Here is a 57,671-nt window from a genome sequence, read left to right on the forward strand (position 1 = left end):
CGTACTCTTTCATTAATCATTCTTCCATTTGTATTTGCTCCGTCTCCATGAATTGGATTATCATATTTATCTCTTTCCATGTTTATATACTCCGGTGCAAAATTTATCACATATCTTAAATTATTAATAATCTTGTATTCACCTTGTATATTAGCAAAAACTCTGGCTGTTTTAGTGGTTATGTAGTTATTTTCCAATAAATACGCGGCATTAAACATACCGTTAAACATTCTTCCACCTTCTCCTAAATTATAACTTCCATCCGGATTTTTAGCAGGGTCAGTTGGCAGCATAAAGTATTTAGTTAATAATGGATTTGAAAAATATCCTCCATTTAAAACACTATTTTGTTTGGTATAAGCCGCATTGATATCTGTACGGATGGTTAATTGATCTGTAGCTTTATAATCAGTAGCTAATCTTCCACTTACCCTATCAAAGTCTGTACTTCTTACAGTACCTTCTTGTGAGAAATAATTAAGAGAGGAAGCATATTTTAATTTATCTGAACCTCCGGTTACTCCAATATTTAGACTGTTTTGAGAGGTATAATCTCTTTCCACAAGTTTAGTCCAATCAGGAACCTCAGTTTTACCATCCCATAACGGCAAGGTGGTTTCTTTTGGAGCCAATTCATTGTTTATATAATCGATGGCTTCTTGTTCTGTTAAATTTCTTTTATTTTTAACCGCTTCTGTTAAAACTCTGTTCCATGTTCCCGGAGTGATTGATTTTGGGCCTTTTACCGCTTTTTTTCCAAAACCTCTTTCCAAGTCAACTGAAAATTTAGCTTTCCCGTTTTTTCCTTTTTTGGTAGTTATCACAATAACCCCCGCTCCTGCATCAGCACCATACAGAGAGGTAGCTGCTGCATCTTTTAAGACCGTATAGGATTCTATATCATTGGGATTTATGGTTGCTAAAACATTCGTTGAAGGGTCTGTTTCGGATTTGTTACGATTATTGGTTAAATTACCTGAAGAAATTCTTACCCCGTCAATAATGTAAATCGGATTGTTATTTCCGTTTACAGAAGTAACTCCTCTCAATCTTATTTGTGCAAGTCCTCCCGGCTGACCTGTAGAGGAGTTTACTGATAAACCTGAAACTCTCCCGGCTAAGGCTTTATCAAATGATGCAATCGGGGCATTTGATATATCTGATCCTTTTACCACAGATGCTGTTCCTACCACATCTTTAGCATCTCTTATTCTACCGAATCCTAAAACAACTACTTCTTCAATTTCCTTTTCGTCTTTTTTCTCGATTTTTTTAGAAAATTTAAATGCTAAATCATCTTTTGCTATTACTTCTTCAGATTCTTCTTCTAAATTCGTAATTACTAAAACATCCCCAACTTTTCCTGCTGATAATTCAAAATTACCGTCATCATCGGTTCTTGTAAAAGTATTCGTTCCCTTAATTTCGACCTTTGCTCCTATGGCAGGTTCACCATCAGCCTCTTGTACATTTCCTTTAATTTGCCCAAAAGCAAATTGACCGGATAAGCACAATCCTAGCACACTTAAAATTTTAAGTTCTTTCCTCATACAATAATATATACTTAGTTAAACAACAAAATTCTAACATTTTTTTAATATATCCAAAAATAATATTAAATTATCTTAAAATAATAGCTTTTTGTTATAAATATAGTTAAATTATTATGTAAATATTAAATAATAAAAAAATTAGACGTAATTCATTGAAAGAACACTATAATATAAGATGGTTGGAAATAAAAAAAGCTGTATGAAATTTCATACAGCTTTTATATTAGTTATGTATAATTTTAAAATTTAAATCTTCAATTTTTTCTTAACTTCTACTTCTTCGTATACTTCCAATAAATCTCCTATCTGAATATCATTATAATTCTTAATATTCAATCCACATTCGTATCCTTTGCTTACTTCTTTTACATCGTCTTTGAATCTCTTTAAGCTTTCAAGCTCACCGGTATATACTACTATGCCTTCTCTAATGATACGTATTTTAGAATTTCTGTTAATAGTTCCATCTAAAACCATACATCCGGCAATAGTACCCACTTTTGAAATTTTAAAGGTTTCTCTGATTTCAACATTTCCAATAATTTGTTCTCTGATTTCAGGAGAAAGCATACCTTCCATAGCTTCTTTAACATCGTTAATTACGTCATAGATAATGGAATAGGTTCTAATTTCGATTTCTTCTCTTTCTGCTAATTCTCTGGCACTTTGGTTTGGACGAATGTTAAATCCAATCAATATGGCATCTGAAGCTGCCGCTAATAAGATATCAGACTCTGTAATCTGTCCAACTCCTTTATGGATGATATTGATTTGTATCTGATCATTAGATAATTTTTGTAAAGAATCTGTTAATGCTTCTACTGAACCATCTACATCTCCTTTTAGGATAATATTTAATTCTTTAAAATCACCTAACGCAATTCTTCTTCCAATTTCATCTAAGGTGATATGTTTTTGAGTTCTTATGGATTGTTCTCTGATTAATTGCTCTCGTTTATTAGCAATTTGTTTGGCTTCTTTCTCATCCTCAAATACCCTAAATTTATCCCCAGCAGTTGGTGCTCCATCTAAACCTAAAACCGTAACGGGAACTGATGGACCGGCTTCTTTCATCGGTTTTCCTCTTTCATCCATCATGGCTCTAACTTTACCGTGATTTTTTCCCGCCAAAATGTAGTCTCCAACTCGTAAAGTCCCATTTTGTACTAATATGGTTGATACATAACCTCTTCCTTTATCTAAGGCTGCTTCAATAACCACTCCATTAGATAAACGGTTAGGATTGGCTTTTAAATCCAATATTTCAGCTTCTAATAATACTTTTTCAAGAAGAATATCAACATTGGTTCCAAACTTAGCGGAAATTTCTTGGGATTGAATATTACCTCCCCAATCTTCTACTAATAAGTTCATTTGCGATAATTCTTCCTTGATTTTATCAGGGTTGGAATTAGGCTTATCAATTTTATTAATTGCAAATATCATAGGAACTCCCGCTGCTTGAGCGTGACTGATCGCTTCTTTGGTTTGAGGCATCACATTATCATCTGCTGCAACTACGATAATTGCTAAATCGGTTACTTGAGCACCCCTTGCACGCATGGCGGTAAAGGCTTCGTGTCCGGGTGTATCTAAAAATGTGATTTTTTGCCCATTGGAAAGCTTAACATTATAAGCCCCTATATGTTGTGTAATCCCTCCGGATTCACCGGCAATTACATTGGTATTTCTTATATAATCCAGCAAAGAAGTTTTTCCGTGGTCCACATGTCCCATCACTGTAACGATTGGAGCTCTGGTAACTAAATCTTCTTCTTTATCTTGTTCTTCTTCAATGGCAGAATCATCCACTTCAGAATCGGTAAATTCAATTTTATAACCAAACTCATCGGCTACTAATACCATGGTATCAGCATCTAACCGTTGATTCATGGTTACCATAACACCTAAAGAAAAACATGCAGAAATAATTTCAGTTGCAGCAACATTCATTAAACTCGCCAATTCGTTAACTGTGATAAACTCAGTTACTTTTAGGGTGTTATCTTTTCTTTCTTGTTCGTGTAATTCAGCTTCTTGCTCTCTTCTTTGAATTCTTTTGTCTCTTCTGAATTTTGAGCTCTTAGATTTTCCTCCTTTGGATGTTAATTTTTCTAAGGTTTCTTTTATTTGATTTTTTACTTGTTCATCCGTTAATTCTGCAGGACGAACATTTCTGTTTCCTCCGCCTGAATTTGGACGTCTGTTTCCTCCGCCTTTTTTAAAGTTTTTATTTTGTCCTTGACCTGATCCGCCTTTTTTATCTCCGTTGTTGTTTATTGATTTAGCAACCGCATTTACATCAACTTTAGAGTCTTTAACAATTCTTTTTCTTTTCTTTTTCTCAGAATTTGAATTTTCTTTATTGACTTTTTTAGGTTTTTGAAATTGTGTTAAATCAATCTTTTGACCTGTAATTTTAGGTCCATCCAACTTTTGGTATTGGGTTTCTAACTTTTCAGGTTCGTCGTCTTGTGATTTTTTTTCATTCTCCTCAACTACCGGTGAAGAAGAAACGACCTGTGGTTTTTCTGATTTTTTTTCTTCTTTGATTTCCTGTTTCGGCTGCTCTTCTGCATTTTTCTCTTTCTGTTTTTTAACCGGATGTGTAGGTTCCTTAGCTCTTTGTAGGTCTTCAGGAGATATTTTTCCAACTATTTTAATACCCGATTTTTTTTCTTCTACAGGTTTAGTTTCTTTTTGCTCAACATTTTGAGAGGAAGTTACTTTTTCTTCTTCTTTTTCTTTCTCTTTTCTAAAATCTTTTTTAGTCTTTCTATGAGCATCTAGGTCTATTTTACCTATTGTTTTAGGTGCAGCTATTTCATCGGCTTTAACCTTAAATATTTCCGGTTGCTCCACCTTCTCTTCCTTTCTTCTTTCCGGAATTTTGTTTATGACCACATCTAAAGACGCATCTTTTTTCATTTTATCTTCTGAAAATTCAGTAACTAAGAGCTGATACGCTTTTTGATCTAACTTTACGTTAGGGTTTTTCTCAATCCCGACATTTTGAGAATGTAAATATTCTACTGCTCTGTCAAGAGAGATATTAAGGTCTTTTAATACTTTACTTAATCGAATACCCGACATATTATACTTTGTTGTTATTCTATTTTTTTTACAAATATGATAATTTATTGAAAGAAATTTACATTATTCTTCAAATTCTTCTTTTAAAATACGGATCACATCTATAATGGTTTCTTCTTCTAAATCCGTAAGTTCTAATAAATCATTTACATCTTTTTCTAATACAGATCGTGCTGTATCTAATCCTACTTTTTTCAATTCTTCAATAACCCAGCTTTCTATTTCATCGGAAAATTCTGTCAATTCAATATCTTCTTCTTCCGGCTCATCTCTTCGTACATCAATCTCATATCCTGTTAACCAACTAGCCAATTTAATATTTTGTCCTCCTTTACCTATCGCTTTGGATACTTCTTCCGGTCTTAAGAAAACTACTGCATGTTTGTTTTCTTCATCCAATTCCATGGAAGATACTTTTGCGGGACTTAAAGCTCTTTGGATAAATAATTGCTGATTGTTGGTATAACTGATTACATCTATATTTTCATTTCTCAATTCTCTTACAATTGAATGGATTCTAGATCCTTTCATACCGACACATGCTCCTACCGGATCTATTCTGTCATCATAGGATTCTACTGCTACTTTGGCTTTTTCTCCCGGTATACGAACTGTTTTCTTAATGGTAATTAATCCATCATATATTTCAGGAATCTCAAATTCAAACAGTTTTTCCAAAAATTTAGGTGAAGTTCTTGAAAGGATAATTAATGGTTTTCCTCCCTTAAAGCCCACTTCTTCTACCACGGCTTTTACGGTTTCTCCTTTTCTGAAGAAATCGGATGGTATTTGATTTTCTTTTGGAAGTATCATGTCATTTTGATCTTCATCCATTAAAATAACCTGCTTATGACGAATATAATGGACTTCACCGCTTACAATTTCTCCTTCTATTGATTTGAATTTTTCATATAAATTAGAGTTATCGTATTCGGCTATTTTTGTGTTCAATACTTGTTTGAATGCAAGAATATTTCTTCTTCCTAATTCGTTTAATTCAATCTTTTGGGTATATTCTTCTCCAACTTCAAAACTTGGATCAATTTTTCTAACTTCGCTAATTTCTATTTCTAACAAATCATCTTCAGACATTTCATCTTCAACGATTTTTCTATTTAAATATATTTCCAAGTCCCCTTTATCCGGGTTAACAATAACATCAAAATGATCATCTGAACCATATCTCTTTCTTAAAACGGTTTTCATTGATTCTTCAACGATCGCCATTAAAGTAATTCTATCTATATTTTTCTCGTCTTTAAAATCTGCAAATGATTCTATTAACTCTATACTATCCATCGGTCCGTTCTAATTTAAATTAAAATTTTATATTAATTGTTGCTCTTTTTATATTGCTGTAAAATATTTCTTCTTTGACTTCTATAGTTACTTTTCCTTTTCCTACTTCTTTAGCCCTTCTTTCCTTCCATGTAAGAACTACTTTTTCTTCGTCTGCATCAACTATAGTCCCATTTAACTCTATATTTTCTATAGTAATAATCTGTAGATCCCTTCCCTTATTTTTCACATACTGTCTTGGATATAATAAAGGATTGGTTATACCGTAAGAATAGACTGACAATTCAAAATCTTCTTCTTCTCTGTCTAAGTTATTTTCAATTGCTCTGCTGCAATCTAAACAATCTTGCACAGAAACTCCTTCGTCTCCGTCTATGGTAACTTCTATTTTATTAGTTTGAGAAACTTTACAAGATATTAAAAACAAATCTGCTCTAGTTTGAAGAAATTCTTCTAATAATACATTTACTTTCTCTTCCAATGCCATAATAACATCCTCTAATAAACAACTAAATCTTAACAATAATTTACTATACTATTTTTTCTAAGAATAAAGTACAAAAAAAAGCCCTTGTAGATAGGCTTTTAATAATCTTTTAAATCCCAAAAACTTTACAAATGTAATACTTATTTTCTAAATAATAAAATTATACTCTCTATGTATAAGATAATTACAGTTTTATATTTTATAAAATTATTTTATAAACTCTGCCATATCGATTTTAACTGAAAATATATTAGAATATAATGCAACTGAAGAATTTCCGATATTAGTAAGTGCATAATCTACCGTTACTCCTTTATAACGAAACCCTATACCTGCATTGGGCTGAATTGTTAATTTTCTTGAATCGTCAAAACGGGTTTCATATTGCATATTATTTAAACCTGCTCGTAAAAAAACCACATGATCATAATCTAATTCTATCCCTAAAGATGGGGACATACTCAGCGCTTCTGATGAAAGCCAATCATTGTTTTTATCAAATTCAAAATTTAAATCTAACTCAGCTAACAGCCCGAATTTATCATTTAAATCGAATTTTTTGGCTGCGCCTAATTTTAATTTAGGCATGGTTAACTCTATTTTATCTTTAGGCGCTTCATTAAGTGTTTCTCCGTCTAATTCTAATTTATTTAATTTTTTTTCATTTACGGACCATGCATTAAAAGTGGTTGTTATATCTCTAGCCATGATCCCAAAATAAAATTGATCTTGGGTTCGATATTGCAATCCCGCGTCTATTCCAAAACCGAATGCATTGGCAAATTTACCGATATGCCTATATACTATTTTTGCATTAGCTCCTATTGAAAGATTCGGATCATTGAATAAATTACCGGCATAGGAGGCCATAAAAGCATAATCTGCCGTTGAAAATCGACTTATTTTGTTGTAATCTATATTCCCTTGATTATCGATCAATTGAGTAGTATTCATAATATCATCTACCGCAAATCGGTAGAGTGAAAAACCAATCGTTCCTTCCGTTCCACTATTTAAGGGAATTGCTGCAGCTGCATATTCATATTTGGCTATGGATTGAAAATATTCTGCATGCATCAAAGCTCCTTGCCAAGCATCTCTAACTTCCGTCAATCCTGCCGGATTCCAATATCCTGCATTTACATCCGATACATTAGCTACTACTGAATTACCCATCCCAAATGCACGAGCATCTGCTCCTATATTTAGAAATTCATTTGAATACTTTCTAAATGCTTGCGCATGAAGATTCATATTAAAATGAACAGCCCAAATGAGGATGCTTAAAGTAATTTTTTTTTGAATTTTCCCTTTCAATAAATAGTATTTTTATGTATAAACAAACTATCGTATAAACGTTGAAAACCGTTTTTTATTATTTGGGCTACCCCGGATTTTTAAAAATAATTATTACTTTTATAACTTAATTTGCTTTGTATTTAACAATACATTATTTATAAATACCTGAAAAAATGAAATATCTTCCTAATACACTAACTCTTGCTAATTTACTTTGTGGTAGCATTGCGTGTATTTTAACTATAATAAAAGCTCCCATTGAATATATTTTAATCCTGCTTTTATGTTCTTTGATTTTTGATTTTTTCGATGGTTTTGCCGCCCGTCTTGCAAAGGTTTCCGGACCTTTTGGAAAGGAACTTGATAGTTTGGCAGATATTGTTACGTTTGGCGTTTTGCCCGGCTTATTTATGTTTACCATGTTGGGAGGAGATGATTTTTATTCTCGTATAAGTACGTTTTCAAACGGATTTATACATAATAAATACATTGTTTTGTTTCCATTTTTCGGACTGTTGATTACTTTGTTTTCTGCTCTGCGTCTTGCTAAATTTAATTTAGATGAGGAACAAAGTTATTATTTTAAAGGGTTGCCTACTCCTGCAAATACTATTTTGATATTTTCATTATACTATTTACATCAAAATCATACGTATTTATTATTAGATAATTCTTGGTTTTTGTTATTCATTACTGTCTTATCAAGCTATTTACTGGTTGCCAATATTCCCTTACTGGCTTTTAAATTTAAAAACTTAACCTGGAAAGATAATTCTCTTGTATACTCTTTCCTTATAATTTGCATAGTTTTATTAATTTTCCTTAAAATATCAGCTATACCAATACTTATATTAATTTACTTAATTTTATCAATTATATTTCGAAAAAAAATTATTTCAAATGGAACTAAAACTACATAAATCAATCTGCTTTTTCGATCTTGAAACTACCGGAATAAATATCAGCAAAGACCGGATAGTTGAAATTAGTATATTTAAAGTAAACCCTGACCAATCAAAAGAGAGTAAAACTTGGAGAGTTAATCCTGAAATTCCAATTCCAAAGGAATCGTCTTTAATTCATGGAATTTATGATAAAGATGTTGTCGATGCTCCTACTTTTAAAGAAATTGCTCCTCAGGTTCTCGAAATGATTAAAGATTCTGATCTTTCAGGATATAATTCCAACCGATTCGATATTCCATTACTTGCGGAAGAACTTTTGCGAAACGGGTTTGAATTTGACATAAAAAAACATCGCCCGATTGATGTTCAAGTAATCTTTCATAAAATGGAACCCAGGAATCTTTCCGCAGCTTATAAATTTTATTGCGATAAGAATTTAGAAAATGCTCATTCTGCTTCTGCAGATACTTATGCTACGTATGAAATATTAAAGGCTCAACTTGAAAAATATGAGGATATTCAAAACGATGTGAAATTCCTTCATGAGTTTACCATGCAAAATAAAAATGCTGATTTGGCAGGATTTGTTGGAATAGATAAAGATGAAGACGAGGTTTTCAATTTTGGAAAATACAAAGGTAAAAAATTGAAAAATGTGTTTTTAAGTGATTTAGGATATTATTCTTGGTTAATGAATGCTGATTTTCCTTTATATTCGAAAAAAATTTTTACAAGAGCAAAATTAAAAAGTGTTTTATGAAATTTATCTGTGTAGGAAGAAATTATAGCAATCACGCGAAAGAATTAAACAATGAGATACCTAAAGATCCGGTTTTATTTATTAAACCGGATACCGCTTTAGCCAGACCCGGTGATGATTGGTATATTCCAGAATTCACTGAAAACCTTCAGCATGAAGTAGAGGTTCTTATAAAAATTTCTAAAGTTGGAAAATATATTCAACCGGAATTTGCCGGAAATTATTACTCTGAAATTGGACTTGGCATTGATTTTACTGCTAGAGATTTACAAGATCGGTTAAAAGAAAAAGGGCTTCCCTGGGAAAAATCCAAGGCTTTCGATCGATCTGCTTTAATTGGAAATTTTGTAAGTAAAGAGAAATTTAATTTAGATAGTTTGAATTTTTCTTTAGTTAAAAACGGCAATATTCAGCAAAAAGGAAATACTTCAGAAATGATTTTTACATTTGATTACCTCATCTCATATATTTCTCAATATTTCACTTTAAAAATGGGCGATATTATTTTTACCGGAACGCCATCGGGAGTTTCTAAGCTTAGTGAAAATGATTTTCTGGAAGGTTTTATTGAAAATGAGAAGTTTTTTGAGGTTAAAATCAGGTAATAGTTTTAATCATTAACCTTTAATTTATAATCCTGACTTTTAGGTACAATAAAAAATTTATTCGGAGACCACTGTGCAAGGAAAATTTTGGATACATCATCATATCCTTGTTTTCTTAATTCATTTTTTAGCCAATCTTCTGTTTTATCAATTCCCTCTAAATAGACATGATTAATTTTTCCATCAATAACCAATAAAACTGCGTATTTATCATAATCATCCGTAAATGCTGTAATGGAACCGTCTTGTTCCATTTGAGCAAAATATACTTTAGATATATCATATATACCATTATTTTTTAGTACACTGGCATAAGTCATTATATCAATCTTTGCTTTTTTAAATCCTTCTATATTAAATTTTCCTTTTAACACTAAAGGTATAATAGGGCCTTCTACTAATCCTCTTAAACGACTATATTTTTTTGTGAGAAATGCTATTAAATACACAATGAATGTCCAAATAAACAATACTAAGGCAAATTCCATAATAGAGATATTCGGATTATATATAATTCCACCTACCAAGCCCCCTAAGACTATATTCTGAATTAAATCAATTCCGGAAACTTGGTTTAAAATGGTTCTTCCTACTAATTTAATGTAAATTAAAACGGCGATGAATGCCACTACTAATTTTATCGATATAAATATGTTATCATATATATTGAAGCTTCCGAAAACTGCATTTTTTAAATCCATGATATTCTATATTTGTAATTTAGTGTTATATACAAAAATATAAATTAATTTAATATATTAATGTATAATTATTTAAATGTTTCTTATTTTATTTTAAAGAAATATATACATATAAAATTATAATAAAATGAAAATAAGCTGAAAACATAATGCTTTCAGCTTATTTGTAACACATAAAATGTATAATCAACTATTGTTTCTTATCCTATTTTAGCTATTTAAAATTAAAATTCTACTAAGACAATTATGATTTTCTTTTAATAAATCAATTTTAAGTTTTAATTTGTCGAACTCTAGTATCTATTAAATTTTCAAAACATTCTAACCTTTTGTTTAAAAAACTTTTAAGAAGTTACGATCATATATAAACATTTATACCTATTATACCGACCGATACTAAAAGGATCGTCTAGTATTGTTCTCGCATTTCTGTTGCTGCTCCTACCATTTCAATTAATGCTTTTTCTGTTTCTTCCCATCCTCTTGTCTTAAGTCCGCAATCCGGGTTAATCCACAGTTGCTCTACCGGTATGCTTTTTATTGCTTTTTTCAATAAGGAAACCATTTCATTTTTGGACGGTATTCTCGGAGAGTGTATATCATAAACACCCGGACCAATATCGTTAGGGTATTTAAATTCTGAAAAAATGTTTAACAACTTCATATCTGACTTAGAGCATTCTATGGTAATTACATCCGCATCCATATCTGCTATGTTTTGTATGATATCATTAAATTCTGAATAACACATATGAGTATGAATTTGTGTTTGATCTTTTACTCCACAGGATGCAATTCTAAATGCTTTTATAGCCCACTCTAAATAGGTTTGCCAATCTTTTTTACGTAACGGCAGCCCTTCTCTTATGGCCGGTTCATCTATTTGAATAATTCGTATTCCTGCTTTTTCCAAGTCTACTACTTCTTCTCTAATGGCTAATGCAATTTGGAAACAGGTATCTTTTCTCGGTTGATCGTCTCGCACAAAACTCCATTGCAATATGGTTACCGGTCCGGTCAACATACCTTTTACATTTTTATTTGTTAAGGATTGTGCATAGGAAGACCATTTCACAGTCATAGGATTAGGCCTGAATATATCGCCATAGATGATGGGTGGTTTCACACAACGGCTTCCATAACTTTGTACCCATCCGTTTTTGGAAAATGCAACTCCTTCTAATTGTTCTCCAAAATATTCCACCATGTCGTTTCGTTCAAACTCCCCGTGAACCAATACATCTATACCTATTTTTTCTTGGAATCGTATAGTTTTTTCAATTTCCTTTTTAATTAGCTCTTCATATTCCAAAGGTGTTATCAATCCTTTTTTTAGTTTAGATCTCCAACTTCGGACTTCGGATGTCTGAGGAAATGAGCCGATCGTAGTTGTAGCAAATAAAGGCAACTGCAAGGCTTCAGATTGTTTTTTCTTTCGTTCTGAAAATACGGAATTTCTTTTATCTTCTACATTTTCTATATTCCTTATTTTTTCTTTTACTTTTTCGTTATGTATTAAAGCTGATGTTTTTCTGCTGGTTGCAGCCGCTATATTTTCCTGTAATTTTTTTTGCAAACCCGGGGAATCTTCTTTTGCCGCAAGCTTTTTTAAGGTTACTACTTCATCGATTTTCTGTTTTGCAAAAGCCAACCAATTTTTAATTTCCGATGAAAGGGCTTTTGTATCTGTTTCCAATTCCAGGTCAACCGGACTGTGAAGAAGTGAACAAGAAGGAGCTATTAAAATTCGGTCTTTACCAATTTTGGAAACAGCTTTTTGAATAAGTTTCAATGATTTTTCGAAATCATTTTTCCATATATTTCTTCCATCAACGATCCCTAAAGAAAGGATAAGTTTTTCCGGAATATTTTCTAAAACTTCATCTAATTGTTCCGGACAACGTACCAAATCTATATGTAATGCTTGTACGGGTAGATTAAAAGCAAGTGTTAAATTGTCTTTCAATCCGTCAAAATAGGTAGTTAGTATTTTATTTATATAAGGAAATTGTTTATGAATTTCTTTATAGGCATATTGGAAGGATTCTTTTGCTTTTTCATCCAAATCCAAAGCCAAGAAAGGCTCATCAAACTGCACCCATTCAACTCCTTCTGCCTTTAATTTATTTAGGATTTCTATATAGACAGGAAGAATGTTTTTTAGTAAATCCAACTTATTGAAGTTTTCCTCTTTTTCTTTTCCCAACAACAAATAAGATACAGGGCCTATTATAACCGGCTTTGTATGGATTCCTGCATTTTTAGCTTCTAAATATTCATCAATAATTTTTGTTGAAAACAAGGAAAATTTCTGATTACTTTCAAATTCAGGGACAATGTAATGATAATTGGTATCAAACCATTTGGTCATTTCCATGGCTTTTATATCAATGCCTTCTTTTTGATGTCCTCTGGCCATGGCAAAATATAAATCTAATTCCGTATTTGATTTATCCAGTATTACCTTATTATATCTTTTAGGGATAGCTCCGACCATTAGTGACATATCAAGTACCTGATCGTAATAAGAAAAATCATTAGATGGGATCCAATCAATCCCTAATTTTTGTTGAGTTACCCAGTTTCGGTGCCGGATATCTTTACTTGTTATCATCAGTTCTTCGACTGACGCTTTACCTGCCCAATATTTTTCACAGGCTTTTTTAAGTTCTCTGTCACTACCAATACGCGGATAGCCAAGATTGTGTGTTTGCATTTTTATAACTTTTTAAACGATTATATTATAAAAAGCTCTTATTGCTAAACTTCACAATGCTCTCTTTCTTTGTTAAATAAAATCAAATTTCAAAACAATTTTGACATACAAGTAAACTAATTATTCTAATGATCTTAAAGTTTCTTGTAGCCCAATTATATTTTTTGTGATCTTGCTTTTACTCGCGAAAGCATTGTCAATTAAGAACAGGCAGGTCTCCTGGCTTATAACATTTTATCTACCTTCTCACCTTTTAAATCGGCAATGGTTTTTATTGATAAAATTTTTTAGGTTACTTACAGTTGCGCGTCAGCTCATGATTCACACATGATTCCCTATTAAGTCGTTTTTACACAGCACCTTATTCTTGTTGATAAAGAAATTAAGTAAAGAACTTATATATACAAAGATAAAAAACCTTTGCTTTTATTTCTTTATTAAAATAAATAAAAATTAAAACTTGGTTTTTGTTTTTATTTTACTACTATTTTATGTTTTTATTAGTATAATTCTTTAAGTTGATCCTTAGAAAATCCTTTAAACTCAGATAAGTTTCCATTTTTAATCTTTAATGCCCATTCAGGATCTGCAAGTAGCGCTCTTCCTACTGCTATTAAATCAAATTCGCCCGCATCTAGTCTTCTATTTAATTCGTTAAGAAAATTATCAGACGCCTCAAAACTTTGTCCTTTGAATGCTCCTAAGAAATCTCCGGTAAGCCCCACAGATCCAACACTTATGGAAGGTTTGCCCGTTATTTTTTTTGCCCATCCTGCAAAATTTAAATCAGAATTTTCAAATTCGGGTTCCCAAAATCTTCGTTGTGAGCAATGAAAAATATCAACTCCGGCATCTGATAACGGTAGTAACCATTCTTCCATTTCTTCCGGTGTCTTTGCCAATTTAGCGGAATAATCTTGTTGTTTCCATTGTGATAAGCGTAAAATTATAGGAAAATCTTCTCCTACCGCATTTCGAACCGCTTTTACAACTTCAATGGCAAAACGGTTCCTTTCGGACAAGGTAGCTCCTCCCCATTTATCATTTCTTTTATTGAGCTTATCCCAAAAGAATTGATCGATCAAATATCCGTGCGCTCCATGCAATTCCAGGGCATCAAAACCTATTTTTTTGGTTTGGTAAGCTGCTTCTGCAAAAGCCTCAATTGTATTTTCAATATCACTTTCGCTCATTTCTTTTCCGCCTTTTGTTTCCGGATTTAAAAGTCCGGATGGTCCCTCAAAAGACTCTGATGGTTTCCAGTTTTTATGGGCCGGTATTATTCCCATATGCCAAAGTTGCGGAGCTATTTTACCACCTTTAGCATGAACTTCTTCAACCACCTTTTTCCAACCTTCTAAGGCTTGTTCTCCATAAAATACAGGTATATTTGGGTCATTGGAAGATGCCACCCTGCGAACAACGGTTCCTTCTGTAATAATTAAACCCACTTCGGCCTGTGCTCTTCTTTGATAATAATCAGCTATTTGTTTACCGGGTATTCCATCATAAGCAAATGATCGGGTCATAGGCGCCATGACTATCCTGTTTTTTAATGATAGTTTTTTTGATGTTAACGGTTGAAATAATTTGTGCACCATTTTAATTTATATCGTAGTTATTAATTAATTTCATATTCTAGACGAATGGTAATGCTTGCTGTTTTTTTCTTGGATGATACATTAAATGCCCCTCCCCAAGAGTAGTCATCTTCAGATGAATTTTGAGCAGTTATTTGAAAAACCCCTTGATTGGCATTTTTTAATTTACCTAATTTACAACCGGCGTTAATTGCTATTTCTTCTGCTCTTTTTTTTGCATCTTTGGTTGCATCTGAGATCATCTGTATTTTTAAATCAGACAATTTAGTATAGTAATATAAAGGCGATCGGGAATAGAGCTCTACTCCGTTATTAATCAATTCTGTAATTTGACGGGAAAGATCTTCTACTTTTTTCACATTTTTAGATTCTATGGTTATGGTTTGATTTAATTCATACCCTGTAAATATATTTTGATTTATTCCTTCTTTGTATCTACTATCATATTGTTTACTTATTTCTACTGAGGAAAAAACTATTTCTTTATCGGAAAATCCTTTGGAAATCAGATATTCTCTTACTTTTTTCCTATCTGTATCTAATTCGGCATAGGCTTGTTTTAAATCGAGATTTTTCTTTGAAAAATCGGCTTTCCATACTATTAAATCAGATTCAAAATCTTTTGAGCCTAGTCCTTTTACTGTTATTGTATTGGATTGATTTCTTTTTTGGTAAGAATTACCTAAAAAATATGCAGCAAGAACGATTGAAATGGAAGCTAGTAATGTTGATACTATTAGATAATTTTTCATACTCTCTTTTTTCCAAATATACAAAAAAAGCACCTTAAATAAAGGTGCTTTCATTTTTTATAAATAAAATTTATATTTTTTTACTATAATGTATTGATATTATTTAAATCTTCGAAAGCTTTTTCCAATCTTTTTGAGAACCCTTCTTCACATTTTCTCATCCAAACTCTTGGATCATAAAATTTCTTGTTTGGTGCTTCATCTCCGGTTGGATTTCCAACTTGAGTTCTTAAATAATCAATATTTTTTTCTACATAATCTCTTGCTCCTTCGGTATAAGCGAATTGTAAATCTGTATCAATATTCATTTTAACTACTCCGTAGCTTATGGCTTCTCTTATATCTAACAAGGAAGAACCTGATCCTCCATGAAATACAAAATTAATCGGTTTTGAAGGTCCGCCCACTTGTTTTTGAACGTATTCTTGTGAGTTGTGAAGTATTTTAGGCTCTAATTTAACATTTCCCGGTTTATATACTCCATGTACATTACCAAATGCTGCTGCAATTGTAAAATTAGGACTTATTGCGCTTAATGCTTTATAGGTTTTATAAACATCCTCAGGTTGTGTATATAATTTTGAGCTTTCTATATCTGAATTGTCAACTCCGTCTTCTTCTCCACCTGTTATCCCTATTTCAACTTCTAGAGTCATTCCTAATTTTGCCATTCTTTCAAAATATTTAGAAGAGATTGCTAAATTTTCATCTAAAGGCTCTTCTGAAAGATCTAGCATGTGTGAAGAGTATAGTGTTTTTCCTTCTTTTTTATGGAATTCTTCACAAGCATCTAATAACCCGTCAACCCAAGGTAATAATTTTTTTGCACAGTGATCTGTATGTAATATTACAGTTGCCCCATAGGCTTCTGCCAACGTATGGACATGTTTTGCTCCAGCTATAGCCCCTAAAACATCTGCTCTAAGGGAAGAGTTTTTATATCCTTTACCTGCATTAAATTGAGATCCTCCGTTTGAAAATTGTATAATTAAGGGAGCATTTACTCTAACAGCTGTTTCAAGGGCTGCATTTACATTGCTTGATCCTATAACGTTACATGCCGGTAAAGCAAATTGATTTTCTTTAGCATAATCGAATATTTCTTTTACTAACGAACCGGTTGCTACTCCCGCTGGAAATTTTCTGCTCATGATATTATAATTTTTTTTGTTATACTTTTTTAAATTGTAAATGTAAAAACTATTTATATCTCAAAGAGTTATTTTATGTTGAAATTTCTCATGTTTTATTTTTTTTAACAAAAAGTTATAATTTTACTGAAATTATATAGTTAATTTTTCATAATACAACTGACGCTTTATAAAAACTTTAGTACTTTTTAAGAATTCACCGTATTTCTTTTAAAATATAAATTTTAATTACTAGTTCAAGAGTTAGTAACAATTTTTACATTACATTGAATTCAAATAATTAGTATTCTCAATTATCATACTAATCTTTCATTTTGAGAAATTAGATAAAAATATAAATGCCTCATATTTGAAAAATACAAGGCATTTCTTTTTCTTGATAGATTTTTTATTTTAATATAGCTGTTACTTTTTCATAATTAGGCTCATGAGTAGTTTCAGCTATTTGTTCTTCATAAATAATTTCTCCTGACTCATCAAGAACAAGTACTGCTCTGCTAAGTAATCCTTTTAACGGACCATCTGCAAATTCTAAATTATATACTTTACCAAAATCTGAACGAAAGGCAGAAAGCGGGATAACATTATCTAAACCTTCTGCGGCACAAAAACGTTTTTGAGCAAAAGGAAGGTCTTTTGAAATACATAGAACCACAGTGTTTTTCATTTCAGATACTTTTTCATTAAATTCTCTGACAGACATTGCGCATGTGTCTGTATCCACACTTGGAAATATGTTTAAAACAACTCTTTTTCCTGCATAATCCGATAATTTTTTTTCTGATAAATCCGTATCCACTAATATAAAATCCGGAGCCTTACTTCCTATTGATGGTAGGTTTCCCAATGTATGGACTTCATTTCCTTTTAATGTTATTGTTGCCATTGTATTATTTTTATTTACGGTTAATTATTACTATGAAAGATTTACAAAGACTAATGTATGAAATAATATTAATTTTGATAATTTGTAAAATATTATATTATATAATTCTTTTATTAATAATTTCTATTTAAATGTTACTATTTATTTTGAAAAGAATTTTCTATTATTTTCATATAAAATAATTTTCGATAACTATATTTTTAAAATACTTAATTAAATTTGGGTATTAAAACTTATGTGATATGCAACCCATTTTCAAATTCTGCCCAAATTGTAAAAGTGATCATTTAGAATATCCGCATGGATCAAAAATTGTATGTTTAGATTGTAATTTTGAATACTATCACAATACAGCCGGAGCAACCGCTGTGGTTATTCAGAAAAATGACGAAATATTATTTACTATTAGAAACAAAGAACCTAAAAAAGGCTTTTTAGATCTGGCAGGAGGATTTATTGAAGCCGAAGAAACCGCTGAACATGGTAGTTTTAGGGAATTACAAGAGGAATTAAATATATCGATTGATTTATCTAAATTAGAATATATATGTTCCCATCCTAATACTTATTTATACAAAAACATCCTATATAATACCATTGATTTATTCTTTCTTTATAAAGATGAGAATTTATCTATCGGAGATTATGACCCAATTGAATTAAAAGGATATGTATGGAAAAAATTATCCGATATAGATCTTAATGAAATTGCTTTCGACAGTCACAAGAAAACGCTAACCCTCTTGAAAAATAATTTAAAGGGATCTTAAGTATACTTGTTTTCTTGTAATTTATGAAAGCGTATCGGTATTTTGATTATTAATTTTATATTAAATTTTAAACCACTATAATTTAAAAACAAGTCTAAAAAAGAAATGATTCTAATTAAATTAGAATCATTTCTTTATTTTTACTTTCAAATTTAATAAAAAACAATAATTATTTATAGAAAGTAAAAATCTCAAATTCTCATTTTTTTTGATATGTTTGAAGCCTAAACTTCCTGTTCTGCTAATTTAATAAATTATATTTTATATATAAAATTTAAAGCAAATAATTTAATAATAATCAATAAATTTTATTCTTTACTTGTAAAATTACTAATAGAAGAACACAAAACGTATTATCTTTTTTTCTTACTTTTCAGTACTTAAAATGTTTTAAAAAAATTTAGTTACATCGCATTTTATTTGCTTACACTAGTTAATTATTGAAAATTATTTTTTTCATTTATTCCATGGAATCTACCAATTTTTATGAAAGGGTATATGAAATTGTACGAAAAATACCTTACGGTAAAGTAACCACTTACGGACATATTGCGGCTTATTTGGGAGTTAAAAGTTCCTCCCGAATGGTAGGTTATGCCATGAATTCTTCCCATTCAATATCAGACATTCCGGCTCACAGAGTTGTAAACCGAAACGGAATGTTAACCGGAAAGTTTCATTTTCCCACTCCAACACTTATGGAAGAACTTTTAGAAAATGAAGGAATCCCAATTAAAAACGATAAGATCATTAATTTTAAAGATTATTTATGGATACCTGAAAATGATTGATATTATATTTTACAATGCAAAAATTTTATTTAAATTTGCAAATATTAGAAAAGCCTAACAATTGAGTAAGAAATCTCTTCAAGAAGTTCATGAAAGTATTAATACCGAAAATCCCAAAAGATGGAAAAGAATACTTTCTTTTTTCGGGCCGGCTTACCTAGTAGCCGTTGGATATCTTGATCCCGGAAACTGGGCAACTGACATTGCCGGGGGCAGCAAATTTGGATATGCTTTAATCTGGGTTCTATTAATGAGCAATATTATGGCATTATTGCTTCAAGCATTAAGTGCTCGTTTAGGTATTGTTCGCGGATTAGATTTGGCACAAACTAACAGGGAATACTATCCGAAATGGATGAACTATATTCTATATGGTTTTGCTGAAATAGCGATAGCTGCTACAGATTTAGCCGAAGTTTTAGGAATGGCCATTGGTTTACAGCTTCTTTTCGGGCTTGATCTTATTTGGGGCGTTTGGTTGGCTGCGTTGGACACATTGCTGTTACTTGTTTTACAACGGTTTGGCATACGAAAAATGGAAGCGTTTATTATCGCTTTGGTGGCTATTATAGGGGGGTGTTTTCTTATCGAAATGTTTTTAGCTAAGCCTGATCTTATTGAAGTTTCTAAAGGATTTAAACCTACTCTTCCCAATACTGAGGCTTTATATATTGCAATTGGAATTATCGGGGCAACTGTTATGCCGCATAATTTGTATCTTCATTCCGCTTTGGTTCAAACCAGAAAAATTAAAAGAGATTATGAATCCATAAAACGAGCCATTAAATATAATTTTTTTGACAGTCTCATCGCATTAAACATGGCTTTTTTTGTAAATGCTGCCATTTTAGTGCTTGCTGCTTCAACATTTTACAGTGCCGGATTACATGATATAGAAGGATTACATGATGCATATAAAATGCTATCCAATTTATTAGGTCCTCTTTCTCCTGTTCTTTTTGCTATTGCTTTAATTGCTGCCGGTCAGAGCTCTACCGTAACCGGAACGCTTGCTGGTCAAATTGTTATGGAAGGGTACTTGCACTTTAGAATGAATCCTGCCTTGCGACGATTATTAACACGTATTATAGCTATTATACCGGCTGTGATTGTAATAAGCCTGTTAGGGGAAAGTTCCGTTGATGAAATGCTTATTTTTAGTCAAGTGCTTTTAAGCATGCAATTAGGTTTTGCCGTAATCCCTCTGATCCATTTTGTTAGTGATAAAGAAAAAATGGGAAAATTTGCTATTAAATTACCTTTAAAAATTATATCTTGGATTGTATGTACAATCATTATCCTGTTAAATATAAAGTTAATTTACGATGAAGAAATTAATGTTTACTACAATGAGGATATAATTTTAAGTGTAAAAATTATTTTGGGAATTATATCTTTAGGCTTATTATTATTCTTGATTTGTATTGTTTTATATCCTTGGATAAAAAAGTCCCAAAAAATAAATTTTGGTATTCACCAATTACCTTCTGAAAAGAGTATAGATAAATTGCATCCATTTAAAGTTATTGGCATAGCATTGGATTTTACTAAAGGTGATCAGCGGGTTCTCAATTACCTACCAATTTTCGCTGATATTAGTTCACGTATCGTATTGTTTCATGTTACTGAAAGTGCTTCTGCGAACTATAACGGAAAATTAGCGAATGATTACGAAGTGAAGTTTGATCAAAATAAATTGGATGATTATAAAAATTTTCTACTAAAAGAAGGATATATGAATGTCGAGACTAAATTAGGATTTGGTAATCCTACTATTTCACTTCCTAAATTAATTAATGATACTAAAGTTGATGTCTTACTAATGGCAAAACATGAATATAAAGGAATCCCTGATTTTACGTTTGGTATAATGTCTAATCGATTAAGCAATAAAACAAACGTTCCTATTTTAGTAGTATAAATTTGAATTTAGATTATTTTTACTTCTATATTTAGCTTTATAATGATCATTTCAAACATCAAAATACATGGTTTTACAATTATTTAAATCAATTGTAAAATGAACTCTAACTTTTCATCCTACCTTATAAAATTTATACACGAGTTAATCTTTAGTAAATTTACTATTCATGAGAATATTTTTTAATTTAATACTTATTTTTTTGGTGTTTTTCAGTATTGGTACAGAAACCTATAATTACGTCTATGGTGACATACATCCATCGATCTTAAATGAAAAATCCAAATTCAATCGATTGATTTATTATTACAGCTATTTTACTGTTCAATCTAATATTGCGGTTTGTATTAGCTCTTTATTCTTGCTTTTCAAACCTGATTATTCTAAAAAATGGTTTCGCATTTTAAGAATAGACGGTATTATTTGTATAGTTATTACATGCATCGTTTATAATTTAATGCTCAGGCATGATCATAATGTAAAAGGTATTATGCGATTTACCAATGAAGCTTTGCATGTATTCATACCTTTTTTGGCTGTATTGTATTGGTTATTATACGGTCCTAGAAAATTATTAGATAAAAAAACTACTTTTTTTGCAATTATTCCTCCTTTAATTTATGTTATATATATTTTTATAAGAGGTCATTTCACCAATATGTATCCTTATCCATTTTTGGATGCCGATGAAATAGGCTTACTACAAGCTTTATTGAATACAGGGACTATTGTGTTGTTATTTTTATTTCTAGAATTTATCCTTATTTATATAGATAATTTATTGATAAAAAAGGATCAATCTTAAATTAAAGTTTTACATTTTTAGAATTGTGGAAGATACTTATTTAAAATAAAAAAGACTGCAATATGCAGTCTTTTTATATATACTATTTGAAATTATAATCGTATAAATCCGGTTATTTTAACTTCAGGATCAATTGATTTTACATAATCTTCTACTGAAGTTTTTTCGCCCATAATATAATCTTGTTTTAACAAAGTGTTATCTTTAAAGAACTTGTTAAGTTTTCCTTTGGCTATATTTTCAAGCATAGCTTCCGGTTTTCCTTCTTGACGTAATTGATCTTTAGCAATTTCAAGTTCTTTTTCAATTACACTTGAATCCACCTGAGTTTCATCTAATGCAATAGGATTCATAGCTGCAACTTGCATAGAAATATTTTTAGCTACTTCTGCTGCCTGATCAAAAGACTTTGATAAACCAACTGCTGAAGCTATTTTATTTCCCGCATGTATATAGGAACCTACAAATGGAGCTTCCAAAGTTTTAAATCCGGATATTTCAATTTTTTCACCGATTACACCTGTTTGTTCTATAAGCTTTTCACTTACTGGAATACCATTGAAATCGGCTGCTAATAATTCTTCTTTTGTATTGAAATTTAATGCAAGATTTGCAAAATCCTTAGCTAATTTAACAAAATCTTCATTTTTTGCAACAAAGTCAGTTTCACAACTTAATTTTATTACAACAGCTTTTGTATTGGATTCGTTAACTGCAGCTATTACAGCTCCTTCAAGATTTTCTCTATCTGCTCTGTTTGCAGCAACTTTTTGTCCTTTTTTTCTTAATAAGTCAACCGCTTTGTCGAAATCTCCTTCAGCTTCAACTAAAGCTTTTTTTGAGTCCATCATTCCTGCTCCTGTAGCATTTCTTAGTTTTGCTACATCAGCTGCTTTTGGTGAATATGACATCTTTATTTTTATTTAAATTTAACTTTATTCTGCGTTATTTTCTTCTTGATTATCAGAAACTTCAGAATCATTAGTGTCTTGTACTAAAACATCTTCTTCTTCTGCAGCACCTTCTTCTTTGGCTTTCGCTTTTTCTGCTTTTCTTACACTTAACCCTTCTTTAATAGAGTTAGTAACAGTTTCTAAAATCAAATCAATTGATTTGGATGCATCATCATTTCCGGGAATTGGGAAATCAACCAATTGAGGATCTGAATTCGTATCAACGATTGCAAAAACAGGAATACCTAATTTTTTTGCTTCTGTTACAGCGATATGTTCTCTTAGTATATCTACTACGAAAAGAGCAGATGGTAAACGAGTCATATCAGCAATAGATCCTAAGTTTTTTTCAAGTTTAGCTCTTTGACGATCTACTTGTAATTTTTCTTTTTTAGATAGAGTTTCAAAAGTACCATCTTTTTTCATTCTATCGATAGAATTCATTTTTTTAACAGCTTTTCGGATGGTAACAAAGTTTGTTAACATTCCTCCCGGCCATCTTTCTGTAATATAAGGCATATTTACAGATTCTGCATGTTTTGCAACAATGTCTTTTGCTTGTTTTTTGGTTGCAACAAACAAGATTTTTCTTCCTGATGTAGCAATTTTCCCTAAAGCGTTTGATGCCTCATCTAATTTTACAGAGGTTTTGTGCAAATCAATAATGTGGATTCCATTTTTCTCCATAAAAATGTAAGGAGCCATATGTGGATTCCATTTTCTGGTAAGGTGACCAAAATGCACGCCGGCATTTAAAAGGTCTTTTACATCTACTTTTGCCATACTTTTTTTAGTTTACGTTCCGCAGTTTTTGCAATCAACTTAAAGTTTAACTTTAAAGTTTGGATGCTAAACTAAACGGCAAGTTTAAATTATTTATAAAATTGTTATTTTTTAATATAAAATAACCACTACAAAATAGTGGTTATAAGTATCGTTATTAGTCAGATTAACGTTTAGAGAATTGGAATCTTTTACGTGCTTTTTTCTGACCGAATTTCTTTCTTTCAACCATTCTAGGATCTCTAGTTAGAAGACCTTCTGGTTTTAAAACTGTTCTGTTTTCTTCATTTAAAGAAACTAAAGCTCTAGATATTGCTAATCTGATAGCCTCAGCTTGTCCTGTTACTCCTCCTCCATATACATTTACTTTAATATCATACTGACCTAAAGTTTCAGTTAATTGGAAAGGTTGTGCAATTTTGTATTGTAATACTTCTGTAGGAAAGTAAACTTTATAGTCTTTTCCGTTTATGGTAAACTCTCCTTTTCCTTCAGAAAGATATACTCTTGCAACAGATGTTTTTCTTCTTCCTATTTTATGTGTAACTGCCATTATTTTTTAGATGAAAGCGTTAATATCAAATGTTTTAGGTTGTTGAGCTACTTGTTCATGCTCTACTCCTTCATATAAGTATAAATTTTTAAGTACTTTTCTTCCTAATTTATTTTTAGGAAGCATACCTTTCACTGCATACTCCAACAATCTCCTAGAATCCTTTACCTTAACTTCGGCAACACTTGAAAATTTTTGTCCACCGGGATATCCTGTATGTCTTACATATTCTTTTTGATCTGTTTTATCTCCGGATAAAACAACTTTTCCTGCATTGATAACAACAATATTATCACCACAATCTGCATGTGGAGTAAAATTTGTTTTGTGTTTCCCTCGCAAAATTTTAGCTATTTTAGAAGCTAAACGACCTAATTTTTGTCCTTCTGCATCAATAAGTAACCACTCTTTATTTGCAGTCTCTTTATTTGCCGATATGGTTTTGTAACTTAGTGTATTCACTTTTCTTATTTTTCCTTTATTAAAAAATCGCCCTAAATAGGGTTGCAAATTTAAAAAATATTTTTAATTTAACAAATATCTCCTGAACATTTTATCGTTTTATTTAAGTTATTGTATATATCTCTAGATCAATGAGTCTTCAACTCCTCTAATTTTCCCGCTTTATAAAGTAAATACCTTAAAATTTTAATTAAGTTAAATTCTGTTTTAATTTAAAATAATCTTAATTTTATTTTCTAACTTATTATAATGCACAAAAATAATTGTTATTTTTCAAGGTTGAGTCTTTCAACTTCAATTAATAACAATTATTCCAATTGCTTCATGAAATTTTACTGAAAAGAAATTTCTAAAATTCAAAGATTATAATCCAATTTTATTTTTAAATAAAATAAATCTGTTATGAGATATTTTTCCCATAAATCTATTAATTTTACAAGCATTACATATAATTTCTATGAAAAAGCTTAGTTTTTTAATTTTATTAATTTTTACCGGTCTTTGCAATAGTCAAAATACCAGATGGAAAGATTATTTTTCTTATTTTAATATTAAAGCTATTCAAAAAGTTGACAATCTTATTTTCAGTGCAACTCAAAACGGTTTGTACTCTTATAATGAAACAACCGGAGAAATTAAGAAATTTTCAAAAGCTAATGGTCTTCACGAAGTTAATATTACTGCTTTCGCTTATAATTCCGATAATAAAGCTTTACTCGTTGGCTATAAATCCGGTAAATTGGACATAGTTAAGCAAGACATGATCCATTTAATTGTGGATATTCCTTTTGATCGAAATTATCAAGGAAATAAAAGAATTAATCATATATATACTGAAGGTGATTATGCGGTACTTTCCATGGACTTTGGAATTACTTTATTTGATTTAAAGAAGCTTGAATTTAAAGAAACTTGTTATTTTAAACAAGGTCTTAACTATTATAAAGTGCAGGAAAGTGTAATTGTTAATAATAAAATATTTGCCGCTTCAACTAATGGGGTTTATTCTCATCCCATCGATCATTTAGTTCCAAATTTTACTGCTTGGAATCTTACCAATTCAGGAAATAATTTTAATCAAATAATTAAAAATAATACATCTTTACTTATAAGCTCCAACCAAACCATTTATAAAAGTGATGATGAAGGGGTTAGTTGGCAAAATAAAGGTAATTACATTGATTTAAAAGATATTATTTCTATTGATGGGGGCTATTTATTGGTCCAAAAAAATAAATTGGTTGTACTAAATGAATCTTTTCAAGTTTTAAAATCTATGGAATTTTCAGATGATCTTACCACCGGTTTTTACTCAAATGGAATTTTTTATGCAGGAACTCAATTAAAAGGTCTTATTAGAAATAACTCATACCTGGTTCCGGACGGCCCGTTTAATAACCGTTCTTATTCATTAACTATCTATGATAATCAATTATGGGTAGCACCGGGAGGAAGAAATATTGATAATTATTTCGAATTGAATCCCAACTCTTATGGTTTTTATCATTTTAACGGTCAAAAATGGAATCATATAGATTCTAAGAGTATTAATAACGAGCGGTATATTATGAAAGTTATACCTAATATTAACAATACTCGTGAAGTTTTCGTTGTCTCCTATAGTAATGGATTGATAAAAATGGTTAATGATCAGATGAAAATTATTTATAATCGGACCAATTCACCTATAATTGAATATGAGCGATTAGTTGGCGGTGACTTTGATTCCAATGGTAACTTAATTATGGTTCAATCATTTGCTGCGGAATCTAACAACGGTTTCAATAATGCCATTATCATAAAAACGCCTAATGATCAATTTAAATTTTTAAGTCTTTTACCTAAAAGATTTAACTTGGCCGGAGGAGCTATGAATCCGTATATTGATTCCCAAGGATATATATGGGTTCCTTCTCCAAGAAACAACGGACTAGTTGTATATAAATATAACCGAACCCCACTTACTACGTCTGATGATAATATTTATTTAATAGATTCCAATAAAAATAGCGGAAACTTACCTTCTAATAATATATTATGCGTAGAATTAGATAAATTCGAAACTGCTTGGATAGGAACCGACAGCGGTCTTCGTATTTTTAGAAATCCTTATCAATCATTAGAATCAGGAAACTATAATACCGAAAGAATTATTATTACTCAAAACGGTTTAGGTGAAGAAGTCTTACGAGAAACTAAGGTTACAGCAATAAAAACCGACGGCGCTAACAGAAAATGGATTGGTACACATAGTTCAGGAGTTTTTTACTTATCGGAAGACGGAACAACTCTTTTAAATAGATTTACGGAAGAAAATTCTCCTTTACCTTCTAATCTTATTACGGATATACAAATCGATAAGACCGGAGAAGTTTATTTTGTTACTCCTTCAGGTATTGTTTCTTACAGAGGAGACATTATTGATTCTGGAGATGATTTTGGAGAAATTGTTGCCTATCCTAATCCGGTTAGACCCGGTTATACAGGAAATATCACGATACGCGGATTAGCCCATGATGCTTTTGTTAAAATTACTGACGTAGCGGGTAACCTGGTGTATGAGACTAAAGCACCCGGAGGCGTTGCAACTTGGAATGGAACTAATTTTAATGGTAAACCTGTTGCTTCAGGGATTTATTTAGTTTTAATGAGCAATTCTGAAGGGAAAAAACATGCTACAACCAAAATCGCAATTATTCGCTAAGTTTAAAAGAAATGATTGAAACTACTAGAGCTATAGTATTGTCTTTTTTAAAGTATGGAGATTCTTCCCTTATTGTAAAATGCTATACCGAAAATTTTGGTTATAAAAGCTTTATTTTAAAAAATTCTTTTTCTAAAAAAAATAGAAAAAGCCATTTTATCTTTTTATTTAATGAAATTGAAGTTACTTTTTATTCTAAAAAAAACCATTCTTTAGAGTTGATTAAAGAAATTCATCAAGCTCATATTTTCAATACCATTCATACAAATATTATCAAGTCTTCGATAATAACATTTATTGGAGAAATGGTGAACCAAACGCTAAAAAACGAGGAAGCACAGGACACATCTTTATATAATTTTATTAAAAGCAGTTTAATTGATTTAGATGCAAAAGACAGTTACTTTTCTGATTTCCATCTTTATTTTTTACTGCATTTTTCGAAATATATTGGGTTTTATCCCTTAGAAAACGATTCAGAATTTCCTTATTTTAATATTAAAGAGGGTATTTTTTCATTAAAAGCTGACACTGTTTCAAGAGAAGAAAATGCTCATTTATGGAAGCAATTACTTTCTTATGATTTTAACTCTTTAAAAAATTGCTTTACTAATTCACAGCGTAAACAAATGCTTTCAGAAATAATAACTTATTATGAAATGCATTTGTCTAATTTTAAAAAACCTATTTCTTTAGATATTTTAAAATTAATTTTTGATTAATACTACTGATTATAATCAAGAAATTACTCCACTTCCGATTAATTCGTCTTCAACATACCAAGCCGCAAATTGCCCTCGGGTAATAGCTGATTGCAAATTTTCGAATTCAATGAAAATTCCTTCTTCAAATTGATGCAAAACTGCCTCTTGCAAAGATTGTCTATATCTTATTCTGACTTGAACACTCATCGTTTCTCCTATCTTCATTTGTAGGTCTTCTCTAACCCAATGCACTTCATTTTGATCTATAAATAAGGCCTTTCTAAATAATCCAGGATGATTTTTACCCTCACCTACATAGATTGTATTGTTTTGCACATCGGTATCTAATACAAAGCATGGTTCGATATGCCCTCCTATTCCTAAGCCTTTTCTTTGACCGATGGTATAATAATGCGCTCCTGAATGTTCACCGATCACTTTGCCATCCTCTATAGTATACTTAAAAGGAGTTGACAAATAAATTAATTCTTCTTTTTTAGTTGGAAATGATTGTTCTTCTTTTTTGTATATAGGATTATCTGAAAAAATTTCAACCAGATTTCCTTTTTTAGGTTTTAATTTTTGTTGTAAAAAGTCAGGCAATCTTATTTTCCCAATAAAACATAATCCTTGAGAATCCTTTTTATTTGCAGAGACTAAACCAATTTCACTTGCAATTTTCCTTACTTCCGGCTTGGTTAAATCTCCTATAGGAAATAAGGTTTTGGAAAGCTGGTATTGGTTAAGTTGACATAAAAAATAGGATTGGTCTTTGTTGGAATCTTTACCTGCCAAAAGCTGATAAATTGTTTGGCCTTCATTATTCAATGAATGAACACGGGCATAATGACCGGTTGCCACTTTATCTGCTCCTAAAGATAAAGCCGTTTTAAGAAATATATCAAACTTGATTTCTCTGTTGCATAACACATCCGGATTAGGGGTACGTCCTGATTCGTATTCATGAAACATGTAATCAACTATTCTTTCTTTATATATTTCAGAAAGGTCTATGACTTGATAGGGAATATCAAGTTTTTGAGCTATTAGCAATGCATCATTGCTATCTTCTACCCATGGACATTCATCTTCCAGTGTAAATTCAGAATCGTTCCAGTTCTTCATGAATAGACCTATAACTTCATGACCTTGTTGTTGCAATAAATATGCTGCAACACTTGAATCTACTCCTCCCGATAAACCTACTACTACTTTCATTTTATATAATTAAAAAGCATATTCTATGGTATATAGAATATGCTTTATGATTTATTTATAATCGTTTACTTCTTTGCAGGTGCATTTTCCGGATATCTTGCTATAGACAATTCTCTGGAAATTGCTGATTTTTCGATTTTTATTTTTCCCGCCATAGTTTCAATAATAAGTCCATCATCCATTATTTCCGCAACTTTTCCATGAATACCGGAAGTGGTAACTATTCTTGTTCCTTTAGCTATATTATCTTGAAAATTCTTTTCTTGTTTTTGTCTTTTTGTTTGCGGCCTAATAAAAAAGAAGTAAAACACCACAAATAGAAGGACTAGGGGAAGGAATGCTCCTGCTTGTTCCATAAACCCTCCTTTTGCTTGTAAAATTATTGTTAACATTTTTATTTAAATTTATTTTTAATTAACTTTTGCTTGAAATTTAATTACTTTAGTTTCAAAATTTCCTGAAACAGCTATTGTTTTAAGTACTTCTCCTTCAAAATTTGAAGAATCAAAAGTCACTGTAATTTCTCCTTTCTTGCCCGGATATACGGGTTCTTTAGTATATTTGGGAGTGGTACATCCACAGGAAGGACGTACTTCCGAAATTAATAAAGGACGTTTTCCAACATTGGTAAATTTAAAAACATGGGAGACTTCTTGTCCCCTTTTTATATCCTTAAAATCATACGTATCTTCATTAAATTTTATAATAGATTCTTCGGTTATTTTGGGTACACCATGAGTATTTTTAGTATTCGTATTATCCTGTACGGTACTTTTGATTTGCTTTTGAGAAGAATTTTCTTTTTTGCAACCGATGGTGAATAACATACCTATTAATAAAAATATTACTGCTGACTTTTTCATTTTTCAGGATGTTTAAACTTTATTCATATCTCTAGCATATCTGTCTAAAATACCATTAATAAATACATTACTTTTAGCGCTAGAATAAACTTTTGCTAATTCAATACATTCATTAATAACAACTTTAGCCGGAACTTGAGGGAAATAATTGAGTTCTGTAAATCCCATTGCCAATATGATTTTATCTATTTCCGCAATTCTATCCAACTCCCAGTTATTTGATCTTTTTTCAATTAATTTTAAACTTTCCGGATAGTGTTTAACCGTGGTCCTGAATAAATTTTTTGCAAATAAAATACCCTCATCCGATTTTAAAACTTGAATTAATGTATCAAAGGGTGCTCCTTCCTCAATAGACTTGATAGTCTTCAGGGTCATATTATTGGCAATATGAACATCATCTGCCCAAGAAAGTTTTAATTCCTCAAACCATTCATACATGATGTCATTATCTGCTATATGCTTTAAAAACAGTTTAAGCAATACTTTTTTTTCCGACTCAAAATCTGTTTCTTTACTTTGCATATACTCTAAATAACTTCGCGATGTTTGAAATTTTTTAAAGATAATTGCCGGATAATTATTATTTAAATGCCACGATAATTCTAAATGTTTGTCCGAATACTCTTTTCTAGCTTTGTTTTTCTCTAACAGCTCAAATATCTTATTATTAACAAACTTAAGATTAGGATTTTTTTCCTCATCTGTGGCAAAACGTTTTTGCTTTTTCCTTTCTATTACTTCAAGAGCATAATCTCTCACAGCCAATAGAAGATTTAGTTGATATATATATAAATCATATATCTCATCTATAGACTGGAACATTCTATTTTCAACATATTCTAACTCATTCCCACTTATATTATACGCATACAGAACCTGTAGAATTTTTTCTCTAATTTGCCTTCTTCCTAACACAACAATAAATTTTTAAGAACTTTGTTAATACTATTTTTAGTGTTAATTATTACAAGTATATTTTTACTTAACGTTAGTTTTAGGCAAAGCCTGTTCTTGTTGAGGGGTTGAAGACTGTTTTGAGTTTTGGGTTGGAGTTGATGTATATATAGTTGGCTTTGCAATCAATACCGATGCAAAAATTGACAATACTACTATTACTCCTCCTAAGGTCCAAGTTGCCTTCTCCATAAAATCATTTGTTTTCTGAACACCGAACATTTGTGTTCCACTACCTCCGAAAGTTGAACTTAAACCTCCTCCTTTTGGATTTTGCGACAAAACAACTAATATTAGCAAAACGCATGCGATAATGATAAATATCATTAGTATTCCATATACTGCTGTCATATTATTTTGAATTTTTTATCTTTTTTATTCTTCTTATTTCCGAGGCAAAATAACTACTTTTTTCTGGATATTTCAAACTTAATATCTTAAAAGCTGTTAAGGCTGTATCATATTTACCTTGCTCTACATATAATTGAGCTAAGGTAATAGTCATTAAATTTGCAATATCCTGAATTTCTTCTTTTTTAAATTCTACGTCTTTACTATATTTCGTGTCTTTTGCAACCGGTTTTATCTTGGGATTATTTTCAATAAAATTTGAAATAATGCTATTTTGTTTTTCTTGTTGTGGTATTACTTTTTCAGATTTTAAAGCTTTTTTTTGCTTGGAAAGTGATATCCATTGATTAAAAGTTAATTTGTCCGATTCCAAAGTAATTTCCTCTTGTTTGTTTTCAATACTTGGTTCGCTTAACTGAATTTCATTGATTTCATTACCAACCAAATCTTCCTTTACTTCTTCTTCAATTTTCGAATGTTCAATTTCAGTACTTTTTTCTTTATTCTCGAAATTTTCTTCATTTTCTTTTTCTAAGCTTGAAGTAAATAAATGTGATATTCCTAACTTTTCTATATTGGTATAGGAGACATCACTGTTTAAAAAGATTTTCTTATTATCCTTATTATCTTCATTAGTTAAAAGTAATTGAATTTTAGAATGATCTTCTATATGTTCAATTTCTATATTGTTGTTACTTACTAATTCTTCGGATATTTTTTGTTCATTTATAATTTCAGAATTTGAATCTATTGCTTTCAATTGGGTTAAGCTGCTATCCTCTTCCATAAATTCATTACTAACAATATTTTCAAGAACTATAGTTTCTTCAAATTTATTATTATCTGCTTGTAAAATTTCATCTTCTTTTTTATCGATCAATTCCTCTGCTGTAATTGGTTCTATTAACTTCTTGTTAGTATCAATGGTTTTTTTTATTAATTCTCGATAGTTCGTATAAATTGAAACCTTTTTAATATCTTCATTAGTTAACGGTTCTGATACATATCTATTTTTCCAATTTAAATAAATTAAATGAAATGATTGAGAAAATGGATAGTGAGTTATTAAATCTTCCACATAATTCTTATCGGAAAATTTAAGTTTTTCAGGGTTTTCTATTAACTGTATAATTCTACTATTATCCATAATTTACCAATCGGCTACTATCGCTAAAAATATTTGATCAATAATTCTTTGATTGATTTTCTGGGCAAGATCATCTTGAACGTTAATCAATAATTCTTTGCTAGAATAATCTTCATAATCGGAAAAAGTTTTTTCGAAACTCTTTTCAGGCTGCTTTTTATTTTCGTATCTAACAGAAACGCTTATCGTTAATCTGTTTTGCGTTGCTTCGTCGGAATTACTTTGTATATTTACCGGACTAGTTGAAAAGTTAGTTATTTCTCCTTCTAAAATGATATCCGGATCTATATTAGTCTCTACAAGCTTCGTTCTTTGATTAAATCTACTTTGTAAGGCGGTAGTAAAATCTACACTTAAATTCGGGCTTTGATAAGCTGAATAATTAGGAAATGATTTTATTTCTATAGTTTTTATATCGGGATCCAAAGAAGCCCCTGTGAATGAATAACATCCGGACAAAGATATAAAAAAAATTCCTATTATGAGTAATATGATTTTATTCTTCAATATCATATTGTTTTATTTTTCTATATAATGTTCTTTCCGAAATTCCCAACTCTTTTGCTGCTAATTTACGTTTTCCATTATACTTTTCTAAAGCTTTTTTAATAAGTTCCTCTTCCTTTCTTTGTAAAGATAAAGATTCCGAATTGTTGGACACATCTTCATATTCGTAGTCATCCAAAATTTCGTGATACTCATTAACTGATGAAGGAACAGTCGGTATGACGGGTTTTTCATCATAGTAAACAAGAGAATCTCCCGATTTAGGAATATCATAATCTTTATATACTCGTTGGAAAAGATCCTGATCATTTGAGTTTAGCATCAAATCGCCTTTATTTTTAATGAGCTCTAAAGTCAACGCTTTCAAATCGTTGAGATCTTTTTTCATATCAAATAAAAACTTATATAATATTTCCCTTTCACTGGAAAAATCGGAATGATTTTCATTTTGCTTGGAAAAGTTTACTAAAGACGTGGTTTGTGGAATATCTTTTAAATATTCTTTTACCTTATCTATAGACAAATTTCTGTTGGTTTCCACCACCGTAATTTGTTCGGTAAAATTTCTTAATTGACGGATATTTCCCGGCCAATAATAATTTTGAATATAGGACATGGCTTCTTCTGATAAACTCACTGAAGGCATTCTATATTTTTCTGAAAAGTCAACTGCAAATTTTCTGAAGAGTAAAGGAATATCATCCTTCCTTTCCCTTAAAGCAGGTATATCAATCTGTACTGTATTTAACCTGTAATATAAATCTTCCCTGAATCTGCCTTTTTTAATTGCTTCTAATAAATTAACATTAGTCGCAGCTACAATTCTTATATTTGTTTTTTGAATAGTAGATGATCCGACTTTCATAAATTCACCACTTTCCAACACTCTTAATAAACGAACTTGCGTTTGCAAAGGCAATTCTCCTACTTCATCTAAAAAAATAGTTCCTCCATCTGCTACTTCAAAATATCCTTTACGAACTTTATCTGCACCCGTAAAAGCTCCTTTTTCGTGACCAAAAAGTTCTGAATCTATAGTCCCTTCAGGAATTGCTCCACAATTAACAGCAATATATTGTTTATGTTTTCTTGGTGAAAGATTATGAATTATTTTAGGAATAAACTCTTTCCCTACCCCGCTTTCTCCAATTACCAAAACAGAAATATCTGTAGGTGCTACTTGCATAGCTTTTTCTAAAGCCCTGTTAAGTGCTAGGTTATTTCCAATTATTCCGAATCTTTGTTTTATTGCCTGTAATGAATCCATAATATTTATGTTATGCGATCTCTCCTATCAAGGTAGCTGAAGTGCAATCATTTACCAATACATTAACAAAATCTCCAACTTTTGTTTGATCTGTTTTAGTAAAAACAACCACTGCATTTTGAGAAATCCTTCCGTACCATTGATCTTTACTTTTTTTACTGGTTCCCTCTATCAAAACTTCGTGTACCTTGTTAGTATACGTTTTCATTCTTTCTAATGAAAGTTCTTGTTGAAGATTTATAATTTCTTTAAGTCTTCTTGACTTTATTTCCGCAGGTACATCGTCTTCCATTTTTTTATGAGCTAGCGTACCGGGACGTTCTGAATAAGCAAACATGTATCCGAAATCGTATTTTGCATATTTCATTAGAGATAAGGTTTCTTGATGCTCTTCTTCCGTTTCTCCACAAAAACCTGCTATGATATCATGTGAAATCGCGCAGTCAGGTACGATTTCCCTTATTTTATCCACTAAATTAATATATTCTTCACGTGTGTGTTGACGATTCATTCGCTGCAAAACTGTAGTGCTCCCACTTTGAACTGGTAAATGGATGTATTTGCAAATGTTATCATATTTAGCCATTACGTGCAATACTTCTTCATGCATGTCTTGCGGATTAGACGTTGAAAATCTTATTCTAATTTCAGGACAAGCTTCAGCTACCATGTTCAATAATTGTGCAAAATTTATCGCTGTTGCCCTTTGCAATTCACTAGCTTTTAAGAAATCTTTTTTAGGACCTCCTCCATACCATAAGTAACTATCTATATTTTGTCCTAAAAGTGTAATTTCTTTATATCCGTTTTCTCTCAACTCTTTACATTCTTTAAGAATTGAATGTGGATCTCTACTGCGTTCTCTTCCTCTTGTAAAAGGAACCACACAGAATGTACACATATTATCACATCCTCGGGTTATGGACACAAAAGCTGTAACTCCATTTCCGCCTAAGCGTATCGGACTTATATCTGCATAGGTCTCTTCTTTTGATAAAAGTACATTAATGGCATTTCTTCCATCATCCGTATTTTTCAATAAGTTCGGAAGATCTCTGTATGCATCGGGACCTACCACTAGATCAACCAAATGCTCTTCTTCCAAAAACTTTGTTTTTAATCTTTCTGCCATGCAGCCGAGAACGCCTATAACTAGATCCGGCTTTTTTCTTTTTATGGCATTAAATTGAGAAAGTCTTTTTCTTACCGTTTGCTCTGCTTTTTCACGAATAGAGCAAGTATTGAGAAGAACTAAATCTGCTTCTTCCAGTTGAGAGGTGGTATTATATCCTTCGTTACTAAGTATTGAAGCTACTATTTCACTATCAGAAAAATTCATTTGACAACCATAGCTTTCTAAAAACATTTTTTTTGTGTTTTTAATAGAACTTTCTTGTATTAAGATTTCTCCTTGTCTTCCTTCTATAATTTCTTTTTCCATATTTAAACGTTCCCTACGAAAAAAAGTACCGGGATATTACTAAATCAAAATAAAAATAGTCTGCAAAGATAAAACTTTATATGCCAAGTTGACAGATTATTGTTTTAAATATTTCTTAAAATATATGTTAAGTAAATATAATTTTATTTATCTGCTTGTTAAGACCATCTCAAAATACCCCGTAAAATTTTGCAAAAATAACACCCAAGCCATGATTACTACAGTTCCTACTATTGCGGCATAAAAACCTCCAAAATAAAAGTCTGATTGTTTAAGCATTCCTGTACTGTATACTATTGCATTGGGAGGTGTTGACACGGGTAGGAATAGTCCGCACGAAGCACAAAGACCAACTACTAAACCGATCGGCAGTATTTGTTCCGGAGGAAGTACCACCGCAGCAATATTTATAACGATGGTTGCTGTAGCCGTACTACTCATTATGTTTGAAAAAATCACAGTCACTACAGCAAAAATCATCATCATTAAATATTCATTAAACGATGCATCTCCCAATAATTCGGAATAATAGGGCGCCAGCAATTCCTTTATTGCAATCCCTAGTGATAATCCACCGGCGACCAACATTAAAGTATCCCACGGAAGCTTTCTTATATCCTCAGCCGTTATAATCCCTAACATAGGAAGGAAAACAATAGGAATTCCTGAAGTGGCTGCACTTGGAATTTTCAATTTTGAACCCATCATCCAAAAGAAAACGGTTATAAATAAAATTAGTATTACAAAAAACCTTTGTAATCTGATCTTTTTGGGAATCGGGGCTAATTCTTCTAAGAAATTTAAATTAATTTTTTCAACTTTAGAAGTATATTTTTGCTTAAGCAAAATCCAAAAAAACAATAACAAAACTATAGCTACGGGCAAACCCAAGATCATCCAATCAAAAAAAGAAACCTCAATACCTTTGGATTTCAAAACGTCTACTACAATCAAATTGGGAGGAGAAGATATTAAGCTGCCCATTCCTGCAAAAGTTGCCGAAGCCGGTATACTTATTAATATTGCTTTTGTCATGGGCGAATCTTTACCTTCTCTGTCTAAAAAAGGCATAACAGCTGCCAAAATCATGGCTGATGTTGCCGTATTGGATATAATTAATGATAAACAGGAAGTAGTTAGCATAATTCCTAACAACATATGCGACGGCTTACTACCAAAAATAGATATGGTACCCCTAAATAAAGAAATATCTATTCCTGTTTTTCTCATACTTTCACTAAGAAAAAATCCTCCCAAGAAAATCCATATAACACTATCAGACCATGTATTAGAAATAGTTTTCGGATCGATTGTTGATCCTTCTATATTCCCCATGGTATATATGAGAAAACCTGTGATCAGAATCCCTACAGCAAAGGGGGGGATTGCTTCGGTAACCCATAGAAGTATCGAAAACATCAGAATGAACAGAGTGTATTCTTGAGCTTTAGTAAACTCTTGTGGAGAAAGAAAATAGGTGCCTAATAATGCAATACCTAATGAAAAAAAGAATAAACCAACTTTAGTTTTTATATTCCAAACATCTAAAGATTTTTCTATAAGAAGATCACTATAGACTCTAATATTCGTATTAATCTTTTTAAAATCTTTATTAATTCTATGAAAATCAAAATCCATATACAGCCCTAAATTAAATTTTATCTACTCTTGAAAAATTTGCTTAGCTTAATGACTCACAACAAAACTCTTTATAAATTTACTATTTATTTCTAATAGTTTACTCTTAATTGAGAAATTAATTTTTAAATTTGTATCCTAATTCTCACATTAATAATACAGGTAAAGTTTACCTCTAATATATATTATGAATAATTTTTCTAAGCTCTGGATTTTTCAATCTAGAAGATTCCTTACCCTTGAAGAAATTCAAGATATCAACAAAACTCTTACTGACTTTTTGAAAACATGGGCGGCACATGGTGCTGATTTAAAATCTGAGCTTACAATTATTAAAAATAAATTCATAATTATAGCGGTTGATGAAAATCAAGCGAAAGCCACCGGATGTTCTATCGATAAATTGAATCAATGCATTAGACAAATTGATCAAAAATATCAATTAGATCTTTTAAACCGATTATGGGTAAGCTATGAAGATGATAAAGGGGAAATTACTACTGTTCCTATGAATTCTTTCAAGGAAAAAATCAAATCCGCTCAAATTTCTCCTGAAACCTATATTTATAACCTTGCTATAAGTACTTCTAAAGAATTTGAAGAAAAATTTAGACTTCCTCTTAAAGAAAGCTGGGCAAGAATATTTATGTAATTTTAATTTATAATAAGGTTTTCATTTTATTAAAAGGCGATATAAGTTACTTCTCAATGAATAATTTCTCATTTTAAAATAATTTGAAACTCCATATACCTTATTTTTAACAAATAGACTAATTTTATCTCTTAAAATTAAACACCCCCATTTATTGACTTTATTATATTTTTTACCTTGATGATTTTGTTTTATACTATACTATAAATCAAAAAAAACCGCTTTCATTTTATCTCTTTTTTAAAAAATGTTAATAGCAAAATTATAATTTATAATTTTATAATTAATAATCATAAATAAACATTAATATTATTGCTTATTAATTTATAATATATATTTTTGTTTTTACAATAACATAAAAAATAGAAATACATGAAAATTTTCTTATTAATTATTAGTGTTTTTATGTTCAGTATTCCTCTTTCAGCACAAAATTATTGGAAGAGAACAAGCTTAACAGGAAAGAAGATAAAAAGTGAAAATATCAATTTACCTATTGAAGAACTATATACCGTTGATTTTTATTCTTTGAAAAAACAATTAAATTCGGCCTCATTAAGAGGTACTAACCATGCTCCTGCAATAGTATACGTTCCAACATCCGAAGGAAAAATAGAAAGATTTTCGGTTTATCATGCTCCTGTAATGGATGAAGAAATTGAAAATAAATACGAATTGTATTCATACGCAGGAATCGGTTTAGACGATACAAATAAATATATTCGATTTAGTATTTCTCCCAATCAGTTCAATTCAATGATTATGGATAATACAGGTAGCATTCAGCTCATTGATCCTTATACAACCGATGGAGAAGTTTATTCAGTTCGTATTAGAAAGGAAAATATATTTAATGATTTTAATTGTAATACGGTTGATGAAATTAATTCGGAAGAATCAAGTTCCTATAAAATTATATCGAGTGATCGAAAATTTCGCACATATAGATTAGCTCTTTCAGTAACCGGTGAATATACTCAACATTTTGGTAGCGTAACCGGAGCTTTACAACAAATAAATATCACCTTAACCCGAGTGAATGGTATTTTGGAAAAAGATCTAGCTGTAAATCTTAAAATGATTAATAATATTTCTCTTATTTATGAAGATCCAAATACGGACCCTTATTCCGATTCTTCTTTAATGGATATCTGGAATATTGAACTTCAAAGAACATTAACAGCTGTGGTTGGAGAAAATAACTATGATATTGGCCATCTTTTTGGCGGTAATGGTGGAGGAGGAAATGCCGGGTGCATAGGGTGTATTTGTGTCAGTCCTTTGATGGATCAAAATGGAATTCCCACTTCTTTAGGAAAAGGTAGTGGGATAACTTCTCCCTCAAATAACAATCCGTCAGGAGATCATTTTGATATTGATTACGTAGCTCATGAAATGGGACATCAGCTGGGAGCTAATCATACTTTTTCGTGTTGGCTTGAAAATAAAGGGGTTAATATTGAACCGGGAAGCGGAAGTACAATAATGGGATATGCCGGTATTACATCTGCCAATGTACAATTAAGTTCGGATGCTTATTTTCATTCTGCAAGTATTCAGCAAATTAATAGAAATCTACAGCGTAAAATCTGTGGAACAATCAATCAAATTCCTAATCATCCCCCCGTAGTAAATGTAGGTCCCTCTAGTGTGACCATTCCTATAGGGACACGGTTTTACTTGGATGCAGAAGGAACAACAGATCCTGACGGGGATGAGCTGACTTTTTGTTGGGAACAAATTGATAATGCTCGTAAGAATGTTATTCGAGTCGATTCTTCACAAAGATCCGGTCCTATATTCAGATCTTTTATACCGACTTCATCTACCAGAAGATATTTTCCCGCTTTAACTACCGATAGTTACTCTCCAAATACTTGGGAGACTGTTTCTAACGTCAAAAGAGTCCTAAATTTTACTGTAACCGTGCGTGACAATAATCTTAATAAACCTCAGACTAAGATTGTTACTAAAGAAGTTATGGTTTCTGATAGCGGGGGGCCATTTATCGCAACATTTCCTACCGCTGATTATATTGCTAAGAAAGGAAGTTCAATTAAAGTAGCATGGAATGTTGCTAATACAACAGCACAGCCATTTAATACACAATATGTGAATATTTCATTAGTTACGGATGAGGGGCAAACTATTACTCCTCTGGCTGATCATATTCCTAATTCGGGAAATGCAACTGTGGATTTACCTGTTGATCTTGTTGCTAAAAAAGCAAAATTAATGATTGAGGCTAGTAATAATATTTATTTTGCCTTAACCGAATATTTTTCAATAGGGTATGAATCGGAAGTAATTTGTAAAAAATATATGCCAAACTTTTCTCCGATTCCGATTCCTGACGGAAATGGTGATCATTTAAATTCTGATTTTGCTACCATGGGAATTATTATTCCTGAAAATGAGAATTATGATGAATTAATTAATTTACAGGTATCTGTTGATATAGATCATCCAAATATTAATGATTTATACATCGTTTTACAAGACTCCGGTCCGGATTATAAATCAACTGTTTTATGGAATCATTCATGTGAATATTATTCAGATTTAAAAGTTACTTTTGATGATAACGGAGCTGCCGTAAACTGTTCTTCTCCTACTACAGGTACGATTAAACCTCGTAATGCAATTCATTCACTTTATAAGAAAAAATATAGCGGTGAATGGCTATTAGGAGTAGCAGATCATTATGCTAACGATGTTGGTACATTAAATTCTTTTTCTTTGAATTTATGCAGTTTGAATTATAAGCAACTCCAAACCGATGAAAATTTTTCAGAAACCTCAACATTTAAAGTTTTCCCTAATCCTTCTGAAGGAGTTTTTACTATCGATTTAGGTGTTATTCAATTTAGAGGAAATACAAGCCACGTTAAAGTTTATAATTTGGCCGGTAGCTTATTATTTTCAAAAGTTGAAAAAAATAAGCTTTTTTCTATAGATCTTACTAATTATCCTGCGGGTATATATACCATAAATATTACGGGGAATGGTAATTCTATATCCAAAAATGTTATTAAGAAGTAATCCTTTAAGCTAAAATAAATAAAGCACTCTTTTATATATTTATGAGAGTGCTTTAAATTTTTCTTTATTCTTAAAATTTAAATTCTTTTTCAGGAATGATCTTGTTAATTTCAAGCGATTTAAATACAAGAATAAATTCTGAGTCATCCTCCTTGTTTTTAACAACCAAACGATACGGAAAGATTAGTCCAGAGACTAATTTAAAGTTTGAATATAATTTACTTTCATTTGAAGTATCTTCTCTAATTAATTGATAGCTGGTTTTATCAAAATAATAAATTTCTGATTCTCTGTTATTAGTTAGCTTAATTTTATAACAATTCTTATTATCAATACGTTCTTCTCCGAGAAATATAGGAAGAAACCCTTTTGCAGAATAATCAATTAAATCTGATTCAAATGCTTCAGGAACGTAATTATTATCTTCTTCAAGGGAATTCGTTTGAAAGTTATATTGTATAGCTTTCTTTCCGTTGTAAGCATTTAAAATAATTTTTTTTCCTTGTATTTCTATACAAGTTTTATTAAGATTCGGTCTCTGCTGATAAATTTCTATAGGATATGACTCATTTAATCCTAAAATTATATCTCCTTTAATTATTATTGAATTCAATTCTTTCCAATGATCTGTTCCTCCGGTAACTTCCAAATGCTTTTTAATTATTTCTTCTACCGTCTGAGAATAACATATGTTCAAAAGGAATATCAGCAAAACAAAAAAAAGTTTCTTCATATAAAAATTAAAATGGGTTGACTGTAAAAAAATTCCAGGCAACTATAAAGTTATCCTGGAATTACATTTTTCTTCAATTTATATCTTTGCATTAATTGAATTATTATCTTTCGAGTAATGGTATTACATTTCTTCGTAAAGTGCTCTTAATTTTTCTTTAGTCATTATTTTCTGCCAATCTTTACCTAATGCATTTTCCCAAAGCGGAGCCATTCCATAAGAAACATTAATCATGGTATTGAATTGTTCATCAGATAATCCTTTGCATACACCTTGTGGAATTTCAATCTGATTTTTTTCAACCATATATTTAAATTCCTTAACTCCTTCAGGATAATACTCTTCTAATCGGTCAAAAACAATGCAATTACCTACTCCATGATGAGTTCCTAGTAAATAAGAAAGTCCGTAACTCACCGCATGAGCAATTCCTACTTGTGAATAAGCGATGCTCATTCCTCCATGCCAAGATGCCATCATTAAATCTTCATCAGACTCATCATCCCATTCAGATTTATGAACATATACTTTTTGGCAAAGTTCTAATGCTTTTTCTCCATAACTTTTGCTGAAAGCATTAAGATATGTTCCTGTTAAAGACTCAATGCAATGAATATAACAATCCATACCGGTAAAAAAAGCTTGATTTTTTTCTACTCCTTTTACTAAAGAAGGATCCAATATGACTTGATCAAAAGGGGTAAAGTCTGAATTAATACCTAATTTTCTTTCCGGTCCGGTTAATATACAAGTTCTGGAAACTTCTGCACCTGTACCACTAATTGTTGGTATACCTACATGATATACAGCCGGATTTTTCACTAAATCCCACCCTTGATATTGCGAAGAAGACCCTTCACTATTCATCATGATTGCAACAGCTTTTGCCGAATCCATTACACTTCCTCCACCTATACCAATAACTCCGGAAACAGTTCCATATTCCTCTTTTAATGAATCTCTAATCGCATCAATTCCTTTGGTTTTGGGTTCATCAGTAGTATCTATAAATATAATTTTATCTTTTCCTTTTAAGGGAATTCTTTTTGCTAATTCTTTTCCTTCAAACACTTTATCTACTAAAAAAATAAATGGATAATCTTTATTTCTTTTCTCTTCAATAATTTCTGAAGTTTGATCAAAGCTTCCACGTCCATAAATTACACGGGGAACCATTGGGAAATTTCTGAATTTCATATTTTTAATTTTTCTCGTTTATCTGTTTTTTTAATATTTCATTTGCTTTTTCCAAATCCTCCGGAGTGTCTATTTCAACTCCTACAAAATCAGTCTCTATTACTTTAATTTTCATGCCATATTCTAAATATCGTATGCACTCAACCTTTTCTGCTTGTTCGTTTTGTAACATCGGTAATTTTGCAAAATCTAGTAAGGCTTGTTTACGAAAAGCATATACGCCTACATGCTCATAGTAATCCGCCTGAAATGATTTTTCTCGAGGATATGGTATAACTGAACGCGAAAAATATAGTGCAAAGTCATTTTGGTCTTTAACTACTTTTACATAATTAGAATCTTCAATTAAATTCCAATCGTCCATTTTACGAATCAAGGTAGCAACATCTATTTTATTTTCTTGATCTTTCTTAAATACTTCAATTAGCCTTGCTAACGGTTCGGTTTTTACAAAAGGTTCATCTCCTTGTATGTTTATGATGATATCGCAGTCTAAATTTTCAACAGCTTCTGCAATTCGATCACTTCCTGTCTCATGTTCCTTTTTACTCATAATGGCTTTACCTCCGTTTCTGGTAATTTCATTATGAATGATTTCGGAATCAGTTACTACAAATACATCTGAAAAAAGATTGGTTTTGATTGCATTTTCATAGGTTGACCGAATGACTGTTTTTTCCCCTAACATACCCATCAGCTTTGCAGGGAAACGAGAGGCTGCATATCTTGCAGGAATAACTGCTATTATTTTCACGTTATTTATAATTTAATTACAAAGTTAACTAAAATAGATTTTGTTAACCGGTATTATCCCTATTAAAAAAACATTTTAAATGAGCTTATTTTTTATCTTTAAAATATCTTTAACAGCTATTATTTTTTTATAAATCATTTTAAATGTTTGTATAATTCTATAAAGCATTTATAAGTAATTAATAAAAAAAGTCATCCAAGATTTGGATGACTTTTTTATTATAAAAGTTTGTTTAGTAAATTATCTTCTTCTGTGACTAGGAGTTTTTACTTTAACTTCTTCTGTAATTGATACTTTTGAACCGGTTTGATCTAAGATCACAACTCTTCTGTTTTCTCTATCACAAGTTTCTTGATCCGGATAAAGAATATTTCCTTTATCGTCTTTCTTAGCATTGATATCATGTTGTTTACATAACAATTCTGATTTACCGAATCCTCTTGCTATCAATCTATCTTTGCTTACTCCATTTTTAACTAATTCGTTAACTACAGATTGTGCTCTTTGTTTTGATATTCTATTGTTTACGGCTACAGAACCTACTCTGTCGGTATGTCCGTCTACAAAGAATTTTTTACCATCAAAACTTCCGTCATTTAACATTTTTGCAGCATCGTTAACTAATGGTAAAGATTCTGCTGTTAATTTAGAGCTGTTAAATTCAAAGTTGATATTTTTTAATTTGAATGTAACGTCTTTAGTTTCCCAAGGACAACCATTATTATCAACTGGTCCTTTTACTGTTGGACAATTATCATCAATATCAGGGATACCGTCTCCATCTGTGTCAGGACATCCTTGGAATTGTGCTGGTCCTGCTGCATTCGGACATCTGTCTTGATCGTCCGGAATACCGTCTCCATCTGTATCAGGACATCCTTGGAATTGTGGTAATCCAGGTGTATCCGGACATCTGTCTTGATCATCTGGTATACCGTCTCCATCTCTATCGCTCGGTGCTACCGGAGGTGGTGGTAATGGTTGTTCTTTCTTAGCTCCAAATTTAAATATTAAAGATGCTGAGTGTTGAAAGAAGTCAGAATAATCTTTTGATTGATTAGTTACCCAGTTATATTGAGATTCTATGTTTAAACCAAAGTTTCTGGTAAACCAAAAGTTAATACCTACACCACCGTTTAACACAAACATATCATCTTTTCCTGTAAATTTACCTCCTAACTTATAATTTTTATCTGAGTTATAATCATCATCATAAGCGTCTAAGTGAGTAGATGGATCATCCTCAACAATTTTAATTCCTTTATAAGAATATTTGTGATAGTTGGCACCTACTCTCACATATGGGTCCAGCCATCTTAATGATTTTGACTCACTAAGTGGAGTAAATCTAAGACCTAAACCTGCTAAAACAAAAAATTCGTCTTTTATTTTTAATCTTTTGTTATCCATATCACTTATTGAAGCTTGTAAATCAACTGCAAAGTTTTTACCAATACTTCTTGCTACAGTTAATTTTGATAATGGAAAAGAAAAACTATAATCATCGGTATCAAAATATCCGTCAAAGATACCACGCACTGACGTATGGTCAGTAGCATGCATCCCTATCCCTACATACCACTTTTCTGTAGTATTTTGAGCTTTAGTTACAATGGCCATTATAACAGCTCCTATTGTAATCAATAATTTAAATTTTTTCATATTAATTTCTTACTACTATGATTTATTTTATTCTACTAAACAAATTCTATTCCAATATATAAAAAAACCATCCTAATAAGGATGGTTTTTTTATTTGTAGATCAATTATTTCTTAATTTTCACTTCTTTAGTTACGGAAACTTTATCTCCTGCTTGATCTAAAACTACCACTCTTCTATTAGATCTGTCACAAGATTCTTGGTCAGGATATAGTATATTTCCTTCTTCGTCTTTTTTAGTATTGATATCTGCTTGTTTACATAATAATTCTGTTTTTCCAAAGCCTCTAGCTATCAATCTATCTTTTTCTACACCTTCATTAACTAATTCGTTAACTACGGATTGTGCTCTTTGTTTTGATATTCTATTGTTTACGGCTACAGATCCTACTCTGTCGGTATGTCCGTCTACAAAGAATTTTTTACCATCAAAACTTTCATCTTTTAATAATTTAGCTGCATCTTTTACTAATGGTAAAGATTCTGCTGTTAATTTAGAACTGTTAAATTCAAAGTTGATATTTTTTAATCTGAAAGTAACGTCTTTCGTTTCCCAAGGACAACCGTTGTTTTCAATTGGTCCTTTTACGGTTGGACAACCATCGTCTACGTCAGGAATACCGTCGCCGTCTGTATCAGGACATCCTTGGAATTGTGCAGGTCCTGCTGCATTCGGACATCTGTCTTGATCGTCCGGAATACCGTCTCCATCTGTATCAGGACATCCTTGGAATTGTGGTAATCCAGGTGTATCCGGACATCTGTCTTGATCGTCTGGAATACCGTCCCCATCTCTATCACTTGGTGCTTCAACAGGTGGAGGCGGCGGAAGTGGCTCTTCTTTTTTCGCTCCAAATTTGAATATGATTGAAGCTGAATGTTGGAAGAAATCTGAATAATCTTTTGACTGATTAGTTACCCAGTTATATTGTGATTCAATGTTTAAACCAAAGTTTTTTGTTAACCAAAAGTTAATACCAACACCTCCATTTAATACAAACATATCATCTTTTCCTGTAAATTTACCTCCAAGTTTATAATTTTTCTTAGGATTATAATCATCATCGTAAGCGTCTAAGTGAGTAGTTGGGTCGTTTTCAACGATTTTAATTCCTTTATAAGAATATTTGTGGTAATTTGCTCCTACTCTAACGTATGGATCTAACCATTTTAAAGATTTGGATTCACTTAATGGGGTATATCTAATACCTAATCCTGCTAAAACAAAGAATTCATCTTTAATTTTTAATCTCTTATTGTCTATTTCTCCAATTGAAGCTTGCAAGTCAACTGCAAAGTTTTTAGCTATGCTTCTAGCTACTGTTAATTTAGACAACGGTGGTACAATACTATAATCATCGGTATCAAAATATCCGTCAAAGATACCACGAACAGAAGTATAGTCTACCGCATGAGCTCCAATCCCGATATACCACTTATCCGAAATGTTTTGAGCAAATACAGTAGTTGCTAACGTTGTAGCCAATCCTGTAAGTAACAAATTGAACTTTTTCATATATAAAAATCTAATTTTTAGGTTGCAAAGTAACATTTTTATTATCTAACTCCCAAGAAAAAATTAATATTTCTTTACCATTCTGTTAATATTTCGTTTGGATTCTCTTTCTTTTATCGCTTCTCTTTTGTCATATAATTTTTTCCCTTTCGCAAGATATACTTGGATCTTCGCAATTCCTTTTTCATTGATATACAATTTTGTAGGAACAATCGTTAATCCTGTTTCTTTAGTTTTTCTTAACAGTTTGTTAATTTCCTTTTTATGTAATAACAGTTTTCTTTCCCTTTTTATTGTATGATTATAACGAGTTCCGTAATAATATTCGTCAATGGTCATATTTATTACATATAATTCGCCATTAATAATCTGACAAAAACTCTCTGCAATACTTGCTTTCCCTAATCTAATAGATTTTATCTCAGTACCATGTAAAACTATTCCTGCCTCATATTTATCCAATAATTCATAGTTAAATCTAGCTTTTCTATTCAGTATATTTACTTTATTTTCAAATTTCATAATCAAAGTTTTTCTTACTACTTTTGTACAAATTTATTAAAGTATATGCTTACAGTATCAAATTTATCTTTACAATTTGGAAAAAGAGTACTCTTTGATGAGGTTAATGTAAAATTTACGAAAGGAAACTGTTATGGAATTATTGGAGCTAATGGAGCAGGAAAATCTACATTTTTGAAAATTCTATCCGGCGATGTTGAACCGACTACAGGAAGTGTAAGCCTTGAAACAGATAAAAGGATGTCTGTATTGGAACAAAATCACTTTGCTTATGATGCATATCCTGTACTGGAAACGGTTATTAAAGGGAATCAGAAGCTTTTCCACATAAAGGAGGAAATGGATGCTTTATATGCCAAACCTGATTTTTCTGATGAAGATGGAGTTAAAGCGGGAGAACTAGGTATTATTTATGAAGAAATGGGGGGATGGAATGCTGAGTCTGACGCTGGAACTTTATTATCTAATCTTGGAATAAAAGACGATGCACATTATAAAATGATGTCTGAATTGGAAAATGCTGGCAAAGTAAGAGTATTACTTGCTCAAGCTTTATTCGGAAATCCTGATGTTCTTATTCTTGATGAGCCTACGAATGATTTAGACATTGAAACCATATCTTGGTTAGAAGATTTCTTGGCGGGATACGAAAATACTGTAATTGTTGTTTCGCACGACCGTCACTTTTTGGATGCAGTTTGTACTCATACCTGCGATTTAGATTTCGGAAAATTAAATTTATATACCGGTAACTATTCTTTTTGGTATGAGGCCAGTCAATTAGCTGCCCGTCAAAGAGCTCAACAAAACAAAAAGGCTGAGGAAAAAAAGAAAGAACTTCAAGAGTTTATTTCTAGGTTTAGTTCTAATGTTGCTAAAGCAAAACAGGCCACGGCTCGTAAAAAAATGATCGAAAAATTGAATATTGAAGATATCAAGCCGTCTTCAAGAAGATATCCGGCAATTATTTTTGAACAAGAACGTGAAGCCGGGGATCAAATATTGGACGTTAAAGGATTGGAAAAAACTAAAGATAGTGAATTGTTATTCAGCAATATTGACTTGAACCTAAAAAAGGGGGATAAAGTTGCCGTTCTTTCCAGAAATTCTTTGGCTATTACCGAATTTTTTCAAATATTATCCGGAGAGTCAGAACCTGATAAAGGGAGTTATTCTTGGGGTATAACTACTAAGCAAAGTTACCTTCCTTTAGATAATACTAAATATTTTCAATCGGACGATAACCTTGTAGATTGGCTTCGTCAGTATGTGAATACAGATGAGGAAAGACATGAAGAATATATCCGAGGATTTTTAGGTAAAATGCTATTTAGTGGTGATGAAGCTTTAAAATCTTGCAAAGTTCTTTCGGGAGGTGAAAAAATGCGTTGTATGTTTTCAAGAATGATGTTATTTAAAGCTAATGTTTTACTTCTTGATGAGCCTACCAACCATTTAGACTTGGAAAGTATTACGGCTCTTAACAACTCGTTAACAAATTTTAAGGGTACTATTTTACTTTCTTCTCATGACCATGAATTATTATCTACTGTTTGTAACAGAATCATTGAATTAACCCCTAAAGGTATCATTGACCGCTATATGAGCTATGATGAGTATTTATCTGACGCAAAAGTTAAAGAGCTTAAAGCGCAGTATTATAGCTAAGAAATTATTGGTCGAAATTTAAATCGTAAAGATTTTTATTTCATCAAAATGATAATACTATAAAACCTTTTAATCGTATTAAAGATTAAAAGGTTTTTTTATATAATAAACTTCGAATTATACGGCTGGCAAGCTTGTTATTCTAAACAATATTTTTACTTTAACTTAAAGTATCCTTTGTGCTTTTTTAAATTTATTTTTCCAATAAGTTTCTTCGAGAGAACTAATTATAACCCCTTTAGATGTTGAGGCATGTATGAATGTAATTTCGCCTGAACCGGATATGTTATAGACTATACCTACATGATTTATTGAGCTCCCCCCTGTATTAAAAAATAATAAATCACCTTCTTTTATTCGAGAGATACTTACATCTTTTCCTGCATTAGACATATCTATGGAACGTCTTGGTAACTTTACATCTATTCTTTGGTAAGCATTGCAAACTAAACCGGAACAATCTATGCCACTCAATGTGTTTCCTCCATATTTATAAGGTGTCCCTTTATATTTTTCTGCTTCTTTTAGAACCAAAATAACATCCGTAGATTTTATATTTTTATGAACTCCGTATTTTTTTGATTCTGAATTCGATTCTTTCTTTATCGGTTTGGAAATATGGGGTGATTTATGCGATGGTTTTGAGTTTGAAATATGTTTATTTGTTTTATTGGAATTATAAGTATATCTTTTCGAATGAGGATGTTTTGATTTTTTATATGAAGAAGTAGCCTCGTAAGATACACAAGATGTTATAAATGAAAATAACATCAATCCGAACACATAGATTACCATTTTACTTTTCATATATCTTATTTTTTAATAATCTTTGTGCTAATTTATAAAATTATGAACATTTTTTTAACACGTTATTTACTAATTTATTAACAAATTATTTTTCTAACGGTTTAGACTATTTAATTAAAAAATATTATTGTTGTCTGATATAAGATTTTCATACCCTATATCAATTGACAAATTTTCTCCTTTAGCTGCAGTAGTTGCCAACTGATCCGCCTTTTCATTGTAAAAATGCCCATGATGACCCTTTACCCAGTGGAAAGTTACTTTATGTTTTCTGTATATTTTAATAAATCGAATCCATAGATCAGGATTTTTAACTTTTTCAAATCTTTTTTTCTCCCAACCATAAATCCATTTATTATTAACGGCATCGACTACATATTTTGAATCAGAATATATTTCAACTTCTTGATCGGGTTTGTTAATTTTTTCCAAAGCAATAATCACGGCCAATAATTCCATTCTATTATTTGTAGTTAAGCGAAATCCTTCTGAAAAGTTTTTTTCATATGAAGTTCCTTTCAGCTTCATTATTATGCCATACCCTCCTTTTCCCGGATTTCCAGAAGAAGCTCCGTCTGTATAAACTTCTATCATAATATCTATTTAAAAGATATTTTTTAACTCTAACAAATTTTCAATTATGGGAATCTCTGCACTTTTATGATGCTCTTCTTTTTTGTAATTAAAATAGACCGGAAACATCCCTATTCTTTGAGAACCTAATACATCTGCTTCCCAATCATCTCCGATAAACGCGGATTCATTCTCTAATGCATGGGCTTTTTTAAGGCCTAATTCAAATACTTCTTTAGCAGGCTTTCTTTTATTTATTTCTTCTCCGCTGGTTAGGGTGGTTATATAATCTTTAATACAAGTTTTTTGAACTTTTTGTTCGGTTTGTTGTATAAAGCCATTGGAAACAACATGTAATTGGTAACCATTTGTTTTTAGATATTTCAAAATTTCCTCTGCATACTCAATTAAATTATTGTTTTCCATGATCTGAGTTAAAAAATTGGCATTAAAATAATCCCAAATTTCAGGATCATTTATACGAAATTCCAAAAACGTATCCTTGAATCTTTTTTCCAATATATCTGCTTTGCTTACCTTATCTTGCCTATATAAGGACCAAAGATTTTCATTCCTGTTGTAATAACTTGTATAAAAATCTGAAAATTGTAATTGATATCTTTCTTCAATTTTTAAATTTTCATAAATATTTTTAAGAGTTAACTTTGAATTTTTATCTGTATCCCAAAGCGTATTATCAAGATCAAAGAATATGTGTTTTATGTTATTTTTCATGTATAGTTTTTTAAAGGCTTAATCCCATTCCAAAGAAAACGGAAAAACATAAGGCTAACAATGCTGTAGGTTTTAAGTATAAATCTAAATCTTTGGGGTTTTGGGTGTAAAGAATTTTTCTGCGTACTATAGTATTCGGAATAAATAGTATAAAGAATAAAAATGGTTTTAATGATGACCAACTATCTAATTTTATAACAAATTCTTTCTGATGTATTAACAGGAAAATGAGACAAAGAATAAAAGGAAGATTCATTAGTACCATTTGATAATACTTTGCATTTTGAAATCCTAATCGTAATGCCAGCGTTTTTTTATGGCTGATTCTATCCGATTCAATGTCTCTCATATTATTTAGATTCAAAACAGCTACACTAAATAAACCAATTGCAGAGGCGGGAAGCAAATTATCCCAAGTAAAAGACTTTGTATAAAGAAATTCACTTCCTAAAACAGAAACCCATCCAAAAAAAATGAAAACAAAAAAATCCCCTAATCCCATATATCCGTAGGGCTTTTTTCCCATAGTATAAAATATAGCCGCCAATACACAAGCAATTCCCAAACCAATGAATATAAAAAATTCACTTTTATAATTGGGGATAAAAGCACACCAAAGCAGAACTATTGAAGAAAGTAGGGATAGAAATACAGTAATTAAAATTGCACGAAACATGGATTGTTGCGTAATAGCTCCCGATTGAATAGCACGAACCGGACCAACTCGTAACTCATTATCGGTTCCTTTGGTTCCATCTCCATAATCATTGGCAAAATTGGACAATATTTGAAATAATATGGTTGTAAGACAAGAAAGTCCAAAAATAATTCCATCAAAATTCCCTTTCCATTTGGCAAGTAATCCTCCTAAAATGATTCCACTTAATGAAAGCGGTAACGTTCTTAATCTAGCGGCCTCAATCCAATTTTTCATCTGTTTTTCTTCTATTTTTTAACTTTTTACAAAAATACACTAATTATATGATAGATTTAACGCATCTTGAATTGGATAATAATTGCGTCAAAACATACAGAATTATACCTTTCTTTAAGATCCCCGATTTATCAATATATTAAGGTAAGAAATTCATCAAGTGTGATTTTCCCAAAATATGTTGATAGATCAATATCTTTTAATAAATCGGCAACGGAAGCTTTTGTGTATTTTTTTCCTAATAATCTGTTCTCTATATCTTCAAGGTCTCCCACTCCGAAAAAATCTCCGTATATTTTAATTGCAGTAATGTTTCCTTCTTCTACATTTAATTTTAAATCAATGGAACCTATTGGAAACCGTTGACTTCTTTCCATATAAAATTTGGGAGAACGTCCGTAATTCCAATCCCAATTTGAATACCTTTGATGTGAAATTTTATTTATTTGTTCCCAATCTGTTTCCGTCAATTCATATTTATTGACATCTTCTGTTTTATCTACATTAAAAATTGAAAGTAGTAATTTATCTCTAAATTCTTCTATGGTTAAATCTGTTGTGACAAAATCAGATATATTGGCTACTCTGCTTCGGATTGATTTAATTCCTTTCGATTCAATTTTATCTTTTCTTACCTTTAAAGAGTTAACAACTTCATCCATGTTGCTGTTGAATAATAGTGTTCCATGGGTAAACATTCTTTTGTTAGTGGCAAATTGAGCATTTCCGCTTATTTTTTTTCCTTCCACTACTATGTCATTCCTTCCCTTAATTTCCGCATTGACTCCCATTTGCTTCAACGCTTCTAGTACCGGATGTAAATATTTTTGATAATTTGAAAAACTATTACCATCATTTTTGGTAATAAAACTAAAATTTAAATTACCTCTATCGTGATACACAGCTCCTCCTCCCGATAACCTCCTAACTACTTTTATGTTTTTTTCTTCTACATATTCAGTATTGATTTCTTCTATAGTGTTTTGGTGTTTTCCTATGATTATGGAAGGATCATTTATATAGAAAAGAAGATATGAATCTTCCTCAATTGGCAAGTTCATTACAAGATACTCTTCAATAGCTAAATTAATTTCGGGATTGTAATTGTTTTTATTATCTACAAATAACATTCTCATTTTTTTTTGGATCAAAAATACAATAAATAGTTTTTACGCCTTCTTTGCTGAATATACAGCGGCTCATAGGTATTCATTATAAGTAAACCAATGTGATATTAAATATTATAATATATATTTAATTTGTTTAGTTAAAACCGTAAAAAAAGTATAATTTATGCTTATAAATGGAACATATTCATCGAAAAATTATAAATTTGCCTGTTGAAAAATCTAACATATGAATTCTTTTATTGAAGAGTTAACTTGGAGGGGATTAATTCATAATATAATCCCGGGAACAGAAGAACAATTAAATAAGGAAATGACGCTGGGTTATATTGGTTTTGATCCGACTGCAGATTCTCTTCATGTAGGAAGCCTGGTGCCTATCTTACTTTTAGTTCATTTTCAAAGACATGGTCATAAGCCTGTTGCTTTAGTGGGTGGTTCCACAGGTATGATCGGTGATCCATCCGGAAAAAGCACAGAGCGCAATTTACTGGATAGTGAAACTTTACAAAAGCACATTTTAGGAATAAAATCTCAATTAGAACGATTTTTAGACTTTGACAGTAACAAGTCAAATGCTGCCATATTGGTTAATAATTATGACTGGATGAAGGATGTTACCTTTTTAGACTTTGCCCGTGATATTGGAAAGCACATAACTGTTAATTATATGATGGCTAAAGATTCCGTCAAAAAAAGATTAAACGGTGAATATCAAGAGGGTATGTCTTTTACAGAATTTACATATCAACTTTTACAAGGTTTTGATTTTTATCATTTATACAAAGAAAAAGGGGTTAAACTTCAAATGGGTGGTTCTGACCAATGGGGAAATTTGACTACAGGAACGGAACTTATTAGAAAAAAAATCGGTGAAGAAGCTTTTGCTTTAACTTGTCCACTAACTACAAAGGCTAATGGTACTAAATTCGGTAAAAGTGAAGGAGGTGAAAATGTTTGGTTAGATGTAAATAGAACTTCCGTTTTTAAATTTTATCAATTCTGGTTAAATATTACAGATATTGATGCTGAAAAATATATAAAAATATATACATTCCTCTCCAAGGATGAAATTGAATCATTAATTAGAAATCATAATGAAAATCCATCCCTTAGGATTTTACAAAAAAAATTAGCTGAAGATGTTACCCGTTGGGTTCATGGTAAGGTAGAAACGAATAAGGCCATTAAAGCTTCCTCTATTTTGTTTGGGAAATCAACTAAGGAAGATTTCCTATCTTTAGATGAAACTACTTTTTTATCTTTATTTGAAGGGGTTCCGCAAAAAGAAGTTTCTTTAAATATTCTTAAAAACGGAATTTCAATTCTTGATGCATTATCAGAAATAAGCGGTTTTTTATCTTCAAAAAATGAAGCTAAAAGAGCTCTAAAGGAAAAATCAATTTCTGTTAATCAAGAAAAAGTTAGCGATGATTTTATTATTAATGAATCAAATTTAATTCAAGGAAAATACGTTTTACTTCAACGAGGAAAAAAATCATATTTTATCCTTAAAGGAATTGAATAAAATAGTTTTTATTTTAAGTAAATAAATTTTATAAAATAACACAATATATATTTTTGCAACACGTTATATAACAAATAGATGAAAGGGCTTATTAAGTTTTATCATCCTGATGAAACCTTAGTGTATCACATCAGGAAATGTTTTTGTAAGGTTGTTTTTCTTAACATGAAAAATACATTAGTAGTTGAAATAGAATCAGATGATGATTTAGACCATGTAGAGGAAGACTCATATCAAAATGAATACCCGCAAGTGTCTTTTTCCATTGAAGACTTCGAGATTCCAGTAAAAACTATACAGCAACTTTGCGGAAAATCATTTCAAATACCTTCATATGAAGAAAAAGAAAATGAAAACGGAGAAGTAGAAGAATTATACTATACAAATCTGAATATAAATGATGAAGAAGATTTGGAAACTGACAATAATGAATTGAAATTCGGTAAAGATGAACAGGGTAATTTAAAACTTATATGGCAAGGCTATTGTGAAGATTTTATTACTCAAGAAGAACCCTTACGATTTAAAGTATCTTGCTCATTTATTAACGATATCTTAGAAATAGACGAATAACCTGAACCATACATAATGAAAAAATTAATAGTACTTTTTTATTTTTTAGGGCTGATTTCCTTTTCCCATGCTCAGAGTTTTAGAGGTATTGGAGACCAAAAAGTACAGTTAGGAATTAATGCGTTCGGATATGGAACCGGAATTACTGCTACTTATGATTACGGAATAATGGATTGGCTTTCCATTGGTGGGGGTACCGATTTTTATTGGAGTGCCGATGATGATAATTTTTTTATTTATGGACGGGCTAATTTTCATTTAAATGACCTCTTAGACCTTCCTCATGCTATGGACTTATATCCCGGAATAAATATAGGAGGAAGAAATGACGGTTTTGGTATAGGTGTACATATTGGGTATCGTTATTTCTTCGATGATAAATTTGGTGCATTTGCAGAGCTAGGCAGCCATGGTTCTATTGGAGTTACTATAAACTTATAAAAATATTCGGCATATCGGATTAAATCAGGAATTGTACTAATAGATTTTTTTTCTGAACTTTCTACATTTTTATTCAAAATGACGATAAAAAGGATCTGTCGCAAGTTCTAACATATTTTTATCTCCTTTACTATCTCCAAATGCGTATATTTTGGAATAATGGGCTAATTGTATTTCACTAATTATTCTAACTACTTTCTGTTTATAATTACAATTAGGTGTAGCAAATTTACCGGTAAAAACTCCATCAATATATTCTGCTTCTGTAGCAATCAAACGTAATCCTAAATATTTTGCGAAAGGCTTAACCCATAGATCTAAGGAAGCTGTGACGATATATTTATTGGGTTCTCTTGATAACGCTCGTATGTATTCCAATGCCTTGGGCCTGATAATAGTATTTCTCCTACTTTCAAAATAATATTGAGCTAATTCTTCTAATTCTGAACGTGTTTTACCTTTTAAAAATTGAGAGATAAATTTTTGCTTAATTTTTCCTGCATCGAATATTTTAAATCTTACCAATATAAATAAAGGAATAAATTTAATAAAGACTTTTTTGTATTTATGAGGAAAAGAAAAATGTAAAAAATCAAATAAAGTATCTTTGTTTGTTAACGTTCCATCAAAGTCAAATATATATAAACAATTATTCTCCATCTTTTTTAATAAAATAATATTTTTGAAATAAATAATAATTCTTTTTATCTTTTTCGTAATCTTTTATCGAAACAACTTGAGCATTTACCCCATATTCTTTAAAATAGAATTCTTCACTATCATAATCAACTTTTATTTTAATAGTTTTATCGCCAAAACACTTTTTTAACATAGACAGACATTTTCTTTTTTCATAACTATTATATATTGTTTTACTATAGTTATATCCTCCTATAATGAAAATCTTAATTGCAACTAAAACTAAACCAATTTGGCTCACAACTTTTAATGTTGTATTTCCGAAATAATAAGATATAAAAAAAATAAAGATCGGAAAAATCCATAATTGTGGTATAAAACGAGCCCACCATGCCCCTTGTATATAGGGTAGGATGCTAGTACAAATAAACATCACAAAGAATAACATTAAATTTCTTTGATCTTTTTTTAGATAAAAGCATAATGCTATAAATAAAACAATTGCTAGTATAAAAATTCCACTAAACCAGAAACCGAATCCTGAAATTCTAGCACAAGCTATTGATGAATATTTAATCTCATAAAATTTAAAGGTAAATGGTATTTTAAATTCTTCGATATTTTCATTTATAGTACCATTTGACCAAGAATGTGGTGCATGGTTTACTCTATAAAATAGAGATTTAGAAGCAGCTATAATTGATAAATCATTTTTTAATGATGGCGGCCTTTGATGCTCAATAATATCAATTTTATTTTTTCCAACAACAGGATATATGGGATTTCCTTTTTTAAGTAAATTTTGCCCAAAAGGATACCAGGAAACAATTCCTATTGTTATACCTAAAAGTATTAATAATTTTAAATTATATATAATTTCTTTAATCCTTTCTTTATTTAATAAGTAAATAAAGTAAAAAAAGAAC

Annotated in this window: 53 protein-coding genes and 1 riboswitch (2 of these 54 cut by a window edge); of the genes, 15 read left to right on the plus strand and 38 right to left on the minus strand. The window is 30.9% G+C overall.

Features of this window, described 5'->3' with window-relative positions; translation table 11 throughout:
* From C4S75_RS00405 to C4S75_RS00425, 5 genes are all read right to left on the minus strand, one after another.
* Positions 1 to 1,550 carry the 5' portion of a SusC/RagA family TonB-linked outer membrane protein gene (locus C4S75_RS00405; RefSeq protein WP_105296343.1) on the minus strand. 1,522 nt of this gene lie to the left of the window's left edge, so 1,550 of the gene's 3,072 nt are visible here — the first part of the coding sequence; its start codon is at positions 1,548 to 1,550; its stop codon lies off the left edge, out of view.
* 249 nt (positions 1,551 to 1,799) lie between these two features.
* Positions 1,800 to 4,646 (minus strand): translation initiation factor IF-2, encoded by a 2,847-nt coding sequence (gene infB / locus C4S75_RS00410; protein WP_105296344.1) that lies wholly within the window; start codon positions 4,644 to 4,646, stop codon positions 1,800 to 1,802.
* 63 nt (positions 4,647 to 4,709) lie between these two features.
* Positions 4,710 to 5,945 carry a transcription termination factor NusA gene (gene nusA, locus C4S75_RS00415; RefSeq protein ID WP_105296345.1) on the minus strand — a complete coding sequence of 412 codons (1,236 nt, stop codon included), beginning with the start codon at positions 5,943 to 5,945 and terminating at the stop codon, positions 4,710 to 4,712.
* A gap of 19 nt (positions 5,946 to 5,964) precedes the next feature.
* Positions 5,965 to 6,468, minus strand: a complete 504-nt coding sequence (gene rimP / locus C4S75_RS00420) for a ribosome assembly cofactor RimP (RefSeq protein WP_255410551.1) — start codon at positions 6,466 to 6,468, stop codon at positions 5,965 to 5,967.
* A 171-nt stretch (positions 6,469 to 6,639) separates the two neighbouring features.
* Positions 6,640 to 7,749 (minus strand): PorV/PorQ family protein, encoded by a 1,110-nt coding sequence (locus C4S75_RS00425; protein WP_255410552.1) that lies wholly within the window; start codon positions 7,747 to 7,749, stop codon positions 6,640 to 6,642.
* A 155-nt stretch (positions 7,750 to 7,904) separates the two neighbouring features.
* Between C4S75_RS00425 and C4S75_RS00430 the strand changes: the two genes are divergently transcribed.
* Genes C4S75_RS00430 through C4S75_RS00440 form a run of 3 tightly spaced genes read left to right on the plus strand, consistent with a single transcriptional unit; the run spans position 7,905 to position 10,001 of the window.
* On the plus strand, positions 7,905 to 8,651 hold the full coding sequence (locus tag C4S75_RS00430; protein WP_105296347.1) for a phosphatidylcholine/phosphatidylserine synthase: 747 nt from the start codon (positions 7,905 to 7,907) through the stop codon (positions 8,649 to 8,651).
* Positions 8,632 to 9,396, plus strand: coding sequence for a 3'-5' exonuclease (locus C4S75_RS00435; protein WP_105296348.1), 765 nt, complete (start codon positions 8,632 to 8,634; stop codon positions 9,394 to 9,396). The genes C4S75_RS00430 and C4S75_RS00435 overlap by 20 nt, the downstream gene beginning before the upstream one ends.
* Positions 9,393 to 10,001, plus strand: coding sequence for a fumarylacetoacetate hydrolase family protein (locus tag C4S75_RS00440; protein ID WP_105296349.1), 609 nt, complete (start codon positions 9,393 to 9,395; stop codon positions 9,999 to 10,001). Before C4S75_RS00435 ends, C4S75_RS00440 begins: the two co-directional genes overlap by 4 nt.
* Positions 10,002 to 10,006: 5 nt before the next feature.
* On the opposite strand, the gene C4S75_RS00445 is transcribed toward C4S75_RS00440, so the two are convergent.
* The 6 genes from C4S75_RS00445 to tpx all read right to left on the minus strand — a co-directional run bounded on the left by C4S75_RS00445 (position 10,007) and on the right by tpx (position 17,808).
* The gene (locus C4S75_RS00445; protein ID WP_105296350.1) at positions 10,007 to 10,702 is read right to left on the minus strand and encodes a DUF421 domain-containing protein; all 696 of its coding nucleotides are present in this window, start codon (positions 10,700 to 10,702) and stop codon (positions 10,007 to 10,009) included.
* 409 nt (positions 10,703 to 11,111) lie between these two features.
* Positions 11,112 to 13,418, minus strand: coding sequence for a 5-methyltetrahydropteroyltriglutamate--homocysteine S-methyltransferase (gene metE / locus C4S75_RS00450; protein WP_105296351.1), 2,307 nt, complete (start codon positions 13,416 to 13,418; stop codon positions 11,112 to 11,114).
* 191 nt (positions 13,419 to 13,609) lie between these two features.
* Positions 13,610 to 13,797: riboswitch (cobalamin riboswitch) on the minus strand.
* 121 nt (positions 13,798 to 13,918) lie between these two features.
* The gene (locus C4S75_RS00455) at positions 13,919 to 15,019 is read right to left on the minus strand and encodes an NADH:flavin oxidoreductase (protein WP_105296352.1); all 1,101 of its coding nucleotides are present in this window, start codon (positions 15,017 to 15,019) and stop codon (positions 13,919 to 13,921) included.
* 20 nt (positions 15,020 to 15,039) lie between these two features.
* Entirely contained in the window at positions 15,040 to 15,771 is a 732-nt protein-coding gene (locus tag C4S75_RS00460; RefSeq protein ID WP_105296594.1) for an SIMPL domain-containing protein, read from the minus strand.
* 83 nt (positions 15,772 to 15,854) lie between these two features.
* Positions 15,855 to 16,922: a class II fructose-bisphosphate aldolase gene (fbaA, locus tag C4S75_RS00465; protein WP_105296353.1), complete on the minus strand. Its 1,068-nt coding sequence runs from the start codon at positions 16,920 to 16,922 to the stop codon at positions 15,855 to 15,857.
* Positions 16,923 to 17,310: 388 nt separating this feature from the next.
* Positions 17,311 to 17,808 (minus strand): thiol peroxidase, encoded by a 498-nt coding sequence (gene tpx, locus C4S75_RS00470; RefSeq protein ID WP_105296354.1) that lies wholly within the window; start codon positions 17,806 to 17,808, stop codon positions 17,311 to 17,313.
* A 242-nt stretch (positions 17,809 to 18,050) separates the two neighbouring features.
* On the opposite strand from tpx, the gene C4S75_RS00475 reads away from it, so the two are divergent.
* From C4S75_RS00475 to C4S75_RS00490, 4 genes are all read left to right on the plus strand, one after another.
* Positions 18,051 to 18,578 (plus strand): NUDIX domain-containing protein, encoded by a 528-nt coding sequence (locus tag C4S75_RS00475; protein WP_105296355.1) that lies wholly within the window; start codon positions 18,051 to 18,053, stop codon positions 18,576 to 18,578.
* Positions 18,579 to 19,045: 467 nt separating this feature from the next.
* Positions 19,046 to 19,369, plus strand: a complete 324-nt coding sequence (locus C4S75_RS00480) for an MGMT family protein (protein WP_105296595.1) — start codon at positions 19,046 to 19,048, stop codon at positions 19,367 to 19,369.
* Between the two features lie 61 nt (positions 19,370 to 19,430).
* The gene (locus C4S75_RS00485) at positions 19,431 to 21,290 is read left to right on the plus strand and encodes an Nramp family divalent metal transporter (RefSeq protein ID WP_105296356.1); all 1,860 of its coding nucleotides are present in this window, start codon (positions 19,431 to 19,433) and stop codon (positions 21,288 to 21,290) included.
* Between the two features lie 169 nt (positions 21,291 to 21,459).
* On the plus strand, positions 21,460 to 22,095 hold the full coding sequence (locus tag C4S75_RS00490; protein ID WP_105296357.1) for a Pr6Pr family membrane protein: 636 nt from the start codon (positions 21,460 to 21,462) through the stop codon (positions 22,093 to 22,095).
* Positions 22,096 to 22,187: 92 nt separating this feature from the next.
* On the opposite strand, the gene tsf is transcribed toward C4S75_RS00490, so the two are convergent.
* The 4 genes from tsf to rplM form a co-directional block, all read right to left on the minus strand.
* Positions 22,188 to 23,006: a translation elongation factor Ts gene (gene tsf, locus C4S75_RS00495; RefSeq protein ID WP_105296358.1), complete on the minus strand. Its 819-nt coding sequence runs from the start codon at positions 23,004 to 23,006 to the stop codon at positions 22,188 to 22,190.
* A gap of 24 nt (positions 23,007 to 23,030) precedes the next feature.
* Positions 23,031 to 23,831 (minus strand): 30S ribosomal protein S2, encoded by an 801-nt coding sequence (gene rpsB, locus C4S75_RS00500; RefSeq protein WP_105296359.1) that lies wholly within the window; start codon positions 23,829 to 23,831, stop codon positions 23,031 to 23,033.
* A gap of 166 nt (positions 23,832 to 23,997) precedes the next feature.
* Positions 23,998 to 24,384 (minus strand): 30S ribosomal protein S9, encoded by a 387-nt coding sequence (gene rpsI / locus C4S75_RS00505; protein WP_105296360.1) that lies wholly within the window; start codon positions 24,382 to 24,384, stop codon positions 23,998 to 24,000.
* Positions 24,385 to 24,390: 6 nt separating this feature from the next.
* Positions 24,391 to 24,846, minus strand: coding sequence for a 50S ribosomal protein L13 (rplM, locus tag C4S75_RS00510; protein ID WP_105296596.1), 456 nt, complete (start codon positions 24,844 to 24,846; stop codon positions 24,391 to 24,393).
* A gap of 457 nt (positions 24,847 to 25,303) precedes the next feature.
* Between rplM and C4S75_RS00515 the strand changes: the two genes are divergently transcribed.
* Together C4S75_RS00515 and C4S75_RS00520 are read left to right on the plus strand one after the other, a co-directional pair.
* The gene (locus tag C4S75_RS00515; protein WP_105296361.1) at positions 25,304 to 27,550 is read left to right on the plus strand and encodes a hypothetical protein; all 2,247 of its coding nucleotides are present in this window, start codon (positions 25,304 to 25,306) and stop codon (positions 27,548 to 27,550) included.
* A gap of 11 nt (positions 27,551 to 27,561) precedes the next feature.
* On the plus strand, positions 27,562 to 28,272 hold the full coding sequence (locus C4S75_RS00520; protein ID WP_105296362.1) for a DNA repair protein RecO: 711 nt from the start codon (positions 27,562 to 27,564) through the stop codon (positions 28,270 to 28,272).
* 15 nt (positions 28,273 to 28,287) lie between these two features.
* On the opposite strand, the gene mnmA is transcribed toward C4S75_RS00520, so the two are convergent.
* The 10 genes from mnmA to C4S75_RS00570 form a co-directional block, all read right to left on the minus strand.
* Positions 28,288 to 29,472 carry a tRNA 2-thiouridine(34) synthase MnmA gene (mnmA, locus tag C4S75_RS00525; RefSeq protein ID WP_105296363.1) on the minus strand — a complete coding sequence of 395 codons (1,185 nt, stop codon included), beginning with the start codon at positions 29,470 to 29,472 and terminating at the stop codon, positions 28,288 to 28,290.
* Between the two features lie 65 nt (positions 29,473 to 29,537).
* Positions 29,538 to 29,864, minus strand: a complete 327-nt coding sequence (gene yajC, locus C4S75_RS00530; RefSeq protein WP_105296364.1) for a preprotein translocase subunit YajC — start codon at positions 29,862 to 29,864, stop codon at positions 29,538 to 29,540.
* 18 nt (positions 29,865 to 29,882) lie between these two features.
* A complete protein-coding gene (locus C4S75_RS00535; RefSeq protein WP_105296365.1) occupies positions 29,883 to 30,335 on the minus strand; it encodes a DUF1573 domain-containing protein in 453 nt (150 codons plus the stop codon).
* A 12-nt stretch (positions 30,336 to 30,347) separates the two neighbouring features.
* Positions 30,348 to 31,253, minus strand: coding sequence for a transcription antitermination factor NusB (nusB, locus tag C4S75_RS00540; RefSeq protein WP_105296366.1), 906 nt, complete (start codon positions 31,251 to 31,253; stop codon positions 30,348 to 30,350).
* A gap of 63 nt (positions 31,254 to 31,316) precedes the next feature.
* A complete protein-coding gene (gene secG, locus C4S75_RS00545) occupies positions 31,317 to 31,643 on the minus strand; it encodes a preprotein translocase subunit SecG (RefSeq protein WP_105296367.1) in 327 nt (108 codons plus the stop codon).
* 1 nt (position 31,644) lies between these two features.
* Positions 31,645 to 32,790, minus strand: a complete 1,146-nt coding sequence (locus C4S75_RS00550; RefSeq protein WP_105296368.1) for a hypothetical protein — start codon at positions 32,788 to 32,790, stop codon at positions 31,645 to 31,647.
* A gap of 3 nt (positions 32,791 to 32,793) precedes the next feature.
* Positions 32,794 to 33,303: an LptE family protein gene (locus C4S75_RS00555; protein WP_105296369.1), complete on the minus strand. Its 510-nt coding sequence runs from the start codon at positions 33,301 to 33,303 to the stop codon at positions 32,794 to 32,796.
* Positions 33,287 to 34,564: a sigma-54-dependent Fis family transcriptional regulator gene (locus C4S75_RS00560; protein WP_105296370.1), complete on the minus strand. Its 1,278-nt coding sequence runs from the start codon at positions 34,562 to 34,564 to the stop codon at positions 33,287 to 33,289. The genes C4S75_RS00555 and C4S75_RS00560 overlap by 17 nt, the downstream gene beginning before the upstream one ends.
* A 10-nt stretch (positions 34,565 to 34,574) precedes the next feature.
* Entirely contained in the window at positions 34,575 to 36,005 is a 1,431-nt protein-coding gene (gene miaB, locus C4S75_RS00565) for a tRNA (N6-isopentenyl adenosine(37)-C2)-methylthiotransferase MiaB (protein WP_105296371.1), read from the minus strand.
* A gap of 147 nt (positions 36,006 to 36,152) precedes the next feature.
* Positions 36,153 to 37,643 (minus strand): DASS family sodium-coupled anion symporter, encoded by a 1,491-nt coding sequence (locus tag C4S75_RS00570; RefSeq protein WP_105296372.1) that lies wholly within the window; start codon positions 37,641 to 37,643, stop codon positions 36,153 to 36,155.
* Positions 37,644 to 37,830: 187 nt separating this feature from the next.
* Here C4S75_RS00570 and C4S75_RS00575 point away from each other — a divergent pair, with 187 nt between their 5' ends.
* Together C4S75_RS00575 and C4S75_RS00580 are read left to right on the plus strand one after the other, a co-directional pair.
* Positions 37,831 to 38,295: a hypothetical protein gene (locus tag C4S75_RS00575; RefSeq protein ID WP_105296373.1), complete on the plus strand. Its 465-nt coding sequence runs from the start codon at positions 37,831 to 37,833 to the stop codon at positions 38,293 to 38,295.
* Positions 38,296 to 38,667: 372 nt separating this feature from the next.
* Positions 38,668 to 41,337: a reprolysin-like metallopeptidase gene (locus tag C4S75_RS00580; protein WP_105296374.1), complete on the plus strand. Its 2,670-nt coding sequence runs from the start codon at positions 38,668 to 38,670 to the stop codon at positions 41,335 to 41,337.
* Between the two features lie 70 nt (positions 41,338 to 41,407).
* On the opposite strand, the gene C4S75_RS00585 is transcribed toward C4S75_RS00580, so the two are convergent.
* The 6 genes from C4S75_RS00585 to smpB all read right to left on the minus strand — a co-directional run bounded on the left by C4S75_RS00585 (position 41,408) and on the right by smpB (position 47,720).
* Complete coding sequence (locus tag C4S75_RS00585; protein ID WP_105296375.1) at positions 41,408 to 42,070, minus strand: histidine kinase; 663 nt, start codon at positions 42,068 to 42,070, stop codon at positions 41,408 to 41,410.
* 123 nt (positions 42,071 to 42,193) lie between these two features.
* Positions 42,194 to 43,267, minus strand: a complete 1,074-nt coding sequence (locus tag C4S75_RS00590) for an iron-containing alcohol dehydrogenase family protein (RefSeq protein WP_105296376.1) — start codon at positions 43,265 to 43,267, stop codon at positions 42,194 to 42,196.
* Positions 43,268 to 43,271: 4 nt separating this feature from the next.
* Positions 43,272 to 44,021 carry a 3-deoxy-manno-octulosonate cytidylyltransferase gene (gene kdsB / locus C4S75_RS00595; RefSeq protein ID WP_105296377.1) on the minus strand — a complete coding sequence of 250 codons (750 nt, stop codon included), beginning with the start codon at positions 44,019 to 44,021 and terminating at the stop codon, positions 43,272 to 43,274.
* A 240-nt stretch (positions 44,022 to 44,261) separates the two neighbouring features.
* Positions 44,262 to 45,683 carry an OmpA family protein gene (locus tag C4S75_RS00600; protein WP_105296378.1) on the minus strand — a complete coding sequence of 474 codons (1,422 nt, stop codon included), beginning with the start codon at positions 45,681 to 45,683 and terminating at the stop codon, positions 44,262 to 44,264.
* A gap of 105 nt (positions 45,684 to 45,788) precedes the next feature.
* Positions 45,789 to 47,198 (minus strand): OmpA family protein, encoded by a 1,410-nt coding sequence (locus C4S75_RS00605; protein WP_105296379.1) that lies wholly within the window; start codon positions 47,196 to 47,198, stop codon positions 45,789 to 45,791.
* Between the two features lie 63 nt (positions 47,199 to 47,261).
* Positions 47,262 to 47,720 (minus strand): SsrA-binding protein SmpB, encoded by a 459-nt coding sequence (gene smpB / locus C4S75_RS00610; RefSeq protein WP_105296380.1) that lies wholly within the window; start codon positions 47,718 to 47,720, stop codon positions 47,262 to 47,264.
* A 45-nt stretch (positions 47,721 to 47,765) separates the two neighbouring features.
* Between smpB and C4S75_RS00615 the strand changes: the two genes are divergently transcribed.
* Positions 47,766 to 49,388 (plus strand): ABC-F family ATP-binding cassette domain-containing protein, encoded by a 1,623-nt coding sequence (locus C4S75_RS00615; protein WP_105296381.1) that lies wholly within the window; start codon positions 47,766 to 47,768, stop codon positions 49,386 to 49,388.
* 165 nt (positions 49,389 to 49,553) lie between these two features.
* Here the strand turns inward: C4S75_RS00615 and C4S75_RS00620 are convergent, their stop codons facing one another.
* The 5 genes from C4S75_RS00620 to C4S75_RS00640 form a co-directional block, all read right to left on the minus strand.
* Positions 49,554 to 50,195, minus strand: coding sequence for a C40 family peptidase (locus tag C4S75_RS00620; RefSeq protein ID WP_105296382.1), 642 nt, complete (start codon positions 50,193 to 50,195; stop codon positions 49,554 to 49,556).
* 114 nt (positions 50,196 to 50,309) lie between these two features.
* Positions 50,310 to 50,792 carry a ribonuclease HI gene (rnhA, locus tag C4S75_RS00625; protein WP_105296383.1) on the minus strand — a complete coding sequence of 161 codons (483 nt, stop codon included), beginning with the start codon at positions 50,790 to 50,792 and terminating at the stop codon, positions 50,310 to 50,312.
* 6 nt (positions 50,793 to 50,798) lie between these two features.
* Complete coding sequence (locus C4S75_RS00630) at positions 50,799 to 51,503, minus strand: HAD family hydrolase (RefSeq protein ID WP_105296384.1); 705 nt, start codon at positions 51,501 to 51,503, stop codon at positions 50,799 to 50,801.
* 10 nt (positions 51,504 to 51,513) lie between these two features.
* Positions 51,514 to 52,437: a 1,4-dihydroxy-2-naphthoate octaprenyltransferase gene (menA, locus tag C4S75_RS00635; protein ID WP_105296385.1), complete on the minus strand. Its 924-nt coding sequence runs from the start codon at positions 52,435 to 52,437 to the stop codon at positions 51,514 to 51,516.
* 131 nt (positions 52,438 to 52,568) lie between these two features.
* A complete protein-coding gene (locus tag C4S75_RS00640; RefSeq protein ID WP_304529175.1) occupies positions 52,569 to 53,573 on the minus strand; it encodes a lipoate--protein ligase in 1,005 nt (334 codons plus the stop codon).
* A gap of 220 nt (positions 53,574 to 53,793) precedes the next feature.
* Between C4S75_RS00640 and tyrS the strand changes: the two genes are divergently transcribed.
* The 3 genes from tyrS (at position 53,794) to C4S75_RS00655 (ending at position 56,106) form a co-directional block, all read left to right on the plus strand.
* Positions 53,794 to 55,092, plus strand: a complete 1,299-nt coding sequence (gene tyrS / locus C4S75_RS00645) for a tyrosine--tRNA ligase (RefSeq protein ID WP_105296387.1) — start codon at positions 53,794 to 53,796, stop codon at positions 55,090 to 55,092.
* Between the two features lie 78 nt (positions 55,093 to 55,170).
* Positions 55,171 to 55,665 carry a hypothetical protein gene (locus tag C4S75_RS00650; protein ID WP_105296388.1) on the plus strand — a complete coding sequence of 165 codons (495 nt, stop codon included), beginning with the start codon at positions 55,171 to 55,173 and terminating at the stop codon, positions 55,663 to 55,665.
* Between the two features lie 15 nt (positions 55,666 to 55,680).
* Positions 55,681 to 56,106: a DUF6646 family protein gene (locus C4S75_RS00655; RefSeq protein WP_105296389.1), complete on the plus strand. Its 426-nt coding sequence runs from the start codon at positions 55,681 to 55,683 to the stop codon at positions 56,104 to 56,106.
* Positions 56,107 to 56,175: 69 nt separating this feature from the next.
* Here the strand turns inward: C4S75_RS00655 and C4S75_RS00660 are convergent, their stop codons facing one another.
* Positions 56,176 to 56,766, minus strand: a complete 591-nt coding sequence (locus tag C4S75_RS00660; RefSeq protein ID WP_105296390.1) for an HAD-IB family hydrolase — start codon at positions 56,764 to 56,766, stop codon at positions 56,176 to 56,178.
* Positions 56,756 to 57,671, minus strand: partial view of a hypothetical protein gene (locus C4S75_RS00665; RefSeq protein WP_146105534.1) — the 3' portion only. 551 nt of this gene lie beyond the right edge of the window; 916 of the gene's 1,467 nt are visible here — the last part of the coding sequence; its start codon lies off the right edge, out of view — the gene reads right to left on this strand; it ends in the stop codon at positions 56,756 to 56,758. Before C4S75_RS00665 ends, C4S75_RS00660 begins: the two co-directional genes overlap by 11 nt.

Source organism: Apibacter sp. wkB309, from assembly GCF_002964915.1.
Lineage (GTDB): Bacteria > Bacteroidota > Bacteroidia > Flavobacteriales > Weeksellaceae > Apibacter.

Coding starts and splice junctions, on each gene's coding strand:
- infB (WP_105296344.1), bottom strand. CDS start 4,646: ATGTCGGGTATTCGATTAAGTAAAGTATTAAAAGACCTTAATATCTCT.
- nusA (WP_105296345.1), bottom strand. CDS start 5,945: ATGGATAGTATAGAGTTAATAGAATCATTTGCAGATTTTAAAGACGAG.
- C4S75_RS00430 (WP_105296347.1), top strand. CDS start 7,905: ATGAAATATCTTCCTAATACACTAACTCTTGCTAATTTACTTTGTGGT.
- C4S75_RS00435 (WP_105296348.1), top strand. CDS start 8,632: ATGGAACTAAAACTACATAAATCAATCTGCTTTTTCGATCTTGAAACT.
- C4S75_RS00440 (WP_105296349.1), top strand. CDS start 9,393: ATGAAATTTATCTGTGTAGGAAGAAATTATAGCAATCACGCGAAAGAA.
- C4S75_RS00445 (WP_105296350.1), bottom strand. CDS start 10,702: ATGGATTTAAAAAATGCAGTTTTCGGAAGCTTCAATATATATGATAAC.
- metE (WP_105296351.1), bottom strand. CDS start 13,418: ATGCAAACACACAATCTTGGCTATCCGCGTATTGGTAGTGACAGAGAA.
- C4S75_RS00455 (WP_105296352.1), bottom strand. CDS start 15,019: ATGGTGCACAAATTATTTCAACCGTTAACATCAAAAAAACTATCATTA.
- C4S75_RS00460 (WP_105296594.1), bottom strand. CDS start 15,771: ATGAAAAATTATCTAATAGTATCAACATTACTAGCTTCCATTTCAATC.
- fbaA (WP_105296353.1), bottom strand. CDS start 16,922: ATGAGCAGAAAATTTCCAGCGGGAGTAGCAACCGGTTCGTTAGTAAAA.
- tpx (WP_105296354.1), bottom strand. CDS start 17,808: ATGGCAACAATAACATTAAAAGGAAATGAAGTCCATACATTGGGAAAC.
- C4S75_RS00475 (WP_105296355.1), top strand. CDS start 18,051: ATGCAACCCATTTTCAAATTCTGCCCAAATTGTAAAAGTGATCATTTA.
- C4S75_RS00480 (WP_105296595.1), top strand. CDS start 19,046: ATGGAATCTACCAATTTTTATGAAAGGGTATATGAAATTGTACGAAAA.
- C4S75_RS00490 (WP_105296357.1), top strand. CDS start 21,460: ATGAGAATATTTTTTAATTTAATACTTATTTTTTTGGTGTTTTTCAGT.
- tsf (WP_105296358.1), bottom strand. CDS start 23,006: ATGTCATATTCACCAAAAGCAGCTGATGTAGCAAAACTAAGAAATGCT.
- rpsB (WP_105296359.1), bottom strand. CDS start 23,831: ATGGCAAAAGTAGATGTAAAAGACCTTTTAAATGCCGGCGTGCATTTT.
- rpsI (WP_105296360.1), bottom strand. CDS start 24,384: ATGGCAGTTACACATAAAATAGGAAGAAGAAAAACATCTGTTGCAAGA.
- C4S75_RS00515 (WP_105296361.1), top strand. CDS start 25,304: ATGAAAAAGCTTAGTTTTTTAATTTTATTAATTTTTACCGGTCTTTGC.
- C4S75_RS00520 (WP_105296362.1), top strand. CDS start 27,562: ATGATTGAAACTACTAGAGCTATAGTATTGTCTTTTTTAAAGTATGGA.
- mnmA (WP_105296363.1), bottom strand. CDS start 29,472: ATGAAAGTAGTAGTAGGTTTATCGGGAGGAGTAGATTCAAGTGTTGCA.
- yajC (WP_105296364.1), bottom strand. CDS start 29,864: ATGTTAACAATAATTTTACAAGCAAAAGGAGGGTTTATGGAACAAGCA.
- C4S75_RS00535 (WP_105296365.1), bottom strand. CDS start 30,335: ATGAAAAAGTCAGCAGTAATATTTTTATTAATAGGTATGTTATTCACC.
- secG (WP_105296367.1), bottom strand. CDS start 31,643: ATGACAGCAGTATATGGAATACTAATGATATTTATCATTATCGCATGC.
- C4S75_RS00550 (WP_105296368.1), bottom strand. CDS start 32,790: ATGGATAATAGTAGAATTATACAGTTAATAGAAAACCCTGAAAAACTT.
- C4S75_RS00555 (WP_105296369.1), bottom strand. CDS start 33,303: ATGATATTGAAGAATAAAATCATATTACTCATAATAGGAATTTTTTTT.
- C4S75_RS00560 (WP_105296370.1), bottom strand. CDS start 34,564: ATGGATTCATTACAGGCAATAAAACAAAGATTCGGAATAATTGGAAAT.
- miaB (WP_105296371.1), bottom strand. CDS start 36,005: ATGGAAAAAGAAATTATAGAAGGAAGACAAGGAGAAATCTTAATACAA.
- C4S75_RS00570 (WP_105296372.1), bottom strand. CDS start 37,643: ATGGATTTTGATTTTCATAGAATTAATAAAGATTTTAAAAAGATTAAT.
- C4S75_RS00575 (WP_105296373.1), top strand. CDS start 37,831: ATGAATAATTTTTCTAAGCTCTGGATTTTTCAATCTAGAAGATTCCTT.
- C4S75_RS00580 (WP_105296374.1), top strand. CDS start 38,668: ATGAAAATTTTCTTATTAATTATTAGTGTTTTTATGTTCAGTATTCCT.
- C4S75_RS00585 (WP_105296375.1), bottom strand. CDS start 42,070: ATGAAGAAACTTTTTTTTGTTTTGCTGATATTCCTTTTGAACATATGT.
- C4S75_RS00590 (WP_105296376.1), bottom strand. CDS start 43,267: ATGAAATTCAGAAATTTCCCAATGGTTCCCCGTGTAATTTATGGACGT.
- C4S75_RS00600 (WP_105296378.1), bottom strand. CDS start 45,683: ATGAAAAAATTTAAATTATTGATTACAATAGGAGCTGTTATAATGGCC.
- C4S75_RS00605 (WP_105296379.1), bottom strand. CDS start 47,198: ATGAAAAAGTTCAATTTGTTACTTACAGGATTGGCTACAACGTTAGCA.
- smpB (WP_105296380.1), bottom strand. CDS start 47,720: ATGAAATTTGAAAATAAAGTAAATATACTGAATAGAAAAGCTAGATTT.
- C4S75_RS00615 (WP_105296381.1), top strand. CDS start 47,766: ATGCTTACAGTATCAAATTTATCTTTACAATTTGGAAAAAGAGTACTC.
- C4S75_RS00620 (WP_105296382.1), bottom strand. CDS start 50,195: ATGAAAAGTAAAATGGTAATCTATGTGTTCGGATTGATGTTATTTTCA.
- C4S75_RS00630 (WP_105296384.1), bottom strand. CDS start 51,503: ATGAAAAATAACATAAAACACATATTCTTTGATCTTGATAATACGCTT.
- menA (WP_105296385.1), bottom strand. CDS start 52,437: ATGAAAAATTGGATTGAGGCCGCTAGATTAAGAACGTTACCGCTTTCA.
- C4S75_RS00640 (WP_304529175.1), bottom strand. CDS start 53,573: ATGAGAATGTTATTTGTAGATAATAAAAACAATTACAATCCCGAAATT.
- tyrS (WP_105296387.1), top strand. CDS start 53,794: ATGAATTCTTTTATTGAAGAGTTAACTTGGAGGGGATTAATTCATAAT.
- C4S75_RS00650 (WP_105296388.1), top strand. CDS start 55,171: ATGAAAGGGCTTATTAAGTTTTATCATCCTGATGAAACCTTAGTGTAT.
- C4S75_RS00655 (WP_105296389.1), top strand. CDS start 55,681: ATGAAAAAATTAATAGTACTTTTTTATTTTTTAGGGCTGATTTCCTTT.
- C4S75_RS00660 (WP_105296390.1), bottom strand. CDS start 56,766: ATGGAGAATAATTGTTTATATATATTTGACTTTGATGGAACGTTAACA.